Annotated in this window: 58 protein-coding genes and 1 tRNA gene (2 of these 59 only partly in view); 38 read left to right on the forward strand and 21 right to left on the reverse strand. The window is 60.2% G+C overall.

All coding sequences use genetic code 11. The features are described from left to right. From L6D74_RS14020 to L6D74_RS14030, 3 genes are all read left to right on the forward strand, one after another. Positions 1-385, forward strand: partial view of a sigma-E factor negative regulatory protein gene (locus L6D74_RS14020; RefSeq protein WP_039772679.1) — the 3' portion only. 203 nt of this gene lie to the left of the window's left edge; only the last 385 of its 588 coding nucleotides appear in the window; its start codon lies off the left edge, out of view; the stop codon is at positions 383-385. An 8-nt stretch (positions 386-393) separates the two neighbouring features. Next, positions 394-1,356 carry a MucB/RseB C-terminal domain-containing protein gene (locus L6D74_RS14025; RefSeq protein ID WP_085648605.1) on the forward strand — a complete coding sequence of 321 codons (963 nt, stop codon included), beginning with the start codon at positions 394-396 and terminating at the stop codon, positions 1,354-1,356. Between the two features lie 284 nt (positions 1,357-1,640). Next, positions 1,641-3,011, forward strand: a complete 1,371-nt coding sequence (locus L6D74_RS14030; RefSeq protein ID WP_236189711.1) for a DegQ family serine endoprotease — start codon at positions 1,641-1,643, stop codon at positions 3,009-3,011. Between the two features lie 76 nt (positions 3,012-3,087). Here L6D74_RS14030 and L6D74_RS14035 read toward each other — a convergent pair whose 3' ends face one another. Then, on the reverse strand, positions 3,088-4,521 hold the full coding sequence (locus L6D74_RS14035) for a M48 family metalloprotease (protein WP_236189570.1): 1,434 nt from the start codon (positions 4,519-4,521) through the stop codon (positions 3,088-3,090). Positions 4,522-4,618: 97 nt separating this feature from the next. Between L6D74_RS14035 and L6D74_RS14040 the strand changes: the two genes are divergently transcribed. After that, positions 4,619-4,858: a sulfurtransferase TusA family protein gene (locus tag L6D74_RS14040; RefSeq protein ID WP_007958011.1), complete on the forward strand. Its 240-nt coding sequence runs from the start codon at positions 4,619-4,621 to the stop codon at positions 4,856-4,858. A gap of 32 nt (positions 4,859-4,890) precedes the next feature. Beyond that, entirely contained in the window at positions 4,891-5,961 is a 1,071-nt protein-coding gene (locus L6D74_RS14045; protein ID WP_039772670.1) for an AI-2E family transporter, read from the forward strand. 34 nt (positions 5,962-5,995) lie between these two features. Here the strand turns inward: L6D74_RS14045 and L6D74_RS14050 are convergent, their stop codons facing one another. Both L6D74_RS14050 and L6D74_RS14055 read right to left on the reverse strand, forming a co-directional pair. After that, positions 5,996-6,469 carry a peroxiredoxin gene (locus tag L6D74_RS14050; RefSeq protein WP_039772668.1) on the reverse strand — a complete coding sequence of 158 codons (474 nt, stop codon included), beginning with the start codon at positions 6,467-6,469 and terminating at the stop codon, positions 5,996-5,998. Between the two features lie 10 nt (positions 6,470-6,479). After that, complete coding sequence (locus tag L6D74_RS14055; RefSeq protein ID WP_007958014.1) at positions 6,480-7,040, reverse strand: glycine cleavage system transcriptional repressor; 561 nt, start codon at positions 7,038-7,040, stop codon at positions 6,480-6,482. A gap of 313 nt (positions 7,041-7,353) precedes the next feature. On the opposite strand from L6D74_RS14055, the gene dapA reads away from it, so the two are divergent. From dapA to L6D74_RS14080, 5 genes are all read left to right on the forward strand, one after another. Further along, the gene (gene dapA, locus L6D74_RS14060; protein ID WP_007958015.1) at positions 7,354-8,232 is read left to right on the forward strand and encodes a 4-hydroxy-tetrahydrodipicolinate synthase; all 879 of its coding nucleotides are present in this window, start codon (positions 7,354-7,356) and stop codon (positions 8,230-8,232) included. A 17-nt stretch (positions 8,233-8,249) separates the two neighbouring features. Beyond that, positions 8,250-9,365 carry an outer membrane protein assembly factor BamC gene (gene bamC, locus L6D74_RS14065; RefSeq protein WP_011332910.1) on the forward strand — a complete coding sequence of 372 codons (1,116 nt, stop codon included), beginning with the start codon at positions 8,250-8,252 and terminating at the stop codon, positions 9,363-9,365. Positions 9,366-9,369: 4 nt separating this feature from the next. Then, complete coding sequence (locus L6D74_RS14070; RefSeq protein WP_011332911.1) at positions 9,370-10,131, forward strand: MBL fold metallo-hydrolase; 762 nt, start codon at positions 9,370-9,372, stop codon at positions 10,129-10,131. Positions 10,132-10,159: 28 nt separating this feature from the next. Then, positions 10,160-10,873, forward strand: a complete 714-nt coding sequence (gene purC, locus L6D74_RS14075) for a phosphoribosylaminoimidazolesuccinocarboxamide synthase (RefSeq protein WP_007958019.1) — start codon at positions 10,160-10,162, stop codon at positions 10,871-10,873. An 84-nt stretch (positions 10,874-10,957) separates the two neighbouring features. Further along, positions 10,958-11,047 (forward strand) — tRNA-Ser (locus L6D74_RS14080). Between the two features lie 73 nt (positions 11,048-11,120). On the opposite strand, the gene L6D74_RS14085 is transcribed toward L6D74_RS14080, so the two are convergent. Beyond that, positions 11,121-12,017: a DUF2950 domain-containing protein gene (locus L6D74_RS14085; protein ID WP_236189571.1), complete on the reverse strand. Its 897-nt coding sequence runs from the start codon at positions 12,015-12,017 to the stop codon at positions 11,121-11,123. Next, entirely contained in the window at positions 12,014-13,414 is a 1,401-nt protein-coding gene (locus L6D74_RS14090) for a DUF3300 domain-containing protein (RefSeq protein WP_236189572.1), read from the reverse strand. The genes L6D74_RS14085 and L6D74_RS14090 overlap by 4 nt, the downstream gene beginning before the upstream one ends. Positions 13,415-13,671: 257 nt before the next feature. Between L6D74_RS14090 and ppk2 the strand changes: the two genes are divergently transcribed. Continuing rightward, on the forward strand, positions 13,672-14,496 hold the full coding sequence (ppk2, locus tag L6D74_RS14095; RefSeq protein WP_236189573.1) for a polyphosphate kinase 2: 825 nt from the start codon (positions 13,672-13,674) through the stop codon (positions 14,494-14,496). A gap of 61 nt (positions 14,497-14,557) precedes the next feature. Here ppk2 and L6D74_RS14100 read toward each other — a convergent pair whose 3' ends face one another. Next, on the reverse strand, positions 14,558-14,749 hold the full coding sequence (locus L6D74_RS14100) for a YegP family protein (RefSeq protein WP_039772660.1): 192 nt from the start codon (positions 14,747-14,749) through the stop codon (positions 14,558-14,560). Positions 14,750-15,024: 275 nt separating this feature from the next. Between L6D74_RS14100 and L6D74_RS14105 the strand changes: the two genes are divergently transcribed. The 6 genes from L6D74_RS14105 (at position 15,025) to L6D74_RS14130 (ending at position 20,605) form a co-directional block, all read left to right on the forward strand. Then, positions 15,025-15,993, forward strand: a complete 969-nt coding sequence (locus tag L6D74_RS14105; RefSeq protein ID WP_236189574.1) for a glycosyltransferase family 2 protein — start codon at positions 15,025-15,027, stop codon at positions 15,991-15,993. A 3-nt stretch (positions 15,994-15,996) separates the two neighbouring features. Next, positions 15,997-16,707 (forward strand): class I SAM-dependent methyltransferase, encoded by a 711-nt coding sequence (locus tag L6D74_RS14110; protein WP_236189576.1) that lies wholly within the window; start codon positions 15,997-15,999, stop codon positions 16,705-16,707. Then, positions 16,704-17,090, forward strand: a complete 387-nt coding sequence (locus L6D74_RS14115; RefSeq protein WP_064594141.1) for a GtrA family protein — start codon at positions 16,704-16,706, stop codon at positions 17,088-17,090. Before L6D74_RS14110 ends, L6D74_RS14115 begins: the two co-directional genes overlap by 4 nt. Next, entirely contained in the window at positions 17,087-19,183 is a 2,097-nt protein-coding gene (locus tag L6D74_RS14120; protein WP_236189577.1) for a DUF6311 domain-containing protein, read from the forward strand. The genes L6D74_RS14115 and L6D74_RS14120 overlap by 4 nt, the downstream gene beginning before the upstream one ends. A gap of 72 nt (positions 19,184-19,255) precedes the next feature. Next, entirely contained in the window at positions 19,256-20,182 is a 927-nt protein-coding gene (locus tag L6D74_RS14125; protein WP_236189578.1) for a LysR substrate-binding domain-containing protein, read from the forward strand. Positions 20,183-20,239: 57 nt separating this feature from the next. After that, on the forward strand, positions 20,240-20,605 hold the full coding sequence (locus L6D74_RS14130; RefSeq protein ID WP_236189579.1) for a 5-carboxymethyl-2-hydroxymuconate Delta-isomerase: 366 nt from the start codon (positions 20,240-20,242) through the stop codon (positions 20,603-20,605). 3 nt (positions 20,606-20,608) lie between these two features. Here the strand turns inward: L6D74_RS14130 and L6D74_RS14135 are convergent, their stop codons facing one another. After that, positions 20,609-21,544 (reverse strand): LysR family transcriptional regulator, encoded by a 936-nt coding sequence (locus tag L6D74_RS14135; RefSeq protein WP_064594151.1) that lies wholly within the window; start codon positions 21,542-21,544, stop codon positions 20,609-20,611. Positions 21,545-21,742: 198 nt separating this feature from the next. Next, entirely contained in the window at positions 21,743-22,927 is a 1,185-nt protein-coding gene (locus tag L6D74_RS14140; RefSeq protein ID WP_236189580.1) for a cyanate transporter, read from the reverse strand. A 298-nt stretch (positions 22,928-23,225) separates the two neighbouring features. Between L6D74_RS14140 and L6D74_RS14145 the strand changes: the two genes are divergently transcribed. From L6D74_RS14145 to L6D74_RS14160, 4 genes are all read left to right on the forward strand, one after another. After that, positions 23,226-24,875 carry a phosphoethanolamine transferase gene (locus tag L6D74_RS14145; protein ID WP_221398926.1) on the forward strand — a complete coding sequence of 550 codons (1,650 nt, stop codon included), beginning with the start codon at positions 23,226-23,228 and terminating at the stop codon, positions 24,873-24,875. 130 nt (positions 24,876-25,005) lie between these two features. Then, positions 25,006-26,139 (forward strand): ribonuclease D, encoded by a 1,134-nt coding sequence (rnd, locus tag L6D74_RS14150; RefSeq protein ID WP_236189581.1) that lies wholly within the window; start codon positions 25,006-25,008, stop codon positions 26,137-26,139. Beyond that, a complete protein-coding gene (locus L6D74_RS14155) occupies positions 26,136-26,429 on the forward strand; it encodes a YcgL domain-containing protein (protein WP_007958052.1) in 294 nt (97 codons plus the stop codon). The genes rnd and L6D74_RS14155 overlap by 4 nt, the downstream gene beginning before the upstream one ends. A gap of 106 nt (positions 26,430-26,535) precedes the next feature. Then, positions 26,536-27,468: a D-2-hydroxyacid dehydrogenase gene (locus tag L6D74_RS14160; protein WP_085648592.1), complete on the forward strand. Its 933-nt coding sequence runs from the start codon at positions 26,536-26,538 to the stop codon at positions 27,466-27,468. Between the two features lie 120 nt (positions 27,469-27,588). Here the strand turns inward: L6D74_RS14160 and L6D74_RS14165 are convergent, their stop codons facing one another. After that, a complete protein-coding gene (locus tag L6D74_RS14165; protein WP_103386836.1) occupies positions 27,589-28,182 on the reverse strand; it encodes a nitroreductase family protein in 594 nt (197 codons plus the stop codon). A gap of 279 nt (positions 28,183-28,461) precedes the next feature. Here L6D74_RS14165 and L6D74_RS14170 point away from each other — a divergent pair, with 279 nt between their 5' ends. Beyond that, positions 28,462-28,911 (forward strand): YcgN family cysteine cluster protein, encoded by a 450-nt coding sequence (locus L6D74_RS14170; RefSeq protein WP_064594159.1) that lies wholly within the window; start codon positions 28,462-28,464, stop codon positions 28,909-28,911. 20 nt (positions 28,912-28,931) lie between these two features. Beyond that, positions 28,932-30,161, forward strand: a complete 1,230-nt coding sequence (locus L6D74_RS14175; RefSeq protein WP_236189583.1) for a hypothetical protein — start codon at positions 28,932-28,934, stop codon at positions 30,159-30,161. A gap of 3 nt (positions 30,162-30,164) precedes the next feature. On the opposite strand, the gene L6D74_RS14180 is transcribed toward L6D74_RS14175, so the two are convergent. From L6D74_RS14180 to L6D74_RS14195, 4 genes are all read right to left on the reverse strand, one after another. After that, positions 30,165-30,542 (reverse strand): YgaP family membrane protein, encoded by a 378-nt coding sequence (locus L6D74_RS14180; RefSeq protein ID WP_039772634.1) that lies wholly within the window; start codon positions 30,540-30,542, stop codon positions 30,165-30,167. Positions 30,543-30,623: 81 nt separating this feature from the next. Continuing rightward, positions 30,624-31,094 (reverse strand): RNA methyltransferase, encoded by a 471-nt coding sequence (locus L6D74_RS14185; protein WP_007958066.1) that lies wholly within the window; start codon positions 31,092-31,094, stop codon positions 30,624-30,626. A 208-nt stretch (positions 31,095-31,302) separates the two neighbouring features. After that, complete coding sequence (locus L6D74_RS14190; RefSeq protein ID WP_007944009.1) at positions 31,303-31,674, reverse strand: YajD family HNH nuclease; 372 nt, start codon at positions 31,672-31,674, stop codon at positions 31,303-31,305. A gap of 49 nt (positions 31,675-31,723) precedes the next feature. Further along, positions 31,724-32,410 carry a spermine/spermidine synthase domain-containing protein gene (locus L6D74_RS14195; RefSeq protein ID WP_236189585.1) on the reverse strand — a complete coding sequence of 229 codons (687 nt, stop codon included), beginning with the start codon at positions 32,408-32,410 and terminating at the stop codon, positions 31,724-31,726. A 79-nt stretch (positions 32,411-32,489) separates the two neighbouring features. On the opposite strand from L6D74_RS14195, the gene L6D74_RS14200 reads away from it, so the two are divergent. Next, positions 32,490-32,774, forward strand: a complete 285-nt coding sequence (locus L6D74_RS14200) for a hypothetical protein (protein ID WP_064594163.1) — start codon at positions 32,490-32,492, stop codon at positions 32,772-32,774. On the opposite strand, the gene L6D74_RS14205 is transcribed toward L6D74_RS14200, so the two are convergent. Together L6D74_RS14205 and L6D74_RS14210 are read right to left on the reverse strand one after the other, a co-directional pair. Further along, entirely contained in the window at positions 32,771-33,244 is a 474-nt protein-coding gene (locus L6D74_RS14205; RefSeq protein ID WP_007956482.1) for a cyclic nucleotide-binding domain-containing protein, read from the reverse strand. The genes L6D74_RS14200 and L6D74_RS14205 overlap by 4 nt on opposite strands. Before the next feature lie 108 nt (positions 33,245-33,352). Further along, positions 33,353-35,407 (reverse strand): S9 family peptidase, encoded by a 2,055-nt coding sequence (locus L6D74_RS14210; RefSeq protein WP_236189586.1) that lies wholly within the window; start codon positions 35,405-35,407, stop codon positions 33,353-33,355. Between the two features lie 1,150 nt (positions 35,408-36,557). On the opposite strand from L6D74_RS14210, the gene ltrA reads away from it, so the two are divergent. The 4 genes from ltrA (at position 36,558) to L6D74_RS14230 (ending at position 40,200) form a co-directional block, all read left to right on the forward strand. After that, complete coding sequence (gene ltrA, locus L6D74_RS14215; protein WP_236189587.1) at positions 36,558-38,255, forward strand: group II intron reverse transcriptase/maturase; 1,698 nt, start codon at positions 36,558-36,560, stop codon at positions 38,253-38,255. Between the two features lie 95 nt (positions 38,256-38,350). After that, positions 38,351-38,851, forward strand: a complete 501-nt coding sequence (locus L6D74_RS14220; RefSeq protein ID WP_039772625.1) for a hypothetical protein — start codon at positions 38,351-38,353, stop codon at positions 38,849-38,851. Between the two features lie 16 nt (positions 38,852-38,867). Beyond that, a complete protein-coding gene (locus L6D74_RS14225; RefSeq protein WP_236189588.1) occupies positions 38,868-39,644 on the forward strand; it encodes a class II glutamine amidotransferase in 777 nt (258 codons plus the stop codon). A 13-nt stretch (positions 39,645-39,657) separates the two neighbouring features. Next, positions 39,658-40,200, forward strand: a complete 543-nt coding sequence (locus L6D74_RS14230; RefSeq protein WP_011332934.1) for a DUF2937 family protein — start codon at positions 39,658-39,660, stop codon at positions 40,198-40,200. 34 nt (positions 40,201-40,234) lie between these two features. Here the strand turns inward: L6D74_RS14230 and L6D74_RS14235 are convergent, their stop codons facing one another. Then, complete coding sequence (locus L6D74_RS14235; RefSeq protein WP_064594170.1) at positions 40,235-41,146, reverse strand: LysR family transcriptional regulator; 912 nt, start codon at positions 41,144-41,146, stop codon at positions 40,235-40,237. 146 nt (positions 41,147-41,292) lie between these two features. On the opposite strand from L6D74_RS14235, the gene L6D74_RS14240 reads away from it, so the two are divergent. The 4 genes from L6D74_RS14240 to L6D74_RS14255 all read left to right on the forward strand — a co-directional run bounded on the left by L6D74_RS14240 (position 41,293) and on the right by L6D74_RS14255 (position 45,010). Beyond that, the gene (locus L6D74_RS14240; protein ID WP_236189589.1) at positions 41,293-42,579 is read left to right on the forward strand and encodes an MFS transporter; all 1,287 of its coding nucleotides are present in this window, start codon (positions 41,293-41,295) and stop codon (positions 42,577-42,579) included. Positions 42,580-42,645: 66 nt separating this feature from the next. Further along, positions 42,646-43,398 (forward strand): 5-oxoprolinase subunit PxpA, encoded by a 753-nt coding sequence (locus tag L6D74_RS14245; protein WP_236189590.1) that lies wholly within the window; start codon positions 42,646-42,648, stop codon positions 43,396-43,398. Continuing rightward, the gene (gene pxpB / locus L6D74_RS14250; protein WP_236189591.1) at positions 43,395-44,099 is read left to right on the forward strand and encodes a 5-oxoprolinase subunit PxpB; all 705 of its coding nucleotides are present in this window, start codon (positions 43,395-43,397) and stop codon (positions 44,097-44,099) included. The genes L6D74_RS14245 and pxpB overlap by 4 nt, the downstream gene beginning before the upstream one ends. Continuing rightward, positions 44,096-45,010 carry a 5-oxoprolinase subunit C family protein gene (locus L6D74_RS14255; protein WP_236189592.1) on the forward strand — a complete coding sequence of 305 codons (915 nt, stop codon included), beginning with the start codon at positions 44,096-44,098 and terminating at the stop codon, positions 45,008-45,010. Before pxpB ends, L6D74_RS14255 begins: the two co-directional genes overlap by 4 nt. A gap of 37 nt (positions 45,011-45,047) precedes the next feature. Here L6D74_RS14255 and L6D74_RS14260 read toward each other — a convergent pair whose 3' ends face one another. Then, positions 45,048-46,226, reverse strand: coding sequence for a vWA domain-containing protein (locus tag L6D74_RS14260; protein WP_016771218.1), 1,179 nt, complete (start codon positions 46,224-46,226; stop codon positions 45,048-45,050). Between the two features lie 12 nt (positions 46,227-46,238). Beyond that, positions 46,239-47,084 carry an AAA family ATPase gene (locus L6D74_RS14265; protein WP_007911294.1) on the reverse strand — a complete coding sequence of 282 codons (846 nt, stop codon included), beginning with the start codon at positions 47,082-47,084 and terminating at the stop codon, positions 46,239-46,241. A 201-nt stretch (positions 47,085-47,285) separates the two neighbouring features. Here L6D74_RS14265 and L6D74_RS14270 point away from each other — a divergent pair, with 201 nt between their 5' ends. Together L6D74_RS14270 and L6D74_RS14275 are read left to right on the forward strand one after the other, a co-directional pair. Further along, positions 47,286-47,516 carry a DUF4160 domain-containing protein gene (locus L6D74_RS14270; protein WP_236189593.1) on the forward strand — a complete coding sequence of 77 codons (231 nt, stop codon included), beginning with the start codon at positions 47,286-47,288 and terminating at the stop codon, positions 47,514-47,516. Beyond that, a complete protein-coding gene (locus L6D74_RS14275; RefSeq protein ID WP_236189594.1) occupies positions 47,504-48,004 on the forward strand; it encodes a DUF2442 domain-containing protein in 501 nt (166 codons plus the stop codon). The genes L6D74_RS14270 and L6D74_RS14275 overlap by 13 nt, the downstream gene beginning before the upstream one ends. Here the strand turns inward: L6D74_RS14275 and L6D74_RS14280 are convergent. Then, entirely contained in the window at positions 48,001-49,077 is a 1,077-nt protein-coding gene (locus L6D74_RS14280; RefSeq protein ID WP_236189595.1) for a DUF748 domain-containing protein, read from the reverse strand. The two genes, L6D74_RS14275 and L6D74_RS14280, sit on opposite strands and share 4 nt — an antisense overlap. A 128-nt stretch (positions 49,078-49,205) precedes the next feature. Here L6D74_RS14280 and cysK point away from each other — a divergent pair, with 128 nt between their 5' ends. The 3 genes from cysK to L6D74_RS14295 all read left to right on the forward strand — a co-directional run bounded on the left by cysK (position 49,206) and on the right by L6D74_RS14295 (position 52,578). After that, a complete protein-coding gene (cysK, locus tag L6D74_RS14285) occupies positions 49,206-50,180 on the forward strand; it encodes a cysteine synthase A (RefSeq protein ID WP_011332943.1) in 975 nt (324 codons plus the stop codon). A gap of 188 nt (positions 50,181-50,368) precedes the next feature. Next, positions 50,369-51,307 (forward strand): aspartyl/asparaginyl beta-hydroxylase domain-containing protein, encoded by a 939-nt coding sequence (locus tag L6D74_RS14290; protein ID WP_236189596.1) that lies wholly within the window; start codon positions 50,369-50,371, stop codon positions 51,305-51,307. A gap of 407 nt (positions 51,308-51,714) precedes the next feature. Next, entirely contained in the window at positions 51,715-52,578 is an 864-nt protein-coding gene (locus tag L6D74_RS14295; RefSeq protein WP_236189597.1) for a DMT family transporter, read from the forward strand. Positions 52,579-52,635: 57 nt separating this feature from the next. Here the strand turns inward: L6D74_RS14295 and L6D74_RS14300 are convergent, their stop codons facing one another. Together L6D74_RS14300 and L6D74_RS14305 are read right to left on the reverse strand one after the other, a co-directional pair. Continuing rightward, positions 52,636-53,544: a DMT family transporter gene (locus L6D74_RS14300; protein WP_236189598.1), complete on the reverse strand. Its 909-nt coding sequence runs from the start codon at positions 53,542-53,544 to the stop codon at positions 52,636-52,638. Positions 53,545-53,628: 84 nt separating this feature from the next. Next, positions 53,629-55,254, reverse strand: a complete 1,626-nt coding sequence (locus L6D74_RS14305) for a methyl-accepting chemotaxis protein (protein ID WP_085648577.1) — start codon at positions 55,252-55,254, stop codon at positions 53,629-53,631. Between the two features lie 415 nt (positions 55,255-55,669). Between L6D74_RS14305 and aceK the strand changes: the two genes are divergently transcribed. Next, positions 55,670-55,753: the beginning of a bifunctional isocitrate dehydrogenase kinase/phosphatase gene (aceK, locus tag L6D74_RS14310; RefSeq protein ID WP_064594191.1), read on the forward strand. It continues 1,638 nt past the right edge of the window; only the first 84 of its 1,722 coding nucleotides appear in the window; it begins with the start codon at positions 55,670-55,672; its stop codon lies off the right edge, out of view.

The raw sequence follows: 55,753 nt of genomic DNA on the forward strand, positions 1-55,753 counted from the left end.
GGAAGATGAAGCCACCCCGGCCAAAGTGTCTCGTGGCCCATGGCGCAGCCTCGGTCGTCTGGCCGTAGCCGCTTCGGTGACTGTTGCCGTTCTGGCGGGTGTTCGCCTGTACAACCAGGACGAAATCGCCGGCGTCGAACTCGCTCAGCAATCCAATCAGCCAGTGTTGGCCACACCTCAGGTCAAAGGCCCGGCGGTATTGGCAGGCTATAGTGAGAGTTCGGAAGCTACTGGCCCAATGGCCAATGGTGTATTGCAAGGTCAGCCAGGCTGGCACGATCAGCGTCTGCCAGGTTACCTGCGTCAACACGCTCAGCAGGCTGCCTTGAAAGGCACCGAGAGCGCGCTGCCTTATGCACGTGCAGCAAGCCTGGAAAACCGTTAAGGGGGATCATGCGCGCCATACCTCTACTTTCGCTTCTGCTCAGCGGCTGGTTCATTGTTCCAGCCCACGCCGACGAGGCTCAGGACTGGTTGACCCGCCTGGGCCAGGCCGAGCAGCAGCAAAGCTTTCACGGCACATTCGTTTACGAGCGTAACGGTAGTTTTTCTACCCACAACATCTGGCATCGCGTCCAGAATGGCCAGGTCCGCGAGCGTTTGCTTCAGCTCGATGGTTCGGCTCAGGAAGTCGTGCGCATTGATGGACATACTCAATGCGTCAGCGGCACCCTGATTGCGGGTCTGGGAGATTCTCCCAATTCCGCCGCTCGGCCTCTCGATCCTCAAAAGCTGAAGAACTGGTATGAGCTTGCCGTCATTGGCAAGTCGCGTGTGGCCGGGCGTGAAGCAGTGATCGTATCGCTAACGCCGCGTGATCAGCACCGCTACGGTTTCGAACTGCATCTGGACAAGGAAACGGGTCTGCCGCTCAAGTCGCTGTTGTTGAACGACAAGGGGCAGTTACTCGAGAGATTCCAGTTCACGCGACTGGATACCTCTGAAATTCCATCCGACAAAGATCTGCAAGCCAATTCCGATTGCAAGACAGTCACCCTCGACAGCGACAAGGCTTCTGCGATCAAGACCGCTCAGGTATGGCGTTCCGACTGGTTGCCTCCTGGCTTCGAACTTACCAGCAGCTCCTCGCACAAAGATCCGGAAACCAAGACCCAGGTCAACAGCCTGATGTATGACGATGGTCTTGCACGATTTTCTGTCTTCCTGGAGCCGCTGAACGGCGCAACCGTCACCGATACCCGGACTCAGTTGGGCCCGACCGTTGCCGTATCCCGCCGTTTGACGACGCCTCAAGGCGAAATGATGGTCACGGTAGTTGGCGAGATTCCAATCGGGACCGCCGAACGGATTGCCCTGTCGATGCGCAATGATGGCGCTGCAACCAGCAAGCAGTGAGCTGATTCCAGCTATCTCCCCTTCGTCTTCGAGACGTGAAATGTTTGCTGAGCATTTTCATTTGCAAAACAACCGAAAATTTTTTATAGGTCAGAGCCTCTCGGCTCTGGCCTTGTTTGTTGTTCCCGGAACAAAAATGCCGGCCTGTGGTTTCCGGTGTTCCTTGCTCCATATCGCTTAACCCTGCTCGTCGTAACGGGAGCTGTATGTCGATACCAAGCTTGAAGTCTTATCTCTCCATTTTCGCCACGGTGCTGGTGCTCGGTCAGGCTGTTCCTGCAGCCATGGCGGCTGAAGCGGTCAGCCCGGCCAGCCTGCCTGATTTCACCCAACTGGTCGAACAGGCCTCGCCTGCGGTGGTGAATATCAGTACCACGCAAAAGCTGCCGGATCGCAAAGTGAACCAGCAGATGCCTGACCTTGAAGGCTTGCCACCGATGCTGCGCGAGTTCTTCGAGCGCGGCATGCCGCCGCAACAGCGTTCTCCGCGTGGTGATCGCCAGCGTGAAGCGCAATCGTTGGGTTCGGGCTTCATCATTTCGCCGGATGGCTACATTCTGACCAACAACCACGTGATCGCCGATGCCGACGAAATCCTAGTGCGTCTGGCAGATCGCAGTGAAATGAAGGCCAAACTGATCGGCACCGACCCACGTTCCGACGTCGCGCTGCTGAAAATCGAAGGCAAGGATCTGCCAGTGCTGAAGCTTGGCAAATCTCAGGATCTGAAAGCCGGCCAGTGGGTCGTGGCAATCGGTTCGCCATTCGGCTTTGACCACACCGTGACCCAAGGCATTGTCAGCGCCGTCGGCCGCAGCCTGCCGAACGAAAACTATGTGCCATTCATCCAGACCGACGTGCCGATCAACCCGGGCAACTCCGGTGGCCCGCTGTTCAACCTGAACGGTGAAGTGGTCGGGATCAACTCGCAGATCTACACCCGTTCCGGTGGCTTCATGGGCGTGTCGTTCGCCATTCCGATCGACGTGGCCATGGACGTTTCCAACCAGCTGAAAAGCGGCGGCAAAGTCAGCCGTGGCTGGTTGGGCGTTGTCATCCAGGAAGTGAACAAGGATCTGGCCGAGTCGTTCGGTCTGGACAAACCGGCCGGTGCGCTGGTTGCACAGATTCAGGATGACGGCCCGGCTGCCAAGGGCGGCCTGCAAGTGGGTGACGTAATCCTGAGCATGAACGGTCAACCGATCGTCATGTCCGCTGACCTGCCACATCTGGTGGGTGCGTTGAAGGCCGGCGCCAAAGCCAATCTCGAAGTGATTCGTGACGGCAAACGCAAGAATGTCGAGCTGACTGTCGGCGCCATCCCGGACGAAGACAAGGAGCTGGATGCGCTGCCCAAATCCGGTGCCGAGACCAACAGCAATCGCCTGGGTGTATCGGTCGCCGAACTGACCGCCGAGCAGAAGAAAACCTACGACCTGAAAGGTGGTGTGGTGATCAAGGAAGTGCAGGACGGCCCTGCGGCCCTGATCGGTCTGCAACCGGGCGACATCATCACGCACCTGAACAATCAGGCCATTGGTTCTTCCAAGGAGTTTGCCGAGATTGCCAAGGCGCTGCCGAAGAACCGTTCGGTGTCGATGCGCGTTCTGCGTCAGGGTCGTGCCAGCTTCATTACCTTCAAACTGGCTGAATGATCCGATTGTTGAAGTAAAAAAAAACCGCCTCGAAAGAGGCGGTTTTTTTGCGTCCGGAATTTGTCTCGGCTTGGGCTTAACCCATCATGTCCTTGACCATGCGCTCTTGCTCCATCAGTTCGCGCTGACGGGCATCGATACGCGACGACAGTGGGAAGTTGCTGCCGGCCTTGCGCTTGGCGAAGTCCAGTTGCTGGATGGCCTGGCGATAGTCGCCGACCAGCGCGAAATACTCGGCACGGGCCTGATGCAGGCCAATGATGTTGCCGGACAGACCACGAGTCTCGGCGACCTGATACCAGACGTCCGGATCGTCCGGACGCGATTTGAGCAAGCCCTCCAGCGCCTTCTCCGCATCGGCGGTACGGTTTTGTTTCAGCAGCAGATCGACGCGTACCTGGTTCAGCGGGTAGTTGCCTGGGTACTGACTGAGCATCCGGTCAACCCGGGACTGGGCATCGGCCAGCTTGTTGTTGGTGATGTCCAGATCGACCTGCGCCAGGTTGTAGATGATCTCGTTCGGCGATTTGGCCAGCAGTTGCTTGAGATTCTCTCGGGCTTCATTCAACTGACCGCCCTTGATCTGGGCGATCGCCAATCCGTAACGGGCCACATCGTTGTTCGGATTATCGTCCAGTTGCGCGCGAAAGCGCTTGGCGCCGAGCCCCGGCGTTTCTTCGTAGGTCAACTGCACCCGCGTGCGGATCAGTTGATAGCGCTTGCTGTCTTCGATACCGCCGGGTTTTGCCTGCTCGGCGCGGTTGCGGGTGTCGGCGATCCGCGATTCGGTGACCGGGTGAGTCAGCAGGAATTCCGGCGGTTTGGCATCAAAGCGATACTGGCGCATCAAACGCTCGAACATGGTCGGCATCGAGCGCGGATCGTAGCCTGCCTTTTCCAGGTTGAGGATGCCGATGCGGTCGGCTTCCTGTTCGTTTTGGCGCGAGAAACGCCGCTGTTCCTGGATCGCCGCCGCCTGGGTGCCGGCAATCGCTGCAATGCCGGCGTCACCGGCGCCGGCAGCGGCGATCACGATACCGGCCAGCAGCGCTGCCATCATCGGCACCTGCATCCGCTGCGAGGCCTCGACGCCACGAGCGAAGTGGCGTTGGGACAAGTGAGCCAGTTCGTGAGCCAGTACCGAGGCATATTCGCCCTCGGTCTGGGCATTGAGGAACAAGCCGCCATTGACCCCGACAATCCCGCCCGGTGCCGCGAAGGCGTTGAGCTGCGGGCTGTTGATCAGGATGAATTCCAGGCGTCGGTCATTGACCTGGCTGGTTTCCACCAGCTTATAGACACTGGACTCGACGTAGTCCTTGAGTTGTGGATCGTTGAGCTGCGAAACCTGGCTGCGCAGCAATGCCAGCCAGGCGCGACCCAGTTGATATTCCTGTTGTGGCGAGACGATGGCAGAGCTGGCGTCACCGAGTGACGGCAGGTCGTCGGCGAAGCCCGGTGAGGCGAGCAGGCAAGCGAGCGTCAGCAGGGTAGGGCGCAGAAATGTCATGCACAAAGCCTTAGTCGACAAAGACCTTACTGTAGCCGGACACCGGGCCTGCGACCAGATATTCTAGGCAGCCTGACTACCTGATACGGAGTGACGCATGACCGACGCTGTAGCCCATGACTGTGAACTGGACGCCAGTGGCCTGAATTGTCCGTTGCCGTTGCTCAAGGCCAAAATGGAGCTGAACAAGCTGCCCAGTGGCGCAGTACTCAAGGTGATTGCCACGGATGCTGGCTCGCAACGCGACTTTCGCACCTTTGCCAAATTGGCCGGTCATACGCTGCTGCGTGAAGAGGACGAGGCGGGTGTCTACCGTTACTGGCTGAAAAAAGCCTGAAACCGACCGCGTAAATGACCTAAGGAAAATTGATGTTCAAAGTGTTGCGCGACTGGATTCAGCGCTACTTCTCCGATGAAGAAGCCGTGGTGCTGGCGGTGCTGCTGTTTCTCGCCTTCACCGCGGTACTGACGCTTGGCGGAATGCTCGCGCCGGTGCTGGCCGGGATGGTGCTGGCGTATCTGATGCAGGGGCTGGTGCTCACGCTTGAACGTCTGCGCGTGCCCGGTGGGGCGGCGGTCGGTCTGGTGTTTGCACTGTTCATGGGCGTGCTGATGGTGTTCATCGTCGTGGTGCTGCCGCTGCTCTGGCATCAGTTGATCACGCTGTTCAACGAGCTGCCGGGCATGCTCGCCAAGTGGCAATCGCTGCTGTTGTTGCTGCCCGAGCGCTATCCGCATCTGGTCTCCGATGAGCAGGTGCTGCAAGCGATCGAAGCGGCGCGAGGCGAGATCGGCAAGTTCGGCCAGTGGGCGTTGACGTTCTCGTTGTCGAGCCTGCCGCTGCTGGTGAACATCATGATCTATTTGGTGCTGGTGCCGATCCTGGTGTTCTTCTTCCTCAAGGACCGGGCGATGATCGGCGAGTGGGTGCGCGGCTATTTGCCACGAGAGCGGGCGCTGATCACTCGAGTCGCCGAGGAAATGAACCGGCAGATCGCCAACTACATTCGCGGCAAGGTCATCGAGATCGTGATCTGTGGTGGCGTGACGTACATCGCATTCGTCGCACTGGGTCTCAACTACGCGGCGCTGCTGGCCCTGTTGGTCGGCGTGTCGGTGGTGGTGCCGTATGTCGGGGCGGTGGTGGTAACCGTGCCGGTGCTGCTGATTGCGCTGTTCCAGTGGGGCTGGAGCGATCAGTTCATCTATTTGATGGCGGTCTACGGGATCATTCAGACCCTGGACGGCAACGTGCTGGTGCCGTTGCTGTTTTCCGAGGCGGTCAACCTGCACCCGGTGGCAATCATCTGCGCGGTGCTGTTGTTCGGCGGGTTGTGGGGATTCTGGGGCGTGTTCTTCGCGATTCCGCTGGCGACGTTGTTCAAGGCTGTGCTCGATGCGTGGCCGCGCAAGGAGCCGGTGGTGGCGCCGCTGCTTTGAGAATGAATCGGCGCCCGCAAGGGCGCCGACAGCATCAGGCCTTGTTCAGCGCCTGAGCAGCAGCCAGCACTGCATCCACATGTCCTGGCACTTTCACGCCGCGCCATTCCTGACGCAGTACGCCGTTCTTGTCGATCAGGAAGGTGCTGCGATCAACGCCCAGGTATTCCTTGCCGTAGAGTTTCTTCAGCTTGATCACGTCGAACAACTGGCAGACGGCCTCGTCCTTGTCGCTGATCAGCTCGAACGGAAACTCCTGCTTGCACTTGAAGTTCTCGTGGGATTTCAGGCTGTCGCGGGAAATGCCGAAGATTTCCGTGTTGGCAGCCTTGAATGCTGCGTATTGATCACGAAAGCCCTGGCCTTCGGTGGTGCAGCCCGGGGTGCTGTCCTTCGGATAGAAGTAGATCACCACTTGCTTGCCCTTGAGGGCCGACAGGCTGACGGTCTGCCCGCTGGTGGCAGGTGCTTCGAAATCCGGAACCGGTTGGTCGATGACAACGGCCATGAAAGCTTCCTTACATTGGGTTCTGTGGGCGCCACGGTTCGATCAGTGCATCCAGGTTCATGGCGTCGGCGAAATCCAGGAACTGGTCGCGCAGCCAGCTGATCTGGGTGCCGGCGGGCAGGGTCACGGTGAACGTGGCGTTGAGCATGGTGCCGCCGGTCTGCGGTGCCTGATAGGTATCGCAGGTCAGGTTTTCCAGCTCGACGTTGTGATCCATGAAGAACTGGCACAGCTCGTTGATGATGTCCGGACGGTATGCCGAAGACACATAAGCCACGTACGGCAGGGCCTGCGGGCGGTTTTCCAGGGCAGCGCTGCGCACCACGTTGACGGTGAACGCATGACGCTTGGCCAGCACTGGCAGGCTGCCTTCCAGGCGAGCCAGGGCGTCCCAGCTGCCGGAGACTTCGAGCACCAGCGCGCTGCACTCGCCGTGACGGGTCAGGCGCGAGGTGACGACCGCACAGCGGTTTTCATGGCTGGCGCGGCACAGGACGTTGGTCAGCTCCATGGGATTGGCGCCGAGGGCACTGATGACAAGGAATTGTTCGCGAACTGTGGGGGTGGACATGCAGCATTCCTAAAGCGATGAGCGGTCGGTAGCGAGAGGGCGTTGATTGCCGGGGCAATGACTGTCCGGAAGGCCCGATTCGTGTGGCGTTACGGCTCCATGAACAAGCAAGCGTACGGCAACGACACTGGAACGGGGCCTGGGAGGCCGAAACGGGAGACTGGAACCCGGCGTACAAGCTGATCAGTACCGATCAAAGTCTGAAGGGTAGCGAAAAGCGGCGCCAAGGGGAATGGCGGCACAGTACTTCGCTTGTGCAAGCATCTTGGCGCCAGTACCATTACCGCTCTCTTTTTCCGGCAGGAGCGGTTTCATGATTGCGGGCAGTATGGTGGCACTGGTCACACCCATGGATGCACAAGGGCGTCTTGACTGGGACAGCCTCAGCAAACTCGTGGACTTCCATCTCAAGAACGGCACCCATGCCATTGTCGCGGTCGGCACCACCGGCGAGTCGGCAACCCTTGATGTAGAAGAACACATCGCCGTCATCAAAGCCGTGGTCAAACAGGTTGCCGGTCGCATTCCGGTGATCGCCGGTACCGGCGCCAACTCGACCCGAGAAGCGGTCGAGCTGACCCGCAATGCCAAAGAAGCCGGTGCCGATGCCTGCCTGCTGGTCGTTCCGTACTACAACAAGCCGACCCAGGAAGGCCTGTACCAGCACTTCAAGCACATCGCCGAAGCGGTCGACATTCCACAGATCCTCTACAACGTTCCCGGCCGCACCTCCTGCGACATGCAGGCCGAGACCGTGATCCGCCTGTCCACCGTGCCGAACATCATCGGCATCAAGGAAGCGACCGGCGACCTGAAACGCGCCAAGGCGATCATCGACGGCGTGAGCAAGGACTTCATCGTGCTGTCCGGCGATGATCCGACCGCCGTTGAGCTGATCCTGCTGGGCGGCAAGGGCAACATCTCCGTCACCGCCAACGTCGCGCCACGCGAAATGGCCGACCTGTGCGAGGCCGCGCTCAAGGGCGACGCCGAGACCGCACGGGCCATCAACGAAAAACTGATGCCGCTGCACAAGGACCTGTTCATCGAAGCCAACCCGATTCCGGTGAAATGGGCTTTGGTCGAAATGGGCCTGATGCACCAAGGCATCCGCCTGCCGCTGACCTGGCTGAGCGCTCCTTGTCATGAAACGCTGCGCTCGGCCCTGCGCCAGTGCAACGTCCTGGTTTAATTGAGGAAGTACAACGCATGAAGCGAATGGCCGGACTTTCCGCACTTGCCTTGATTATCTCCAGCACCAGTGGCTGCGGATGGATCTGGGGCCCGGAAGGTTATTTCCGTGACCGTGGTAGCGATTACCTGGAAGCGCAACAGACTGCACCGATGCAACTGCCACCGGACGTCAGCACCTCCAAGCGCCTGGATCCGCTGCTGCCGATCCCGCGCAACGTGGCCGACGACACCGCCAAGGGTGAGTACATCGTTCCGCGCCCTCAACCACTGTCGACCGTTGCCGACGCCAGCGACTACTCGCTGCAGAAGAGCGGTGATTCGCGTTGGGTCATGGCCCAGCACCCACCGGCCGAAGTCTGGCCAGTGGCGGTGCAGTACTTCCAGGACAACGGTTTCCGTCTGGATGAACAGCGCCCGCAAACCGGCGAATTCACCACCACCTGGCAGCATTCCGACGAACTGTCCGCCGCCATGGCCAAGCGCCTGAGCGCCGCCGGCGTCAGCACCGACAGTGAAACCCGCGTGCGGGTGCGCATCGAACCGGGCGTGCAGCGCAACACCAGTGAAGTCTATGTGGTCAGCGCCGAGCGTCCTGCCGGCAGCACCGCCAATGTCGATTTCACCAACCGTTCGGTCAACACCGGTCTCGACGCTGCGCTGGTCGACGACATGCTCGCGAGCATGAGCCGTACCTCCGAGAAGGGTGGTTCGGTGTCGATGCTGGCTTCGCGTGATTTCGATACCCCGAGCCGTGTCAGCCTGAGCGAAGACGGCAGCGGCAACCCGGTACTCAACGTCGGTACGGACCTGGATCGTGCCTGGTCGAGCGTCGGTCGTGCGCTGGAGCAGGGCGAATGGCGCGTTGAAGACATCAACCGTAGCCTCGGTCTCTACTACATCAACTTGTCCGAAAAGGCCGAGAAGAAAGACGAGAAGCCTGGTTTCTTCAGCAGCCTGTTCGGCAGCGCGCCGACCAAGGAAGAAGTTGAAGCCCGCGCCGAGCGTTATCAGGTTCGCCTGAGCAAGGTCGGCGAGAACGTTCAGGTGACCGTCGAGAAAAACATCAACACCGTTGCGCCGGCCGATGTGGCCCGCAAAGTGTTGAGCGTGATTCAGGACAATCTGGGCTGATCCAATGCGTTTTGCCGTTCTCGGCAGCGGTAGCCAAGGGAACGGCACGCTGATCGCCAGTGCTGATACGTATGTGCTGGTGGATTGTGGTTTTTCCCTGCGGGAAACCGAAAAACGCCTGTTGCGCCTGGGTGTGAACCCGGCGCAACTGAGCGCGATACTCGTAACCCACGAACATGCCGACCACGTGCATGGCGTGGGTTTGCTGTCTCGGCGCTACAATCTGCCTGTCTACCTCAGTCGCGGCACACTGCGCGGGATGCGCAAACCGATTGAACCTGCCGGTTTCGTGACCGGTGGCGAGCAGTTGCAGATCGGTGCTCTGAACATCGGGGTCATTGCCGTGGCCCATGATGCGCAGGAACCGACCCAGTACGTATTCAGCGATCAAGAGCAGCGGCGCTTCGGCCTGCTGACCGACCTGGGTTCATACTGCGAGCGGGTGCTGGACGGCTATCGGGACCTCGATGCGTTGATGATCGAGTCCAACCATTGTCGCGACATGCTGGCCCGTGGTCATTACCCGTACTTTCTCAAGCAGCGGGTGGGTGGCGAACTGGGACATTTGAACAACCATCAGGCGGCATTCCTGGTGGCCGAGTTGGGCTGGCAAGGCCTGCAACATCTGGTCCTGGCCCATCTGAGCAGCAAGAACAACCTGCCGCAGCTGGCCCGGCAATGTTTTGTCGACACCCTCGGGTGCGACCCGGACTGGCTGCAACTGGCCGATCAAGATTCAGGGCTCGACTGGCGCCACATCGCCTAGCCCATCTACTTAGCAAGCGGAGCCCATCATGGAAAAACGTGAAGAACTCTACCGCGGCAAAGCCAAATCGGTTTACAAGACCGACGACGCTGACCGCTTGATCCTGCTGTTTCGCAACGACACTTCGGCGTTCGACGGCAAGCGCATCGAGCAGCTCGACCGCAAAGGCATGGTGAACAACAAGTTCAACGCCTTCATCATGCAGAAACTCGAAGCGGCCGGCATTCCGACCCAATTCGACAAGCTGCTGGCCGACAACGAAGTGCTGGTGAAAAAACTCGACATGATCCCAGTCGAGTGCGTCGTGCGTAACTACGCTGCCGGCAGCCTGGTCAAGCGTTTGGGCGTCGAGGAGGGCATGAAGCTCAACCCGTACACCTTCGAACTGTTCCTGAAGGACGACGCCAAGGGCGACCCGTTCATCAACGAATCCCACGTCGTGGCCTTCGGCTGGGGCACCGCCGAGCAACTGGCGCGCATGAAAGAACTGTCGCTCAAGGTCAACGAAGTCCTGAGCAAACTGTTCGACGACGCAGGCCTGCTGCTGGTGGACTTCAAGCTTGAATTCGGCGTGTTCAGCGACGGCTCCATCGTCCTGGGCGACGAGTTCAGCCCGGACGGCTGCCGTCTGTGGGACAAGGACACCAAGAAGAAGATGGACAAGGACCGCTTCCGTCAGGGCCTCGGTGACGTCATCGAAGCCTACGAAGAAGTCGCCAACCGTCTGGGCGTACCGCTTTAATCGACGCAAGCATCTGATAGCACGGAAAAAATTTCGTCTGGGGGTTTCCCATTCAGCGAAAGTGTTGTTATGATGCGCGCCGTTGGAGAGATGCCAGAGTGGCCGAATGGGACGGATTCGAAATCCGTTGTACCTTCACCGGTACCTAGGGTTCGAATCCCTATCTCTCCGCCATACATAGAAAAACCCCGTAGCTGAGAAGCTACGGGGTTTTTTCGTTTCTGATCCGGCGCAATTCGACACCCAACTACTTCTGCCCCAAATCCACCACCTCCCAACTATCATCCGGATCAAACCGCTTCATCGCCTTCGCCACCTTCTCCCCATCCGGCCCGAGGTCCTTCTGAAACACCTGTCCTTCATGGCTGATCATGAAGCTCATCACCCCGGTGTCGGCATACTTCGCTGGCCAGGCGATCAAGGCGAACCCGCGGCTCATCTTGTCTCCAATCAGATAGCTGTAAGCGCCGCCCGGGGCTGACGGGCCTTGGGCGTCGAGGATGCGGAAGTGGTAGCCGTGCCAGTCTTCGTCGTTGATGGCCTGGCCGAAGGCGGGGCCGAGGGGGCTGATCTGGCCGCTGTCGTCTTCTGGCCAATAGAGGCCGTCGTGTTTGCCGGGGGAGCTGAAGATTTTCTGTGCGTATTCGAGGGCGCCGTCGCCGTCGCGGTCTTCCGAGGCGTAGTCCATTTGCGCGTCGTGATAGGCCAGCGCCGATTGCACCGCCGCCAGTTCGTTACGGCCGATGCGGCGGGCGCGGATTTCGACCCGGGCGGCTTTCATGTCGAAGCGCCAGCCGGTTTTGTCTTTGATGAGCGGGATGGGCAGCGTCCAGTGAGCGGGTCCGACGGAGAGCACTGCTTTGCTTTCGCCAATCTTTTCCAGAGTGTGCTGTTCGCGGTATTGCTGCAGGAAGGCATCGACATCGCTGCGCTGCACGCCCTCACGGGGGATGAAACTGTGCCATTCCTCGCCCAGCAGTTCGGTCAGGCGTTTTTGGTCGGCGTGTTGCGTACCGAGGGCTTCGACGAAGGCATCAGCGGCTTTTTCCGGGGTTGGAAATACTTGCTGGGCCGAGGCGAAGGTCGAGAATGCGAGGCCGGCAGCGAGGGTCAGGCAGTTCCTGAGCAGAGAATGGATGTTCATCGACGGCCACCTCCTCTCTGACGCATGCCCCCACCGGATGGCCGGCTGATCTGATGTCCGGCGGCGCGGGAGGTATTGGGACGTTGCGCAGAAATCTGGCTGGCCCGGCCGCGATCGGCCTGGACTCGGGTTTGTGACGGGGAACGCGCGCCGGCGAAGGCGTTGTTTCGTGCGCTGCCTGCTGCGGGTCGGGCTTGAGATGCACGCGTTTCACGTTGATTGACGCCGGGCTGGCGCGCCTCCCGCGTGTTGCCTTGAGCGCGGTCGGCGGCTCGGGGCCTGTCCGCACCGCCTTGTAGTCGGTTGCCGGCATTGGCGGATTGCGCTTCGCGGACTTGATTGCGGGCTTCCCGATTGCTGGTGGCGGGACGTTCGATACCGGCCCTGTCCATCGAACTGCGCGCCCGTTCCCGAGCCTGCGCCCGCTGCGCGTTGTCCCCGCGATAGGCATCACGCTGAGCCGCACCGTCCAGCTGCCGGCCATACTGGGCGCGACTGCGGTTGTCACGATAGGGTACGCCATCGCGATGCACGGTGTTGTGCTGCCACTTGTTCTGGTTGTTGGCGATGCGGTTATTGCCGTTGATATTGTTGTAACGGTTCACATCGATGTCGATGTCGTTATTGCCCCAGTCGCAGTCACCCCACAACGACGCGACGACCGCCACGCCCGTGCCGAAGGCCAGCCCGGCCACCAGTGCCTGACCCGGGTAGTAAGCGGGCGGCGGCGGGTAATACACCGGCGGCGAGGCCGGATAAGGCCAGGTGCCGTAAGTGGTGGTCGGGTTATAGGTCGGGACGTAGACCACCTGCGGATCGGCGGGCTGAATGATGATGGTCGTGTTGTCGGCCGGCTTGGTTGACCCGGAAGAGATGGGCGGCGTTACGTTCTGCACCGTCACATTCTGATATTGATTGCTCTGTAGATTGCCCGCCGTCTGGGCCTGACGCCGCAAGCGCTGAACGCCGGCCATGAGTTCGTCAGGCTGGGCCAGGAAGGCATCCCCCAGACGCTGCACCCAGACCGGATCCTGCCCCAGTGTCGCCAGGACCTGCGGAAACGCCACCAAGGCCTGCACGCTCGGGTCCCACGTCTGACTGGCCACTTGCTTGACCGCGTCATCGCCCTTGGCATCCGGATGGGCCTTGGACCAGGTCACGGCTTCGGCGACTTCTCCCGGATAGGTGGCGGCCATCAGCACTTGAGCGAGCAGTGGATCGGGATACAGCGCAATCGACGCGAGCATCTGGTCGAGCTGCTCCGTGGTAAACACGGCATCTTTGGCCGGCGCGGTGGCAGCCGCCGGTGCCGCAGGCGCATCGGCGGCCTGCACCAGGACCGGTGCAGCGCTCAAGGCGAGCATGAGCGACGCGGCACGCAAGAGCGAACTGTGCATGACCTCTTCCCCACATCCAGATGGCAGGTTTGCAACACGCGAGGCATCAACGGCCGACATCGGAAGCTGCGCCGTGATGGAGAATGGTTGGCGATTGGCGTTCCGTCAAAAACTGCACAGGCTTTTTCGCAATAAGCACGTTGCCTGAGCGTTACCGCCCGTTTGCTTGCATTTTGCGATAAATGACTAAACTTTCCGGTTCCAGGTCATGCATTGCCGACGAGCCTGGCTGTCGTTCCAACCCGAGAGGTCTGGTCATGGCAAAGGGAAAGAAGAAAGACTCGCCCCGAGAAAAACCTGACGAACATACAAAACTGTCGAACAAGGACTACCTTGCCGAGTTGCGCCGCCTGCATGTCGAACTGGTGAAAATGCAGGAGTGGGTCAAGGCCGAAGGCATCAAGATCTGCATCATCTTCGAAGGCCGCGACGGTGCGGGCAAGGGTGGCACCATCAAGGCGCTGACCGAGCGGGTCAGCCCGCGAGTCTTTCGCGTCATCGCGTTGCCGGCCCCGACCGATCGCGAGAAGAGCCAGATGTACCTGCAGCGCTATCTGCCGCATTTGCCGGCGGCCGGCGAAGTGGTGATCTTCGATCGCAGTTGGTACAACCGCGCCGGTGTCGAGCGGGTGATGGGTTTTTGCACGGACAAACAGGTCGACAAGTTTCTCAAGACCGTGCCGCTGGTGGAGCGCGCAGTTGTCGGTTCGGGGGTGATCCTGCTCAAGTACTGGCTGAATGTCAGTCAGGAAGAACAGACCCGGCGCCTGGAGGCGCGCATTGTCGACGGTCGCAAGATCTGGAAGCTGTCGCCGATGGACCTCAAGTCCTACAGCCGCTGGTATGACTACTCCCGGGCGCGGGACGACATGATCGAAGCGACCGACACCGATTACGCTCCATGGCTGGTGGCCAACTCGAACGACAAACGTCGGGCGCGGCTCAATATCATCTCGGATCTGCTCAGTCGCATCCCCTACAAGGAGGTGCCGCGAGAAAAGGTGACCTTGCCCAAACGGCAGAAACCGGGCGGTTATAAAGAGTCGGATTATCCGTTCAGGCACATTCCCGAGAGGTTCTGAAACCGCATTCGTTCAGTCGCCGGAGCTGCCAATACAGGCAGCCCGGCGTCTTGGGTTTTCCTCAGATCTCCTTGACCGGTGTCTCACCCTTCACACCTTTGATCAACTCGATCACATGCAGACAATCCGCCTTGTTCACGTACGATTCGCCACTGGCGACCGTCTCGTGATTCCCCGCCCTTAATCTCCAGCGCCATTGGCCTTTACCGGTGCTCGGGGTGCCTTTGGATTGCCTGTAAATCTCGAAATACATTCAATTCGCTCCATGCGATGCGTTTGTGCGACAACCTGTCGCTTCGACGCAAGCCTAGCGGAGCGCGGTTTTTTGGCTATCGAGGATTTGTTTCCAATCGTTGGAGAATGTTTCCGTCAGGTGCGGGGCAGAGCGTCGGGATCGACCTTTGGATTGGCAGGTACGTCCTCGCGGCGCCCTTGCATGACCTGGTTGGGTGCTGCTTAATACGGCGAGGCTCATGGCGTCGAATCCGTTTCGGCGACCCACCAACACTATAAGAAAAGAGCACTCCATTGACCCATCCGCACGGAACACAACACGTGGGCCCCGTGAAGTTGTCGCTGGTGATCCCCGTATTCAACGAAGAGGACAGCCTCGACGGTTTTCTCCTGCGCATTCGGCAAGTATTCGAGCGAGAGGCGTTGGTCGAACTGGAGCTGGTGTTCGTCAATGACGGCAGTTCCGATACAACACTGGAGCGCTTGCTGCACTGCCAGCAGAGCGACTCGCGCATCCGTATCGTCGATCTGAGCCGCAATTTCGGCAAGGAGGCGGCGCTTTCCGCCGGTCTGCAGATCTGCACTGGGCAGATCGTGGTGCCGATCGATGTAGATTTGCAGGATCCGCCCGAGGTCATTTTGCAAATGATCGAGCGTTGGCGTGAAGGATTCGAGGTGGTGCTCGGCCATCGCCTTAGCCGGCGCAACGACACTTGGGCCAAGCAAACTTCCGCCAGTTGGTTCTATCGCCTGCACAACAAAATTGCCGAACAGTCATTGCCGGAAAACGTCGGTGATTTCCGGCTGATGGATCGCTGTGTGGTCGATGCGCTGCTGACCTTGCCCGAGTCCCGGCGCTTCATGAAAGGCCTGTTCGCCTGGGTCGGTTTTCGCACCACCCAGGTCGAGTACGAACGCCCGGAGCGGGCGGCGGGGCAGAGTAAGTTCAATGGCTGGCGACTGTGGAATTTCGCCCTCGAAGGCATCACCAGTTTCAGCACCGAACCGTTGCGGATCTGGACGTATCTGGGGGCGCTGGTCTCTCTGGTGTCGTTCGCCTTTGCGATGTTCATTGTGCTGCGCACGCTCATTCATGGCGTTGACTTGCCCGGTTACGCCTCGCTGATGGTGGCCGTGACGTTTCTCGGCGGTTTGCAGTTGATCGGCATCGGCGTGCTTGGCGAGTATCTGGGCCGCACTTATATCGAAGCGAAGCGCCGGCCGGTTTTCCTGGTGCGCCGCATTTACGAATCCAAGGACTGAAGCATGGATCTCAAGGAAACCGACATCCTCGGCGACAGCATCGGCGAGCATTGGTATTACTGCTCCAAAGCGGCCGCCACCCGCCGCTTGCTGGGTGAAGCGCCGATCAAACGAATTCTCGACGTCGGCGCCGGTTCAGGATTCTTCTCCCATCATTTGTTGACCCACACGGCGGCGCGCGAAGCGTGGTGCGTGGACATCAGCTACCCGGCCGATTCGAGCGCCACCACCGCCGGCAAACCGGTGCATTACCGTCGCTCGATCGACAACGTCGACGCTGATCTGGTGCTGCTGATGGATGTGTTGGAGCACGTTGATGACGACCTCGGCCTGCTCAAATCCTACGTCGACAAAGTGCCGTCCGGCAGTCGCTTTCTGATGACCGTGCCGGCGTTCCAGTTCATGTGGAGCGGGCACGATGACTTCCTCGAACACAAGCGTCGCTACACCCTGGGACAATTCGAAGCCCTGACCGCGGATGCCGGATTGACGGTGGAGCGGGGCGCCTATTACTTCGGCGCGGTCTTCCCGCTTGCGCTGGCGTCGCGCCTGATACCCGGTGGCATTCGGGGTTCGGCCCCGCGCTCGCAGCTGAAAAAACACCATCCGTTGGTCAATATGCTGCTGAAAACCCTGTGCAGTCTTGAGCTGCCGTTGATGGGTATCAACCGCCTCGCTGGTCTGAGTGTCTTCGTGCTGGCGCGCAAACCGTGACACCCACCGAAAGATCCGCCTTGATCCAGCGCGGCTTGCGCTTCGCCGTGACCGGTCTGTTTGTCACGGCGCTGCACGCGCTGGTGGCGGTGCTGTTCATCAACTTCGTCAGCCCCCTGCCTCCGTTGGCCAACGGTGTGGCTTTTATTGTGGCGACGTTGGTGTCCTACGTGATCAACACCACCTGGAGTTTTTCGGCCCGACTGCACGGTAAAACCCTGCTGCGTTTCATGCTGGTTTCGGCGGGTGGCTTTCTGTTGGCGATGTTCGTGGCCTGGGCGGCACAGATGGCAGGGCTGCACTATCTCGCCGGAATCGGTGCCGTGGCGCTGACGATTCCGGCATTCACCTTCGTACTGCATAACTTCTGGACGTATCGATGAAGGACTCACAGGAGCACCCGGCACTTTCCCTGTTGCCATTGTTTTTGGGTGCTCTGGTGTTTTTTCTGGTGGTCGGACCGCAAGCGCTGAACCCGCAGAACATTGCCTGGCTGGAGCAGGGCGATCCGGCCACGCATTATCTGGGCTGGGCGTTTTTCCGACATTCACCGTGGACTTTCCCGCTCGGGCTCAATCCGTCATATGGATGGGAACTGGGTAGCGCGATCATTTTTTCCGACTCCAATCCACTACTGGCGCTGTTGTTCAAACCATTCAGTGCCTGGTTGCCGGACACCTTTCAGTATTTCGGATTGTGGCTGCTGGCCTGCTGTGTCCTGCAGGCCTGGTTTGGCTGGAAACTGATGGGGCTGATGACGGCCAATCCCGTGATTCGACTACTGGGTGCCGGGCTGCTGGTGTTCTCGCCAGCGATGTTCTTGCGCATGGGCGGGCATCTTTCACTGGCCGGCCATTTCCTGATCCTGGCTGCGTTATACCTCGCGCTGTTGCCGAACCTGCGCCGACGGCGCTTGGCCTGGGGCACCTTGCTGGCGGTGACGGCATGGGTGCACGCCTATCTGCTGGCCATGGTTGCGCTGATCTGGGTGGCGGATTTGCTGGGCAAGACATTCAATCAGTCACTGGCCCGGCGTCAGGGTTTGATCGAGGGCGGCATGCTTTTCGCCCTGGTGAGCGTGTGTTGCTGGCAGGCCGGGTACTTCAGCATTGCCGATGGCGCGGCCTCCGGTGGGTTCGGTTTGTACCGGATGAATCTGCTGTCGCCTGTCGATCCGGCCGGCTGGTCCCTGATTCTGTCTGGTCTGCCAAAAGGAGAAGGAGATTACGAAGGTTTCAACTACTTCGGCCTGGGCGTTCTGTTGCTGGTGCCGCCGGCTTTTTTGGCCTGGCTGCGTAACCGGCATTCCTTGAAGGATGAAGTACGTGCTCGTCCATGGCTGTTGCTGGCCATGCTCGGTTTATGGCTGTTCGCGCTGTCGAACCGAATAGGCATTGGCGCGTTGACGTTCGAGTACCCGCTGCCGGATGGCGTCATTGCCCTGGCAAGTATTTTTCGGGCCTCGGGGCGGATGTTCTGGCCGGTGTTGTATGCCTGCGTCCTGACCATGATTTTCCTGGTGATACGCGGTTACCGGCCACGCATCGCCATCGCTCTGCTTGCCGTCGTGTTGTTGATCCAGGTTGCCGACACCCGTGGTGGATGGATGGCTATCAGGCAGGGGAAAATGCTCGCGCCGTCATCGGTCTGGAGTAGCCCGATGGTTGATCCCTTCTGGGCCAGTGCTGCTGCGCGTTACACCAATGTGCGCAGTTTGATGCCGCAGAACCAGGGCGAACGCTGGCAGCTGATCGCCGGTTTCGCAGCGACCCACGGGCTGAAAACCGATGCGGTGTATCTGGGGCGTATGAGCACTTCGGCGCTGCTGTTGGCACAGCAGAAAGCACAGGCGATGCTCGAATCCGGGCAGTACGACCCAGACTCGTTGTACCTGCTGGACGACAATGCGCTGGTCGACGCTGCAAAAAACATCAACAGTGAAACCGATCTGTTGACGCGCGTGGACGGGGTAGCGGTTCTGGCGCCTGGCTGGAAGCGCTGCAGGGAATGCCTGCAGATGCCTGATGAAGGGCAGCAGATATTGCTCACGCCGCTCACTCGTCCAGGGCAAACGCTCACCTTCAACTATCGCAACCGACAACTGACCGGCGGCTGGTCGAAGCCGGAAAGCTGGGGGACGTGGACGGAAGGACAACAGGCGAAAATCCAATTGAGAGTATTGCCACCGGCACGCTCGATCGTGATCGACGCGTTGGCTTTCATCTCGCCCACGCACCCCGGCCAGCGGGTGATCGTCAGCCTGAATGGCCAACAGGTACTGGATACCCGTTTGACGCAGTTTCAAGGCAACCGCCTGGAGATTCCGATCAGTGCCGCGCTCAACCAGCGCCTCGGGAGGGATGACCGGCTCGACATCGAATTGCAGCTGCCGGATGCCGTCAGCCCTCGGCAGCTGGGTATCAACGACGATTCGCGGATTATGGGCCTGGGGCTGAAGACGTTAACGGTGCAATGACGCAGCGTTTCGATGGACGCCGCCCCCACGGCCTTTCTACACTTCCGCCATCTGGGGATCGGGGGGCAATGGATGAACCGCAATGAACTTCGCAAGGCCGACATCAACCTGATGGTGGTGTTCGAGACCTTGATGCTCGAACGCAACGTGACGCGGGCCGCCGAGAAGCTGTTTCTCGGCCAGCCGACCATCAGCTCGGCGCTCAACCGTCTGCGCACCCTGCTTAACGATCCGTTGTTCATTCGCGTTGGCCATCGCATGGAGCCGACTGCCCGTGCCGAAGACATTTATCGCCATCTCAAGCCCGCGCTCGATTCGCTGTCGGTGGCGCTGAGCCTGACTCGTGATTTCGACCCCGCCGTCAGCACCATGACGTTTCGCATCGGCCTGTCGGACGACGTCGAATTCGGCCTGCTGCCGCCGCTTTTGCGCGCCTTGCGTCAGGAGGCGCCGAGCGTGGTTTTCGTCGTACAGCATGTCGATTACTGGCGGATTCCCGACTTGCTGGCGGCGGGCGATATCACCGTCGGCATCAGCCAGACCCGCGGCCTTCCAGCCAATGCCAAGCGCAAACTGCTGCGGCACATTCAGCCGAGCATCCTGCGTGCCGACAAGTCCGAGACGCCGCTGACCCTCGATGAATATTGCGCACGTCCTCACGTGCTGGTTTCCCACACTGCGAATGTCAGCGGCTACGCCGATGAGTGGCTGGCAGACATCGGCCGCACCCGTCAGGTGGTGTTGTCGGTGCCGCAATACAGTTCGTTGCCGGCGCTGCTGGCGGGCACCGATCTGATCGCCAGCCTGCCGGATTACACCGCCGACGCCATGGCCGCTTCCGGGTTCTTGTTCAAGGAGCCGTTCCCGTTCAAGACCCCGACCCTCGACCTGTCGATGGTCTGGCTCAGCCACGTCGACAGCGATCCGGCGGAGCGCTGGCTGCGTTCGCGGCTGGAGCAATTCATGAGTGAGCGGCCGGTGATGTCATCGTTGGAGTGAGTCAGACGATGCTGTGTTATATCTACGGCCTTTTTGCCGAACCTCTGGAGCACTGACATGCCACACCTGCACCTGGAATACACCGCCAACCTGCCGCAACTGAACGCCGACGTGGCGTTGATCCGGCTCAACAACACGCTGGTGGGTTCCGGTCAATTCTCGGCGGAGTTCGATATCAAGAGTCGTGCCACCAAGGTTGAAACCTTCAAGGTCGGCACCGCCATGAACGAGCGCGCCTTTGTGGCGGTAAGGCTGGCGCTGTTCAGCGGTCGTTCCTCCGAGATCAAGACGCAACTTTCGCAGAGCCTGTTGGCGGTAATGCAGGATCTGTGTGAATGGCCGGCCGGGGTTGAGGTGCAGTTGAGTGTGGAGTTGCTCGACATTGACCGAGGGGGCTACAACAAGATCGCCATCGGCGTGTAGAACTCAGGCCGTTTCCAGCTCCGCGCAGGTCTTGATGACCTGCTCGCGCAGCCAGAGGTTGGCGCTGTCCTGATCGACGTTGTGGCTCCACTGCATGTCGAGGGTGAACCCCGGCAGACCATTCGGCGCCTCGCAATGGTTGAACACCGCGTCGTTGGTCAGCAAACGCTGGATACGCCGGGGCAGGGTGAGGATGAAATCGGTGCCGGTGATCATCTTCAACGCCGCGCTGTAACTGTTGGAGCGGGCGACGATCTGGCGTTTCTGCGCCTGGCGCGCCAGCCAGCCATCGACCATGTTGGTGGTCGACGTCCACGGTGTCGGGAACACATGCCGGCGTTCGGTGAAGGCTTGCAGGCTCAGGCGCGGTTCCAGCGGCGTGGCGCGTTTGTCGAAGACGCAGACCAGGTCATCTTCCAGCAGCATGCGTGATTTCAGATCGGCGTGGCTGCGATGGAAGTGTGGGCCGAAGCAGATCACCAGATCGAGGCTGCCGTCGCGCAGCTCTTCGACCGGCACGTCGGTTTCGAACTTGTGCATGTTGACCATCACCGGCAAGTCATCGAAGTCGAAGCGCTTCAACATTCGCGGCAGGATCAGTTGTTCGAAGTACTCCGGCGCGCAGATGTTGAAGGTCACCGGTTGCGCCATCGGGTCGAAGGTCGGGGCGCCGGCGTGGCACAGGTTGATGCTTTCGAGGATTTTCTGCACATGGCCGTACATGCTGCTGGCCTTGTAGGTCGGGCGCATGCCCGTGCGGGTGTTGACGAACAATTCGTCTTCGAAGCTGGTGCGCAGTTTTTTCAGGCAGTAGCTGACGGTGGACTGGCTGACGAACAGCGCCTCTGACACATCGGTGACGCTGCTTTGCTCATACACGGCGACAAACACCATGAGATCCTGCATGTCGAGCTTTCTAAGCAAGTTACTGTTCAGCATCCGTTCTGTCTCGCTGTGCTCCTTGCGCCGAATCCGCGCAAACGTGTGCGCATGATCGTAACGGAACGATGGTGCCAGGAGAAAGCCCTGTAGGACGTTTCACGGTCAGTTGTGGGACAGAAAGTTTTAGTAACACGACGTGCCCAATCAAGCCCGGCAAAGATGGCCAGAAGCCTTTATCCAGACGGGTCGGCCAGATTAACCCATGTGCCGCGCGTAATGCCGCGGGTTGAAACGCGGCACCATCAGCAGCATCAGCGCCATCACCGCCGTCAATGACCACCAGGCCCATTCGAAGCTGCCCAGTCGATCGCGAACCATCCCGGCCATCAACGGCGAGAGCCCGGCAATCAGGTAGCCGATGCCTTGGACGAATGCGGTCAGCCCGCCGGCCCGTTGCGGTTCGTCGAGGTGATCGAGGGATACGATCAGGCTCATCGGAAACAGTCCGCCGATGCCTAGCCCGAGCAGGCAGGGCCACAGCAGGCTCAGGTGCTGCGGGCTGAGGATCAGACCCAGGAATCCGGCGATGATCAATCCGAGCAGAGCGCCGAGCACCAGGCGTCGGTCACGGCTGCGATTGGCGATGGCGGGCACCACCAGCCCGGAAATCACCTCCATGGCCGTCAGAAAACCCAGCATCAGGCCGGCGTTTTGTTCGCTCCAGCCTTTTTCCACGTAGTACGGCGCCAACCAGGCGAGCACGCAGGTGTAGGACGCGGTGCCCAGACCGAAGAAGATCGCGAGCAACCAGGCGCGAGAATTCGTGAAGAAAGATTCTTTTCTGACGACGGTCCGGATGGTGTCCGGTGACGTGTCGCGGGTTGTCCACCACACAGGAATGGCGAGCAGTGCCAAAACCGCCCAGACCGCCAGACCTGCCCGCCAGTTGCCGGTCTGCATCAACACCCACGGTGCAAACGAAGCCGCCAGCGCCGCGCCGCCCATGATCGAGGTGACGTAAAGCCCCATGCACAGCGCCACGTTGTCGGGAAACCGCGATTTGATCAGCGCTGGCATCAAGGCCTGGATCAGTGCAATGCCGATCCCGGCCAGCACGGCGCTGGCGATCAATTCCCCCGCCGAGTCGAGAAACAACCGCGACAGCGTTGCCACGCCAATGATCAGCAACGACAGCAGCACCGTGCGTTGTTCACCAAGGCGCTGGCTGACCGCCATGCCGAAGAACATCGCCAGCCCCATCGCCATCACCGGCAGCAGCGTCAGCAACGCTGCGAGGCTGAAACTCAGCGGCATATCGCCGCGAATGGCCGAGAGCAAAGGACCCACCGCCGCCATCGACGGGCGCAAATTGAGGGCGACCAGGATGATGCCGAGCATCAGCCAGACAGCGGGGCGGGCAGCGGCGCGAACGTGTTCCATCTTCAGACCTTTGAACCAGAGGCTGTCGATTAGGCGGGCAGGCGAGCGGGGCGGCAAATCAGAAAGTCGGGAGCGCTATCGAGAAATTCGATACGGCGTTTTCGTTGCCCGCGACTGAACCACAGCTGAATCATTCTCAAATACGCTGCAAGTTTCATGGTTATTTCATGTGCCAACTAATCGTTGGCTTCTTTTTCACAAAAAATTGATGGTTGCCTGCATAAAGTTTGTGTGGTCTGAGTCAATGAAATTTTCACAATTGACGACGGCACTTATTTCAAGGAAATCGCCCCTCGCCATGTTCAAGTTAAAAGCCGTGCGCCCGGAATGGGTGACGTTGTTTGCCAGCGCCTTTCTTTTGACCGGATTCAATTTCGTTCTCTGGCAACACCTGTTCGACATCACCGCTGCGGACGGCAAGGGCATTGCCATGCGCATTGCGTTCGGGGTGATGATCTTCGCGGCGTATAACATCGTGTTGACGTTGCTGGCGTTTCGACCCGTATTGAAACCCGTATTGACGTTGTTGTTCATGGTCAGTGCCGGCGTGGCGTATTTCATGAGCCAATACGGGGTCATGATCGATGCCGGCATGTTTCGCAACTTTGCCGAAACCAACGCCACGGAAGTTCGCGACCTGCTGTCTTTGAAGTTGCTGGCTTATATCGTTTTTCTGGGTGTCTTGCCGTCCTGGTTGTTGTGGAAAGTTCCAGTCAACTATCGTCGCTGGCATCGCGAGTTATTAAGTAAAGTTGTGGTGAGTGTCGCGTCGGTTGCCGTCATTGGCGGCGTGGCGCTGGCCAACTATCAGGGGTTGTCCTCGCTGTTTCGCAATCACCACGAAATTCGCCTGATGCTGGTGCCGAGCAACTACATCGGTGCTTCGGCCGGTTATCTGCGCGAGCAGGTGGCTTCGGCGCAGCAACCTTTTGTCACGATCGGCGAAGACGCCCAGCGCAATGCCGCCGTGCAGAATCATCCGCGCAAATCCCTGACGGTGCTGGTGGTGGGGGAAAGTGCCCGGGCGGAAAACTTCGGCATCCTCGGTTATAACCGCGACACCACGCCCAAACTGGACAAGGAAGCCGGCCTGATCGCCTTCACCGACGTGCATTCCTGCGGCACGGAAACCGCTGTGTCGGTGCCGTGCATGTTCTCCAACATGGGCCGCAAGGACTACGACGCCAGCAAGGCGAAAAATGAGGAAGGGCTGCTGGACGTGCTGAAACGGGCCGGGATCGACGTGATCTGGCGCGACAACCAGTCCGGCTGTAAAGGCACCTGCGATCGCGTCACCCTGCAGGACGTCAGCAACCTCAAGGATCCGGCGCTGTGCGCCAACAGCGAGTGCCGCGACGAAATCCTGTTGCAGGGCCTGCAAAGTTTCATCGATCACCTGGACAAGGACACCGTGCTGGTCCTGCATCAGATGGGCAGCCACGGCCCGGAGTATTTCAAGCGTTATCCGAAGGAATACGAACACTTCACCCCGGTGTGTGAAAGCAACGCGCTGAACAATTGCAGCCGCGAGAGCATCGTCAACGGGTACGACAATACGCTGGTGTACACCGACCATGTGCTGTCGAGCCTGATCGACGTACTGCGCAGCAATCAGGACAAGGTCGATACCGCCATGCTGTACCTGTCCGACCATGGCGAATCCCTGGGCGAATACAACCTGTTCCTCCACGGCACACCGTACATGCTGGCGCCGGAGCAACAGAAACACGTAGCGATGCTGGCGTGGTTCTCCGACAGCTATCAGAAGTCCTACTCGGTCGACACCCATTGCCTGCAAATGAGCCGCGACAAGCCGCTGAGCCAGGACAATCTGTTCCACTCGATGCTCGGACTGCTGGAAGTGCAGAGCAAGGTGTACCAGCAGGATCTGGACCTGTTTGCCGGCTGCCGGGGCGCGGTGATCGACGGCGTGTTGGCCAAGGACTGAGCCGGCAGACTCACTCTGTAAGACTATTCTTTCCCTCAGGCAGGAGATTTCATCAAGCTCTTGCCCTGTAGAGGCGCGGAAAGCGCCGGTGGCGATATATACTGCGCGCCATTCTTGAAGGGAGAGCCGTGTGGCCATCGATATTCACTGGATTCGCGACAACGATAGCCTCGCGCAGTTTTGCGCCGAGTGGCAGCAGCTGCCGTTCGTTGCCCTCGACACCGAATTCATGCGGGTCGACACCTTCTACCCGATTGCCGGGCTGTTGCAGGTCGGCGACGGCAAACGCGCCTACCTGATCGACCCGCTGACCATCAACGCCTGGCAACCCTTGGCCGCGTTGCTGGAAAACCCGGCGGTGCTCAAAGTCCTGCACGCCTGCAGCGAAGACCTTGAAGTCCTGCTGCGCCTGACCGGCAGCCTGCCGGCGCCGCTGTTCGACACGCAACTGGCCGCTGCCTACCTGAACATCGGGTTCTCGATGGGCTATTCGCGTCTGGTGCAGGAAGTGCTCGGCATCGAACTGCCGAAGGGTGAAACCCGTTCCGACTGGCTGCAGCGTCCGTTGTCCGACACGCAAATCAGCTATGCCGCCGAAGACGCCGTGCATCTGGCGGAGGTTTTCGTACAGCTGCGTCCGAAACTGTCCGACGACAAATACGCCTGGGTACTGGAGGATGGCGCCGAACTGGTTGCCAACCTGCGCCGCGAGACCGATCCGTACGAGGTGTATCGCGAGGCCAAACTGGCGTGGAAACTGTCCCGCGCCCAACTGGCCGTGCTGCGCGAACTGTGTGCCTGGCGTGAGCGCGAGGCCCGCGCCCGCGACCTGCCGCGCAATCGCATCGTGCGTGAACACTCGCTGTGGCCGCTGGCCCGGACCCAACCGGACAACCTCAGCGCGCTGGGCAAGATCGAAGACATGCACCCGCGTACCGTGCGTCAGGACGGCGAGTTTCTGCTTGATCTGATCAAGCGCTCTGGCAGTGTGGGGCCAGATCAATGGCCGCCAGCCGTACCGGAGCCGTTGCCGATCGAAGCCGCCGCGCTGATCAAACAGCTGCGGGCGCTCGGTCAGGCCGAAGCCGAACGTCTGGGCATCGCGCCGGAACTGATGCTGCGCAAGAAAACCCTCGAAGCGCTGGTCAAAAGCGGCTTCCCCGAGGGCCCTTACCAATTGCCTGATTCGCTGCGTGGCTGGCGCCGCGAATTGATGGGCCAGAAGCTGCTCGACAGCCTGGCCACCGCCGGAGAACAGCCTTGAAACGTATTTGTTCCATTTATCAAAGTTCGAAGAAAAGCGGCATGTACCTTTACGTGCTCAAAAGCGATGCGCTGGAGCGCGTGCCGGAAGGCCTGATGGCGGCGTTCGGCAAGGCGAAGCATTCCTTCGATCTGGTGCTGACCCCCGAGCGCAAGCTGGCCAGCGAAGACATTGCCGTGGTCCTGGAAAACCTCGAAAAGCAGGGCTATCACCTGCAAATGCCACCGGCCGAGGAAGAGTACATCGAGCACTTGCCCGAAGAGTTGCTGCGACGCAACGACCCGGTCTGATCCGCGAGGCCCTGTCCTGGGCCTCTGGTAACCCCTGGAACGGTTTTTACGGCGACGGCTGCCACGAAGTGGACGGCCGCCTGCACGGTTTGCGAAAGGTTTGAAGATGCGCGTTCTGATTGCTGAACACGACCACGCGATATACGCCCGACTGCTGCGTCAGGCGGCCCCCGAGCTTGAAGTGCTGACCAGTGGCGACTCCGCCGAACTGGCCCGCCAGGCTGCCGATTGCCCGGTGTGGCTGGGCCAGCCGGATCTGTTGGCGACCCTGTTGCGTCAGGGCCACGAGCCACAATGGCTGCAATCGACCTGGGCGGGCATCACGCCGCTGCTGGCCGACGGCCTGCGCCGGGATTACCGCCTGACCCGGGCGGTCGGCATTTTCGGTCAGGTGATGGCCGAGTACGTGCTGACCTACATGCTCGGCCACGAGCGCGAAGTGCTGGCGCGGCTGGTCAGCCAGGTCGAGCGCAAGTGGGACAACCGCACCGGCCAGAGTCTGGTCGGGCGCAAGGTGCTGATCGTCGGCACCGGTGACATCGGCCAGAGCGTGGCGCAGTTCCTGCTGCCGTTCGGCGTCGAGTTGTATGGCATCGCCAGCAGCGCCCGCGAACAGGCGCCGTTTGTCGAAGTCGGTTCGATGGCGGACTTGCCGCGTCTGGTCGGTGAAGTGGATTACGTGGTCAATCTGCTGCCCAACACCGAGCACACCCACGATATCTACGACGCGGCGCTGTTCAAGCAATTCAAGCCGACCGGTTTGTTCATCAACGCCGGACGCGGTGTGGCGGTGGTCGATGCAGATCTGGTCGAAGCATTGAAGGAAGGCCATCTGGCCGGCGCGGTGATCGACGTCTGCCGTCAGGAGCCGCTGCCGCAACGGCACCCATTCTGGACCGCGTGGGGCTTGCTGCTGACCGGGCACAGCTCGGCGCCGACCTCGCCGCCGATGATGGTGCAGTTGTTTCTGGACAACTTGCGGGCGTATCAGGCGGGAGAGGCGTTGCGCGGGGAAGTGGATTTCGCACGCGGTTACTGACTACAGAGATCGTTCCCACGCTCCGCGTGGGAATGCAGCCCGTGACGCTCCGCGTCACTGGAGGCGGAGCGTCCCTTGAGGCATTCCCACGCAGAGCGTGGGAACGATCTGCAGTGTGGCTTAGAGGGTGAAATCGCCTTCAGCCGCCAGTTCGCTCAGCGGACGACGCGGGCTCGGCGTTTCCCGTGCTTGCAGGTATTCGGCCAGGGTTGCCTTGTCACCCAGCTTGCCCACCGCCACGGCGGCATGCAGCGCGTAACCTTGCGGAATGTTCAGCTCCTTGCGGGTCAGCTCCTGATCGAAGCCGGCCATGCCGTGGGTGTGCCAGCCGCTCAGGCTCGCTTGCAGCGCCAGATGGCCCCACGCCGAACCGGTGTCGAAGGTGTGCCACAGCGCTGGCGTTTCTTCGGTGGCGCCCGGTGCAGTGAAGGTGGTTTTCGAAATCACGATCACCAGCGCCGAAGCGTGCTGTGCCCAGCTGCGGTTGAATTCATTGAGCAGGCCCAGGTAACGCTCCCAGTTGGGCGTGTCGCGACGGGCGTAGAGAAAACGCCACGGCTGCGAGTTGTACGCCGATGGCGCCCAGCGTGCAGCTTCGAAGAAGCTCAGCAGGGTTTCTTCCGGGATCGCTTCGCCGGTGAAGGCGCGGGGCGACCAGCGATCGGTGAACTGCGGGTGAATGGCGTATTCGGCAACGCGAGGGTTGGCACTCATCGAAAGATTCCTTGCTACGTTTGAGGACAGGTTGGAAGCGAAACCCGGCGGGATCAGTTGGGCTGAACGATGGGGTTGTGGCGCAAGCCTGCAGTTCACCGGATGCGACGCGGTCGAGCGTTAATGGTATCCGGCAAAGGCCTGGTGTGACCGGCAAAGCTACTTGGCCGTGCAAAAACTGACAAGCCCCGCACAACCGGCAGTCGCCAGCGCTTGGCCCACGGGGCCTTGGGCACTAGACTGGCGGCCTTTTCACCACCTGATGTTGATGCTTGAGCCATGGCCGCCAAAGTCGAACCGTTCTGGATACGCAAAACCCTCGATCAACTCGATCACGAGGAATGGGAATCGCTGTGCGACGGTTGCGGCCTGTGCTGCCTGCAAAAGCTCGAGGATGAAGAAGACAACAGCGTCTATTACACGCGCATCGCCTGCAAACTGCTGGACCTGAAAACCTGCCAGTGCAGCGATTACCCGAACCGCATGCAGTTTGTCCCGGACTGCATTCAGCTCACTCCGGGCCAGGCCGAAGAGTTCAAATGGCTGCCGCCGACCTGCGGTTATCGGCTGGTCAGCGAAGGCAAGGACCTGCCGCTTTGGCATCACCTGGTCTGCGGTGATCGCGACGCGGTACACCACGAACGGATTTCCCAGTCCGGGCGCATGCTCGCCGAAGGCAGCGTGCCGGAAGACGACTGGGAAGATCACCTGATTTTTCGCGCAGGCTGACGATTGAGCAAGGAGCAGGTATGGCGACGGGATTGCGCCGGGCGCTGATCGTCACGCTGCTGGCGCTGAGTGCGCCGGTGTGGGCGGCGAAGAAAGTCGATCTGGATTATCAGGTACGCCTGCTGCCGCAGAGCGATCAGGCCGAGGTACGACTGACCCTCGCCAAAGGCGAAGTGGTGCGCAGCCTGGATTTCGACCTCGGCGACGGCAGTCACTACAGCGACTTCAAGGCCGACGGTCAGTGGCAACTGACACCGGGCAAACCGGCGCGCGGGGTCTGGCGCCCGACGGCGGACAAGGCCAGCCTGACCTATCGCGTACGCATCAGCCACGGCCGCAAGAACGGCAGCTTCGACACGCGCATGACCCCGACCTGGGCGCTGATGCGTGGCGATGAACTGGTGCCGCCAGCCAGGCTCGATCAGCAGGACGGCATCGAGCTGGTCGCACGCCTGCACTTCGAATTGCCCGACGGCTGGAAAAGCGTCGAAACCGCCTGGCCGCGCATCGGCAAGAACAAATTCCGTATCGACAATCCGTCACGCCTGTTCGACCGCCCGACCGGCTGGATGCTCGCCGGCCACCTCGGCAGCCGCCGCACGCGGTTGGGCGAAACCGAAGTCACCGTGGCCTCGCCGCAAGGGCAGGGCATGCGCCGGATGGACGTGCTGACGCTGCTGACGTTTGTCTGGCCGCAGGTGCAGGCGGTGTTTCCCCGCCACCCGAGCAAACTGCTGATCGTCGGCGCCAATGACCCGATGTGGCGCGGCAGCCTAGCGGCGCGGGAGTCGATCTACCTCAACACGCGCTTGCCGCTGGTCAGCGAAAGCGGCAGCAGTGCCTTGGTGCGCGAACTGGCACAGGTGTTCGGGCGGATCAACGACGAACAGCGCAGCGACTGGATCAGCGAAGGGTTCGCCGAGTATTACGCCATTGAACTGGTGCGCCGTGCCGGCGGCATGAGTGACGAGCGTTATCAGAGCTTGCAGGCGAAACTGGCCAAGGACAGTCAGAAAGTCACGACCCTGCGCGGCGAGCAGATCAGCCCGGCGCAGGTGGCGAAAGCGGTGTTGCTATTGCAGGAGCTGGACGGCGAGATTCGCCTGAAGACCCGCAACAAGCGCTCGCTGGATGACGTGCTGCGCGGGGCGATGCATCTGGGGACGGTGGACACAAAAGAGTTTGTGCAACTCGCCGAAAGCATTCTCGGCGAGTCGTCCAAGGTCCTTGATAGCGGGTTGCTTCGGTAGCGGTCAAACCCCGGCTTTCGGCGATTTCACCGAGTCATTGCCGGTCACGGTGGCGGTGTTGGTCGCCGCCTCGGCATTGGCCTTGAGCTTGCTCAGCTCTTCACCGGCCCGCTCGATCTTCGCCCGCACGTTGTTCATGTCCTGACGGCTTTTCTCCAGCAGGCTTTTCACCGAGCTGTGGCCGGTGATGCCGCGGGCCATGGCCACGCCGCCAATCGCCACCTGAATCAGCCCGAATACGCCGCCACGGCGCAGGCCCTTGCCGACCATGATCACGCCGCCGGCCAGCGAACCGATGCGCTCCCAGCCTTCGACGTTCTGCTCAGGACGGCTCTGAAACGGGGTGGATTCGATACGTTCGACGCGTTTGAGCTCGGTCATGATCTTTCTCCAGGCAATGAGTAATGGATAAACAAGCTGACTGCGCAGGCGGTCAGCTCGTTCCATCGGATGTGCGGCGTTTCAGCGGAATTTCGGTCCGGAGCGGGTGTTCAGGCCTTTGGCCATGCGGTCGTAGAGCACGACGTTGACCGTGGCGGCGAGATTCATGCAGCCGGTGGTCGGGATGTACACGACGTCTTCGCACCAGTCGCGGATCTCCTGATCCAGCGAGCCGTCTTCGGGGCCGAAGATGTAAAGGGCGCGATCGGGGTGGGTGTATTCCGGCAGCGGGCGAGCGCCGTCGACCAGTTCCACGGCGACCGGGACGCAATTGAGCGGCAGGATCTTTTTCAGGTCGTCGATGCCGATCAGCGGGATGTCGTAGTGCACGCGCTTGGTATCGGTGACGAAATCGGCGGCGCGCTCATAGCGCTTGCCGGTGTAGAACACGGTCGACACGCCGTAGCAGCCTGCGGCGCGCATCACCGAACCGACGTTTTCCGGTGATTTGGGGTTATACAAACCAATGCAGCTGTACCGTTTGTCTGCCACGAGCGGGGTGCCTTCGGGAAAAAGAGGGCGATTATACGGGGATTGGGGGAGGGCGGGCAGATTCAAGACTTTTAGTGCCTGTCCCGGCCCATTCGCGGGCAAGCCCGCTCCCACAGGTTTCTCTGGTGTACTCAGAATTTGTGATCGGCTGAGATCACTGTGGGAGCGGGCTTGCCCGCGAAGAGGCCGGTGTGGCCAATGAAGATCTTCAGTCTTCTTTCTTCATCAACCCCGCCAGCGCCGCAAACGGATTGTGCGTAGCCTTGGCGATTTTCGGCGTGCTCAGCGAGCCTTCGCCGAAGTACTGCTGGTCGGTGTAGCGCGAGTGTTCGTTGTCGTGGCAGTACAGGCACAGCAGCTCCCAGTTGGAACCGTCCTGCGGGTTGTTGTCGTGGTTGTGGTCGCGGTGATGCACGGTCAGCTCGCTCAGGCGCTTGCCGGAAAACTCACGGGCGCAGCGGCCGCAAACGTGCGGGTACATCTTCAGGGCCTTGTCGCGGTAGCCCATTTCCTTGTCGCGCTGGTTGTCGGCGAGGATGCGATCCAGCTTCGAGGTGTTGGTCGGGGTGGACGAACTCATGGGTTCACCTTTGCAGAAGACTAATGACGGTTATGGGGGCAAGTTTAGCTCAGCCCTTGAGCTTCTCGGCAATCCAGATCGTGTGGCGCGTGCCCTTGTTGCCGTGGGCGAAGACCTGGACTTCCTCGGCCGTGAAACCGGCCTTCTTCAATTTGTCGGAAAACTGCCGGTCGGCGCTGGCCGACCACACCGCCAGCACGCCTTTGGGTCGCATCGCCTTGGCGCACGCGGCCAGGCCTGCGGCGGAATACAGCCAGCTGTTGGCCTTCTGGGTCAGGCCTTCGGGGCCGTTGTCGACGTCGAGCATGATCGCGTCGAAGCCGTTCGGCTCGCTTTGCAGCACCTTGGCCACGTCTTCCTGACGAATCACCGTGCGCGGGTCGAGTAGCGGACGCCCGGACTTTTCACCGAGCGGGCCGCGGTTCCACTCGACCACGCCGGGCACCAGCTCGGCGACCACCACTTCGGCGCTCTTGCCCAGGTGCTTGAGCGCGGAGGCAAGGGTGAAGCCCATGCCCAGACCGCCGATCAGCACCCGCGAGTTCGGCCGGCCGGCGACCTTGCGGCACGGGATCTCGGCCAGCGCGTCTTCGGAGCCGTGCATGCGGGTGTTCATCAATTGGCCGCCGTCACCGCCCTGGATCTTGATGACGAAGTCCTCGCCATACTCGAACAGGCACAGGGCGCCGCCGTTGTCAGGGATCGGCGTGGTGTCGAGCAGAACGAAACGTTTCATGGAAATCTCTACAGGGGGGAAGGCAAGCCGGCGCGTTGGGAGTAGCCTGAAGGCAGACTTCAGGCCAACGGAGCCCTTGATGAAGCGCACCATTCTAACGGTCATTACCCTGGCCGCGCTCTCGATAACTGCCGGACAGGCGCAACAGACGATTCCCGTCAGCCCCACACCGCAACCGGGCTCGCCCGGCACCGCGACGCCAACCCCGTATCCGCAGATCAGCCCGGTGCCGATTCCCAAGGCCGGCCCCGGCAGTGGCGGCCCGCCGCTGGTGCCGATCGAAATGCCCAGCCCGCCGACCAAGGATCAGCCATTGCCGGGCCTGGAACAGAACGACAGTAAACCCAAATCCCCGGGGGGCTAGATCTGCTGGGCGGCGAGCTGGCCGTCGGCCATGCGCAGGCGTTTGGAGAGGGAGACGGCGAGGGCGCGGATGATCTTGGCGGCGATCTTCGGTGCGTCGTTGAGCATTTTTTCCAGCGAATCCTTGCCGAGGTTGAGCAACTGACAGTTGCTCGCCGCCACGCAAGTCGCTGAACGGCGTTCGCCGTCGAGCACGGCCATCTCACCGAACGCCCGACCGCTGCGCAGGGTGGCCATGGTCACGACCTGGCCGTCGCCACCGGTTTTCTGCACGGCCACTTGGCCGGTGTGGATGATGCACATGAAACTGCCGGCATCGCCTTCGCGAAAGATCGCTTCGCCTTCAGCCACGGTGCTGATGCTGAAGTAACCCGAAGCGGCGGCAAAATCCGCCAGCTGCAATTGATCGAACAGGCCGCAGTCCATCAGCCAGTCGCGGATTTCGTTGTTCAGTAGGGTGGGTTCTGACATGTCGTGCGGTCTTTTTTTTGTGTCGGGTGGCAGGCTCGCCACCGGGGGCCGATCTGCTTATCGGCTCCCGGTGCCCGGAATTAAGACCTGTCTGACCGGCGGAGTTCCTCAGGCAATGCCCAGAACCTTGAAAACAAATGCATATTCGAGCGCTACGTCACGTAATCCCTGATAACGCCCGCTCATGCCGCCGTGGCCGGCGCCCAGTTCGGTCTTGAGCAGCAATGGATTGTCATCGGTCTTGGTCGCACGCAACTTCGCCACCCACTTGGCCGCTTCCCAATACTGCACGCGGCTGTCGTTGTAGCCGGCGATCACCAGTGTTGCGGGATACGCCTGTGCAGTGACGTTTTCGTACGGCGCATAGGCCTTGATCCGCTCGTAGACCTCCGGCTCTTCGGGATTGCCCCACTCGTCGTATTCAGTGACGGTCAGCGGCAGATCCGGATCGAGCATAGTGTTGAGCACGTCGACGAACGGCACTTCGGCAATCGCCACACCGAACAGGTCCGGACGCTGATTGAGCACCGCGCCGATCAGCAGGCCACCGGCGCTGCCACCACTGATCGTCAGCTGTGGCGCGGTGGTGATGCCGTTGAGGATCAGGAATTCGGCGCAGGCAATGAAGTCGCTGAAGGTGTTGTGTTTGTGTTCCTGCTTGCCGGCGCGGTACCAGGCTTCGCCCAGTTCACCGCCACCGCGCACGTGGGCGATGGCGAACGCCATGCCGCGATCCAGCAGGCTCAGGCGGGCGTGGGAGAACCACGGATCGAGGCTTGAACCGTAGGCGCCGTAACCGTACAGATACAACGGCACGGGTTTGCCGACCATTTCCCGTTTCATCACCAGGCTGATCGGCACTTGGGTGCCGTCCGGCGCGGTCGCCCACAGGCGCTGGCTGACGTAGGCGTCGGCGTCGAACGGGCCGAGCACCGGGGTTTCCTTGAGCACAGTCTGTTCGCCGGTGGCGAGGATCAGTTGCCGAACCTGGGCTGGACGGTTCAGCGCCTCATAGCGCAGGCGAATGCGGTCGCTTTCGAATTCCAGGCTGTTTTGCACATAGAGGCTGTAGGCCGCATCCGGTAATTGCACGCGATAAGGCGCCAGACCGTGTGGGCGAACTTCGATGATCGGCAGACCACCTTCGCGCAGGCTCAGGGTCAGGGCTTCGGCATTGAGTGTCACGCCATCGAGCATCACCGAATCGCTGTGCGGAATCAGGTTCTGCCAGTCGGCTTCGCTCGGTGCGATGCCGGTGTCCGGCGCCTGATACAGGGCGAAGTTGATGCCGTCGCGGTTGGTGCGGATGAACCAGGTCCACTCGCCATCGAGCTTGCCGTGATCGACGTCGTATTCGTGATCCTCGACCCGTGGCGCCAGACAAGTGAATGGCTGCTGCGGCTGATTGGCGTCCAGCGCCCAGACTTCGCTGGTGGTCTTGCTGCCCAACGACAACAGCAGTTGTTGCTCGGAGCTGGCGCGGTAGCAATGCAGGAAAAAACGCCCGTCCGGTTCGTGGAACACCTCTTCGGCGGCCGTGCCATCCAGGCGATAGCGGAACAGCTTGTGCGGGCGATGGGTGTCGTCGAGTACACCGAAGAACAGGGTCAGGCTGTCGTTGGCCCAGGTCATGCTGCCGTCGCAGTCCTGGAATTCCAGTTCGCTGACACGCTCGCTGGACAATTCCTTCACGAACAGCGTGTAAATCTCGTCGCCCGAGGCGTCGACGCTGTAGGCCAGACGCTGGTGATCCGGGCTGATGCTGAACGCGCCGAGGGAGAAAAAGCCGCCGTTGGCCAGCGCGTTCGGGTCGAGCAGCAATTGTTCGCGGCTTTCATCGAGGGTCAGGCTGTCGTCGGCCGGACGCGGGCAGCGGTAGTGACGGGCGTATTCGTCACCCGCTGTGGTGCGGGTGTAATACAGGTACGGGCCCCATGGCGAGGGGAGGGACAGATCGGTTTCGAGGATCCGGCCCTTGATCTCTTCGAACAGGGTTTCGCGCAGCTCGGCCTGATCGGCGGTCTGTGCCTGCTGGTAGTCGTTTTCAGCCTTGAGGTAGTCGAGCACCGCGTCGGTGTCGCGTTCCTGCAGCCAGGCGTACGGGTCGTGACCGGCGGCCTTGTGGGCAATCGGGGCGCTGCTGACGTTGGCGGATACGGGCATGGAAAGCTCTCGGACATGACAAATAAGGGCCGCACGGACGGCGGGGAAGCCTGACGTGCGAAAAGTCGTTACTATAAGCGCCTCTGTGCGACACGCGTAGCGTGTCTTCAAGACTTCGAGGTGGATGGTCATCTTGAAGGGCTGTTTGATTACAGCCAAGGCTGGAGTACCCAATCTCCGGAATAAAAATCCATCAAAGAAGTCCACTGCCTTCAAGGACTTACCGTTGCGGCGGGGCGGGCCCACAGTCCATCAGCATTCAAATTATTGACTGGAGGAAAGATCTTTTTCTTTCCTGAATGCACACTAAATCATCGGTTCTTACAGAACCTCACCCCAGCGGGAAAGAATCCCCGCAAGGGTTTTCTCCTGCTTCTGAAACAGGAGGAAACGCTTTTCTGAGCCTGCTGATTCGTTCAGTGCTTGCTTACTTATCTGAAGACTCGAGCGAAAGCTCTGTCTGTCATTGTCCATCTAGCTTGCTCGCAAGGTAGCAGCGGACTCGTTGTGCGACCAACGATAGCCTAGGAAAACATGCGTCATTGGCGACGATGAGGTGTGAAGCTTTTCTAACAACGTAGCCCCTGAAAAGGTCTGCAGCCACCGTGAGGGGTTGTAGAGATGCTCGGAGCTGAACCGGGTTGAGGCCCCAGGCTGGTTGGCATGGGCAACATATGTGAACTGCTGATAAACGTCGTAATTATAAACAAGCCAAAACAGCTGTCAGGCTTGAGCCAAAAGGCAAAGTGATCGGATATCTCTGTAGAGGCTGGAGGTACGTCGTCATCAGGATCACCGGCGAAAAGGCAGGCCCTAAACCAATCGTGTGACAGGCAGGGAACGTGGTAAACCCGTATAGCTGCCTTCGGGCAGGTGAACCGCAAGGAGATCTGTTGGCTGTGCGGGTATGGGATCGCAGAGAAAGCGAAAGCCGATCTGTAATGGATCGGATAGAGGTTGAAACATCACCTCACGGGAAACCGGGCAGACTTCTGCGTGGTCTTTCGTCGCATGAACTCTGACTGAGTCTGTCTCAATAATTTCAGAAACCTGCGGTTGAGGTTTCCCATTAATTCACCCCTGACGGGACGTCCATTCCCGTCAGGGGATGCGTACGTCTTCAGCTCAGGCAACTTGAGAGGAAGGCAGCATGAAAGTACACAGCCCTACGGCCGTGTCTGCGCCTTCCGGCGCTCCGCAACAATGGCATGACATCGATTGGTGGCGTGTTCAGCGGAATGTCCGGGCGATGCAGTTACGGATTGCGAAGGCTTGTCGGGAAGGCAATTGGCGCAGGGTTAACTCCCTGCAACGAATGCTGACCCGCTCTCGTTCGGCCAGATATTTGGCTGTTCGGCGAGTCACTGAAAACCAGGGCAAGCGCACGGCGGGAGTCGACCGAGTGCTCTGGGATACACCCGATGCCAAATGGAAAGCGGCAAACGGGTTGAAGCGCCACGGATACAAACCACGGCCTTTAAGGCGTGTGTTCATTCCGAAGTCAAACGGGAAGGAGCGCCCACTAGGCATTCCGACCATGACTGACAGGGCCATGCAGGCTCTATACCTGCTAGCTCTGGCGCCCATTGCAGAAACCACCGGAGATCCGAACAGCTACGGCTTCAGGATCGAGCGCTCTACCGCAGACGCAATGGGACAGCTGTTCATCTGCTTATCCAAGAAGGTCTCGGCCGAATGGGTACTGGAGGCGGACATCAAAGGCTGCTTTGACCATATCAACCATGACTGGCTGATCGCCAATGTCCCTACGGACAAAACGATCCTCCGGAAATGGTTGAAGGCTGGAGTGATTCATAAAGGCCAGCTTCAGGCAACGGATGCCGGTACGCCACAAGGCGGGATCATCTCGCCGACTTTGGCAAATATGGTGCTGGATGGATTGGAGTCACAGCTCAAGCAACACTTGGGCGTGACGAAGGCCAAGAAGCTGAAAATCAATGTGGTGCGCTATGCGGATGACTTTGTGATTACCGGAAACTCGAAAGAGATGCTGGAAAGCGAAATCAGACCTTGGGTGGAGCAATTCCTCGCTGTGCGAGGATTGCAGCTGTCACTCGAGAAAACCCGCGTGGTTCACATAGACGAAGGCTTTGACTTTCTGGGATGGAATTTCCGCAAGTACGAAGGAAAGCTCCTGATCAAGCCAAGCAAGAAAAACGTGAAAGCGTTCTATCGCAAGGTGAAAGACGTCATCAGTACCAACAAAACGGCAAAGCAAGAGGATCTGATCCAACGGCTGAATCCGATACTGCGTGGCTGGGCGATGTACCACCAGCCAGTGGTTGCCAAGAAGGCGTTTAGCAGAATGGATAACTCTGTTTTCCATGCTCTTTGGCGTTGGGCGAAAAGGCGACATCCTAATAAATCGTTGGAATGGGTCAGGAGAGGTTATTTCCAACCCCATGAAGGCAGAAGTTGGGTGTTCGCCACCATGGCGATGAGGACGGACGGGACCAAAGCAATAGCTCCCCTGTACTCAATAGCGAGCACTGCGATCGAGCGGCATAGAAAGGTGAGCGGGGAATACAACCCCTTCGATCCCTCCATGGAGGAAATGGGAGAGAAATTGCGAATGGCGCGAATGCTTAAAAAGCTGAAGTATCGGAAACAGATCGTAAGTCTCTTTCAAAGCCAAAAAGGTCTATGTCCGCTGTGCAAGCAGCCTATTACCAAGGAAAGCGGGTGGCACGACCATCATGTAATCCACCGCTCCCAAGGCGGTGGAGACACCTTGGATAACCGAGTACTATTGCATCCAGTTTGTCATCAGCAGCTACACAGCCGTGGATTGACAGTAAACAAGCCGGCTCCAACCGGGGCTTTCTAAAGACTTGAGCCGTATGCGTTGAAAGGCGCACGTACGGTTCTTAGGGGGAGGCAGACCAGTAATGGTGTGTCTCTACCCGACTTGCCTGCCTTGCCATGGACACCATGACCGAGAACGACTATCTGATCGCCTGGGGCCTTTACGCCTTTGCCGCCGTGGGCTGCCTGCTGGTGTGGATGCGCATGACCCGCTGGATGTGGCGCTGGCTGCGCGAGCCGCTGCGTGTGCTGATGGCGGTGTTGCTGTTCAGCCCGACCATCATTGACCCGGTGAAGGAAAAATTCGCCCCGGCCATCGCCATCACGGCGCTGGATCTGGCGTTCAAGGTCGGCAACAACGCCTGGCGCGCCATTTCCGAACTGCTCATGTACGCCATGATCGCATTCGGCCTGTACCTGATTTTTGTGCTGATCCGCCTGCCGATCGAACGCGCCTCCAAGGCCCGCCGGGAGCAGGCTGAAGCCGCCCGCGCAGCGGCCCGTGCCGATGACGAGCGTGACGCCGATCAACCGTTCGGCGGTGCTGGCGATGACCGCTACGGTCGCCCGCCGGTGCCGAGCAATCCGCAGCGCATGCGGGTCGAGCCGCGTCTGTAATCACGAGAGTCCGCACATGTGTGAATTACTGGGCATGAGTGCCAACGTGCCGACCGACATCGTGTTCAGCTTCACCGGGCTGATGCAGCGCGGCGGTCGCACCGGGCCACATCGCGACGGCTGGGGCATTGCCTTCTACGAAGGGCGCGGCTTGCGCCTGTTCCAGGATCCGGCGGCCAGCAGCGAGTCGGAAGTGGCCAATCTGGTGCAGCGCTATCCGATCAAGAGCGAAGTGGTCATCGGGCATATCCGTCAGGCCAACGTCGGCAAGGTCTGCCTGTCCAACACCCACCCGTTCGTCCGCGAACTGTGGGGGCGCAACTGGTGCTTCGCGCACAACGGTCAGCTCGCCGACTTCACCCCGATCAAGAGTTTCTACCGTCCGGTCGGTGATACCGACAGCGAAGCGGCGTTCTGCGATTTGCTCAACCGGGTACGTGCAGCGTTTCCGGAACCGGTCGATATAGAAGTGCTGCTGCCGGATCTGGTCGCGGCCTGCGCCGAATATCGCAGCAAAGGCGTGTTCAACTGCCTGCTCAGCGACGGCGACTGGCTGTTCTGCTATTGCTCGACCAAACTGGCGCAGATCACCCGACGCGCACCGTTTGGCCCGGCGCGGCTCAAGGATGTCGATGTGATTGTCGACTTCCAGGCCGAAACCACGCCCAACGACGTGGTCACGGTGGTTGCCACCGAACCCTTGACCGAAAACGAAACCTGGACCCGCTACGAACCGGGCCAATGGAGCCTGTGGCGACGCGGCGAATGCGTCAGCCAAGGCACGACCGAATAAGGATTGCACCCCCATGTTGCTCAGTTATCTACGGCTGGTGTTGTTTGCGGCGGGCCTGTTGATCGGTGTCCAGGTGCCGGGCTTCATCAACGATTACGCAAAGCGGGTCGAAGCGCACCTGATCGAGGCGCAGACTGGTCTACGCGGCTTCCAGGGCACCGCCGAGCAGTTTTTCAAGGGTGATATCCAGGCGCTGGTCGCCCACTATCGAGCCAGCGAAGATCCGGTGTTTCGCAGCGATGCCGACAGCCTGAGCACCTTGCTCAACCGTCAGCTGGCGCTGGACAAGCAATTCCAGGCGATGCAGGGCCCGTGGTACATCCGCTTCCTGCAAGTGGTGCTGGCCGCCGACCCGGACATCCGCAAGGAAACCTGGAATGGCTACAGCTACCAGATCCTGCTGACGCCGGAAGCGATGATCTGGGGCATGAGCGGCGCAATGTTGCTGTCGTTCGGCCTTGAATGCCTGTTCCGTCTGATCGACTGGGTGGTGCTGGGCGGCAAGCGCCTGCGCCAGAGCCGACCGATCGAAGACCGGGATGTGCGCGGGCTGTAAGCTTCGATGGATCGTTCCCACGCAGTGGGAACGATCAACTTAGAACGATGTAATCCGTACCTACCTTGCGCGCATATTCCTCCAGCACCTGCTGACACAACGTCACAATTTCCTCGACCCATTCCACACCGACCCGCCACGACACCACCACCTGCAGGTTCGGCGGACGCTGTTCGATGTCAAGCAGGGTCAATTCCCCTCGCGCCAGTTCCTCGGCCACCAGTACCGGCGGCAACGCGCCAATACCGAATCCGTCGCGCAACAGACGGGTGATCGCCGACACTGAATTCACACAGTTCAAGCGTGGCGCCAGCACGCCCTGGGCCTGCATCAGCGCCAGGATGTCCTGATGCGGCCGGGAGTTTTTCGAGTAGGTGATGATCCGTTCCTGCGCCAGGTCGGCGAGGCTTTGATAGTCACGGTTGTAGATCGAGTTGCTGGCGACGATCCAGCCGATGGGGTGGCTGGCCAGCTCCAGGCTGCGCACGCTTTCCTGGCGCACCAGGTCGGTTTGCAGGATCAGGTCAAGAAATCCTTTTTGCAGCTGATCGCAGAGGTTCAGCGAGGTATCCGCCACCAGCTCGATTTCCACCCGAGGGTACAGATCGGTCATCTGCGCCACCAAAGGGCTGAGCCAAGTGTGGATCACCGTGTCCATCACGCCGATACGTACCCGGCCGACCTTGCTCGATCGTGTCTCGATCGACTGCTTCAGCGCCTGCATCGTGTCGAGCATCTGCTCGGCATAGTCCAGCACTTTCAAACCTTCGGGCGTCAGACTGACGCCGCGTGAGTCACGCAAGAACAGCTTCACCCCCAGCTCGCCTTCGAGCACCGCGATCCGGCTGGAGATCGAGGCCTGGGTGGTGAACAGCTTGTCGGCGGTCAGGCGAAAACTTTTCAGCCGGGCGACCCAGACGAAGGTTTCGAGAAACTTCAGGTTCATGGCAACAAATTTTTCTTATGTCTTGGGCGGGTTTTTATTCGTTGGACGCGACCGGGTGACGCACCCAAGAATCGACGCATCCGGTTCCCACGATAGGCGTCGTCGGAGCTTCGAACAAGACCAATAAAAGCCTGCGGAGACATGCCATGAGTGCGCCCGACACCCTCGACCTCCCCAAGACTGCGGCCCGTCCCGGCCCGTTCGACTGGTATCGCAACATCAATCAGCAGGAGCGCCGGACCTTCTGGAGCTGCAAGATCGGCTACGGTCTGGACGGCATGGACACCCAGATGCTCAGCTTCGTGGTGCCGACCCTGATCGCAATTTGGGGCATCACCACTGGCGAAGCCGGGCTGATTCACACCAGTACCCTGATCGCTTCGGCCATCGGCGGCTGGGTGGCGGGGATTCTCTCCGACCGCATCGGCCGCGTGCGCACCCTGCAACTGACGGTGCTGTGGTTTGCCTTCTTCACTTTTCTCTGCGGCTTCGCTCAAAACTACGAACAGCTGCTGATCGCCCGCACACTGATGGGCTTCGGTTTCGGCGGCGAGTGGACGGCTGGCGCAGTGCTGATCGGTGAAGTGATCCGCGCCAAGGATCGCGGCAAAGCGGTGGGCATGGTGCAATCCGGCTGGGCGCTGGGTTGGGGGCTGACGGCGATTCTCTATGCGCTGCTGTTCTCGGTGTTGCCACCGGAAGATGCCTGGCGCGCACTGTTCATCCTCGGCATCGTGCCGGCAGTGTTCGTGATTTTCGTCCGCCGTCTGGTGAAAGACCCGGAGATCTACCGCGAAGCCAAGGCCAAGCAAACCCCGGACAGCCCGTCGAAGTTCTACGAGATCTTCGCCCCCGGCATGCTCTTCACCACGATTCGCGCCTCATTGCTGACCACCGGCGCCCTCGGCGGTTATTACGCGATCACCTCCTGGCTGCCGACTTTTCTGAAGAACGAACGCGGCTTGAGCGTACTCGGCACCGGCGGTTATCTGGCGATGGTGATCATCGGTTCCTACGTCGGTTATGTGATCAGCGCCTATTTGACCGACCTGTTGGGCCGCAAGAAGAACTTCATCCTGTTCGCGGTCGGCTCGTTCACCATCGTTCTGCTCTACACCCAATTACCGGTCAGCAATGGCGTGATGTTGTGGTTGGGCTTTCCGCTGGGCTTTTTTGCCTCGGGGATTTTCAGTGGCATGGGCGCGTTTCTCACCGAGCTGTTTCCAACCCGGATTCGCGGCTCGGGGCAGGGCTTCTGCTACAACATCGGCCGGGCACTGGCGGCGTTGTTCCCGCTGTTGATCGGGTTGCTCAGCCAGAAAGTGCCGCTGAGTGTAGGCATCGGTGCCTTTGCGGCAGTGTCCTACGGCGTGGTGATCCTCGCGGCATTGAGCCTGCCGGAAACCCGTGGCAAACAACTGGACGCGCAGTAACTGATAACCTGCGGGACACTGCCTGTCCCACAGCAAAAAAAGAAAAGAACTACAGGAGTGTTCACCGTGAGCCGCCTGCTATTGAACTGTGACATCGGCGAGAGCTTCGGCAGCTGGACCATGGGTCTGGATGCGGAAGTCATGCCCTTCATCGACTGCGCCAACATTGCCTGCGGTTTCCACGCCGGCGACCCGAGCATCATGCGCAAGACCGTCAGCCTGGCCCTGAGCCACGGCGTGCAGATCGGTGCGCATCCGGCCTATCAGGATCTGGTGGGATTCGGCCGGCGTTCCATGGCCTATACCGCTCAGGAGCTGCAAGACATCCTGCATTACCAGATCGGTGCCCTCGACGGTATTTGCCGTGCCCAGGGTGGCAAAGTCAGTTACGTCAAACCCCACGGCGCGATGTACAACGACATGATGGCCAACCCGGCGCAGTTGCGAGCGGTGATACAAGCCGTCGCGGCTTACGATCGCAGCCTGCCGCTGATGCTGATGGCCACCCGCGACAACACGGCCGCGCAACAGCTTGGCGACGAATACGGCGTGAGCCTGTGGTTCGAAGCCTTCGCCGACCGCGCCTACGACAGCGCCGGCCGACTGGTTTCGCGACAACTGCCGGGCGCGGTGCATCACGATTCCGAAACCATTATCGGGCAGGCGCTGACCATCGCCCGTGGTGACAACCTCACCGCCAGCGACGGCAGCGCGCTGCACCTGCAAGCCAACACGCTGTGCGTGCACGGTGACAACGCCAGTTCAGTGGCGGCCGTGCAGCGCATTCGTCAGGCCCTGAACGAGCAGAGCGCGCCATGAATCCGCGGGTGGAAGTGGTGGCGCTCGATTGCCTGATGCTGCGTCTGTTTGATGAAATCGCCGAAGCCAACATGCCGTGGATGCTCGCCGCCAGTGAGCGGCTGCGCGCGGTGTTCGGCGAGCATCTGATCGATCTGGTGCCGTCGTACACCACGTTGATGGTGCATTACGACCTGACCGCGTTGAGCCCGAATCAGGCTCGGGAATTGATCGCCGAAGCGCTGATCGACCTGTCGCCGAATGCGCACACCGGCGGCCAGTGTCATGTGCTGCCGGTGTGGTACGACCTGAGTGTCGGCCCGGAATTGAGCCTGCTGTCAAAGCGCAGCGGTTTGTCGGTGGAAGAAGTGATTCGCCGTCACAGTGCCCGGGAATATCAGGTGTTCGCGCTCGGATTTGCGCCGGGATTTGCCTTCATGGGGCTGGTGGAAGAAATTCTCGCTGCACCACGTCTGAATACCCCACGCAAGAAAGTCGCCGCCGGCAGCGTCGGCATCGCCGAACGGCAGACAGCGGCGTATCCGGTGGTGTCCCCCGGTGGCTGGAACCTGATCGGTCGCACGCCGGCAAAGTTGTTCGACCGTGAACGCGATGGCTACAGCCTCATGCAGCCCGGGGATACCGTGCGTTTCGAAGCGGTGAGCCATGCCGAATTCATCCGCCTCGGCGGTGACGACACGCCTCTGGAGGCCTTGGCATGAGCCGACTGACGATTGAAGCGAGCACGCCGTTGTGCCTGTTGCAGGATGCCGGACGGTTTGGCGTACGCCATCTGGGCGTGACTCAGGGCGGCGCGGCGGACTGGCGGTCGATGGCGTGGGCCAACTGGCTGCTGGGCAATGGCTTGGACTTGCCGGTGATCGAAATCACCCTCGGCGGGTTCACAGTGGTGGCTGAAGAAGATTGCTTGCTGGCATTGGCGGGTGCCGATCTTGGCGCGCAGATCGACGGCGAGGCGTTGGCGCCGTGGCGCAGTTTCAAGCTGCGCAATGGGCAGACCTTGAAGTTCACTCAGCCGTTGCTGGGCGCGCGGGCCTATCTGGCGGCGCCCGGCGGTTTCAGTGCGCCGAAGGTGCTGGGCAGCAGTGCTACGGTGGTGCGTGAGGAGCTTGGCGGTCTTGATGGTTTTGGATTGCCGCTGGCCAAGGGCGCTTCGCTGAGTTATCAGGGCGAAACCCTGTTGGTGCGTGAGGTTCCAGCGGAGCATCGACCGGACCTGCGCCTCGACGCACCGCTCGATCTGGTGCTGGGCGCGCAGATCGGTCAGTTCAGCGGGCAGAGCCTGTTCGATGCCTTCAACCGTGCCTGGACGCTGGACAGTCGCGCGGACCGAATGGGCATTCGCTTGCTGGGGACGGCGTTGCAGTATCAGGGCCAACCGATGATTTCCGAGGGCATTCCGCTGGGCGCGGTGCAGGTGCCGCCGGACGGACAGCCAATCGTGTTGCTCAATGATCGGCAGACCATTGGCGGCTATCCGCGATTGGGCGCGTTGACGCCGCTGGCGCTGGCCCGCCTGGCGCAGTGTCTGCCGGGGGCGAAGGTCAGATTGCGCCCGGTGGTACAAGAAGTTGCACACCGGGAGCATGTCGAATATCTGAAGCGCTTTTGATGGTTTCCCCCGCCGCTGGCGGGGGAGCCATTGCGGATTACTTGGACAGAAACCGCATCCCTTCTTCCAGCCCGCGCAACGTCAACGGATACATCTGGTCCTCGATCAGATCCCGCACGATGTTGGTCGACGAGGTGTAACCCCACGTATCTTTGGGGTACGGATTGATCCAGATGAGCTTCTTGTACTTCTCCATGAAGCGCTGCATCCACACGTAACCCGGCTCTTCGTTCCAGTGCTCGACGCTGCCGCCGGCCTGGGTGATTTCATAAGGTGCCATTGCGGCGTCACCGATGAAGATCACTTTGTAGTCGGCGCCGTACTTGTGCAGCAAGTCCTGGGTCGACGTGCGCTCGGAAGTGCGGCGCATGTTGTTCTTCCACACCGATTCATAAATGAAGTTGTGGAAGTAGAAGTACTCCAGATGCTTGAACTCGGTCTTGCAGGCCGAGAACAGTTCCTCGCAGATCTTCACGTGGGCGTCCATCGAGCCGCCGATGTCGAACAGCAGCAACAGCTTCACCGTGTTGCGCCGTTCCGGGCGCATCTGGATGTTCAGCAGGCCGGCGTCCTTGGCGGTGTGGTCGATGGTGCCGTCGATATCCAGCTCTTCCGCCGCGCCCTGACGAGCGAATTTGCGCAGGCGGCGCAGGGCGACCTTGATGTTGCGGGTGCCCAGTTCAACGGAGTCGTCGAGGTTCTTGTACTCGCGCTGATCCCAGACTTTCACCGCTTTGCCTTGGCGCTTGCCAGCATCGCCGACCCGGATGCCTTCCGGGTTGAAACCGCCGGAGCCGAACGGGCTGGTGCCGCCGGTGCCGATCCATTTGTTGCCGCCGGCGTGGCGTTCCTTCTGTTCTTCCAGGCGTTTCTTGAACTCTTCAATCAGCTTGTCCAGGCCGCCGAGAGACTGGATCTGCGCGCGTTCCTCGTCGCTCAGCGAACGCTCGAATTCCTTGCGCAGCCAGTCTTCGGGGATCAGCGCCTGCAAGTGATCGTCGAGCTTTTCCAGGCCATTGAAGTAGGCGCCGAACGCACGGTCGAACTTGTCGAAATGCCGTTCGTCCTTCACCAGAATCGCCCGCGACAAGTAGTAGAACTCGTCCATGTCGGCGAAGGTCACGCGCTGTTTCAGTGCGTTGATCAGGTCGAGCAGCTCGCGCACCGACACCGGCACCTTGGCTGCACGCATTTCATTGAACAGGTTGAGCAACATGGCGTCAGCCTCTTAGCGGGTGCCGCGACGGCTCATGAACGCCAGACGTTCCAGCAGTTGCACGTCCTGTTCGTTCTTCACCAGCGCACCGGCCAGCGGCGGGATGGCTTTGGTCGGATCGCGTTCGCGCAGCACCGCTTCGCCGATGTTGTCGGCCATCAGCAGTTTCAGCCAGTCGACCAGTTCCGAGGTCGACGGCTTCTTCTTCAGGCCCGGCACCTTGCGCACGTCGAAGAACACGTCCAGCGCTTCGCTGACCAGATCCTTCTTGATGTCCGGGTAGTGAACATCGACGATTTTCTGCAGGGTGGTGCGGTCGGGGAAGGCGATGTAGTGGAAGAAGCAGCGGCGCAGGAACGCGTCCGGCAGCTCTTTCTCGTTGTTGGAAGTAATGATGATGATCGGACGTTTCTTGGCCTTGATGGTCTCGTCGATCTCGTAAACGTAGAACTCCATCTTGTCGAGTTCCTGCAACAGGTCGTTGGGGAACTCGATATCGGCCTTGTCGATTTCGTCGATCAGCAGAATGACCCGCTCTTCGGACTCGAACGCTTCCCAGAGCTTGCCCTTCTTCAGGTAGTTGCGCACGTCGTGGACTTTTTCATTGCCCAGTTGCGAGTCGCGCAGACGGCTGACCGCATCGTACTCGTACAGGCCCTGATGGGCCTTGGTGGTGGACTTGATGTGCCAGGTGATCAGCTTGGCGCCGAACGATTCGGCCAGTTGCTCGGCGAGCATGGTCTTGCCGGTGCCCGGTTCGCCCTTCACCAGCAGCGGCCGCTCCAGGGTGATGGCGGCGTTGACCGCCAGCTTCAGGTCATCGGTGGCGACGTAGGCCTGGGTGCCTTCGAACTTCATCTGCTAATCCTCGAACGGTAACTCCGACCTGAACGGGCAGGGCGGGGGCGAAATAATCGGATGCCCGACTATAACGCGCGGCCCGGTCGACTGTGAACGCAGACGGCTTATTCAGTCTCTGAATGGGGCGTCACATGTTGACTCAGTTTCGGCGCGAGGCCAGTATTCCAGGTATCGCCGATTTGGCGATAGCCTTCGGGCATGACTACCAAATACCGATTTCGCGAAAAATACCGCATTCAGTTGCGCGAGAAGGATCACCCGCCACCCCATGTTCACATGACCGGTGGTGGAGTGGATGTGATGCTTAGCTTGGAAACCGTCGAGGTCATGATGGGCAAGGCACCGCCACTGATCGTCAAGGAAGCGTTGGCGTGGGTTTCGGCCCATCAGACGCAATTGCTGGAGGACTGGAAACGATGTTACCCATGAAGCGGCCACGATTGGCCGCAGTGCAGGCTGTTGGCGATGCTTGCCTGTCGCTGACCTTTATTGATGGCCAACGGCTGAACCTGGACTTGAGCCGCGATCTGCAAACCTATCCGGGGCTCGCTCCGCTACTGGACGCTGAAGTGTTTGCAACCGCTGAGTTGGGTGACGACGGCTGGAGCGTGGAGTGGCTGGAACCGGATATCCAGATTGGTGCCGATACCTTGTACCGGGACGCGCTCGCGCAAAATGCGCCGGACGAAAACACACGGATTTTCATGGATTGGCGCGCTCGCACCGGTCTACCGTTGAATGAGGCGGCCGAAGCGTTGGGTGTCAGCGCCCGCAGCATCAGTCGCTACAGTAATGGTCGGGAAGCGGTGCCGCGATCATTGGCCCTGGCCTGTCTGGGTTGGGATTCGTTGCAGGAGAAGCCTGCACTGATCGCGGCAGAGGATACCGGGCGCTACATCGTCAACCGAAAAACTTAGCCCGCATCCGGCTTCGGCCGTTCATACCGAGCATTGAAGGCCTGGATGAATCCGTTGCGCAAAATCTGCAAAAACGCTTCGAACGCGTTGATATCTTGCTGGTGCACGCTGCCGCTGAGTTCGACTCGGGTGGCAAACTGGTTTTTGCCCTGGTTTTTCAGCACGGTTTCCGTGCCGCCGACCAGTGCTTCCCAGATCGAGCGGAAGATCCCCTTGTTCTTGTTCTCGACATCTTGCTGCCAGTTGAACACGTCCACGTCGCGCAGCAGCGGTTTGATGTAGCCCTTGAGCTGGCCCTTGTTGGCGGCGGCTTCGATGACCACGTCGCCGTGGCCGGCGTTGAAGTCGAATTTGCCGTAGGCCGAGGCGAAATCGTTCATGCGCTTGAGCTCGATGTCGCGGGCCCGCAGGCGAAATTCGAAGTCTTCGAAATTGCTCAAGGGGTCGAAGGTGGCTGTGGTTTCCAGCGGGGCATGCCCCAGCAGCAGAGCCTTGCCTTCGAAGCGAGCGTCGCGTCTGCCTTCTTTGTCGACCACGTTGGTCAGGTTGTAAATGCTGGCGTCGACGTTGGTTGCATTCATGTTTACCGGTGGTTTGGAGTTGAAGTTGCGAAAGCTGATCCGCCCATCGCTGATCTGCACTTCGTCGAGCGTGATAGGCAACAGTTTGCCCAGTTGCTCACGCCAGTCGGTGCCCTGACCGGTCTGGGAGTTCTGCTTGTTGGCACCACCATCGACGAAGTTCACCTGAGGTTTAAAGAATTTCACCTGTGCCACGACAGCATGGTCGTACCAAAGCGAGTGCCAACTGACAGACAGGTCGATAACCGGCGCATCGACGAACGGCACCGGCACCTTGCCGTCGGCCTTGACGATTTTCAGGCCATTGATCTTGTAGGCCCCGCGCCAGAGCGCCAGGTCCACGTCGGTGATCTGGCCGCGGTAGTCGCCCATGTTGGCCAGCTTGTCATTCAGATAGTCGCGCACGAGGTAGGGCAGGGCGATGTGCAGGGCGACCAGTAATACAACGAGAGTGGTGAAAATCCACAATGGCCAACGGTAGCGACGCTTCATGGCAGCAAATTCCGAACGGTATAAAGCGATTGACTGCCGCCTGCCGCAGACGTTCGGCCCGACTGGACTGACAAGAGCAACAGGCTTACCTTGGAGAGCTGAATTCAACGCTGCACAAGGACCCAGCCATGAGCCGTATTTTTGCTGACAACGCCCATTCCATCGGCAACACGCCGCTGGTGCAGATCAACCGCATCGCGCCCCGTGGCGTGACCATTCTGGCCAAGATCGAAGGTCGCAACCCGGGCTACTCGGTCAAGTGCCGGATCGGCGCCAACATGATCTGGGACGCCGAAAGCAGCGGCAAACTCAAGCCGGGCATGACCATTGTCGAGCCGACCTCCGGCAACACCGGCATCGGCCTGGCATTTGTCGCTGCCGCGCGCGGTTACAAATTGCTGCTGACCATGCCGGCCTCGATGAGCATCGAGCGACGCAAGGTGCTCAAGGCGCTGGGTGCCGAGCTGGTGCTGACCGAGCCAGCCAAGGGCATGAAAGGCGCTATCGAAAAGGCCAACGAAATCGTAGCCAGTGACGCGGGCAAATACTTCATGCCGGCCCAGTTCGATAACCCGGCCAACCCAGCCATTCATGAAAAGACCACTGGCCCGGAAATCTGGAATGACACCGATGGCGCCATCGATGTGCTGGTCGCAGGGGTCGGCACCGGTGGAACCATTACCGGTGTGTCGCGGTATATCAAGAATACGGCGGGCAAACCGATTCTGTCGGTGGCGGTGGAACCGGTGTCTTCGCCGGTGATTACCCAGGCGCTGGCAGGTCAAGAAATCAAGCCGAGCCCGCACAAGATTCAGGGCATCGGCGCCGGTTTTGTGCCGAAGAACCTTGATCTGTCGATGGTTGACCGGGTCGAGCTGGTGACGGATGACGAGTCCAAGGCCATGGCCCTGCGCCTGATGCAGGAAGAGGGGATCCTGTGCGGGATTTCCTGCGGTGCGGCCATGTCGGTGGCGGTGCGTCTGGCGGAGACCCCGGAAATGCAGGGCAAGACCATTGTGGTGGTGCTGCCCGACTCCGGTGAGCGTTATCTGTCGAGCATGCTGTTCAGTGATCTGTTCACCGATCAGGAGAACCAGCAGTAAGGGGGCGCGTTGATTCAGGTCAGCCAGGGTTCAGGATCGTTATGTTAATAAGTGCTTTGTTGCGCAATTCTTAACACTGAATGTTGGGTCGGGCGGGTTTTTCCCGGAGCCGGTAGTGTTTATCATGGCCGGCCGCCATCTCGGGTAAATGACATGGCGTGGCGTTGTCTTATTTCAAGGAGTTGTTGATGACCTTTTCGTTAGCCGCCAAGGTGTCGGTGTTGCTGCTGTTTGTGGGCAGCATCCTCTACGTGCATTTGCGCGGCAAGGCGCGTTTGCCGGTGCTGCGGCAGTTCGTCAACCACTCGGCGCTGTTCGCCCCGTATAACGCCTTGATGTACCTGTTCTCGGGCGTGCCGTCCAAGCCGTATCTGGATCGCGGCAAGTTTCCGGAGCTGGACGTGTTGCGCGATAACTGGGAAACCATTCGCGACGAAGCCATGCATCTGTTCGACGAGGGTTATATTCGTGCCGCCGAGAAGAACAACGACGCCGGTTTCGGCTCGTTCTTCAAGAAAGGCTGGAAGCGTTTCTACCTCAAGTGGTACGACAAACCGCTGCCATCGGCCGAAACCCTGTGCCCGAAAACCGTGGCGCTGGTCAGTGCCATCCCCAACGTCAAAGGCGCGATGTTCGCGCTGTTGCCGGGCGGCAGCCATTTGAACCCGCACCGCGATCCGTTCGCGGGCTCCCTGCGCTATCACCTGGGGCTGTCAACGCCAAACTCCGACGATTGCCGAATCTTCGTCGACGGTCAGGTCTACGCCTGGCGCGACGGTGAAGACGTGATGTTCGACGAGACCTACGTGCATTGGGTCAAGAACGAAACCGAACAGACCCGCGTCATCCTGTTCTGCGACATCGAGCGGCCGCTGAGCAGCCGCCTGATGACCCGCATCAACCGCTTCATCAGCGCCTGGCTGGGCCGTGCCACGGCACCGCAGAACCTCGACGACGAGCGTGTCGGCGGGATCAACCGGGCTTACGCCTGGAGCAAGAACTTCAGCGACAGGTTCAGTGGTGCGGTCAAACAGTGGAAACGCCGCAACCCGAAAGCCTACCGTGTGCTGCGGCCGGTGCTGGCGGTGGTGGTGTTGACGTTGCTGGGGTATTGGCTGTTTGGTTGAGGCCGCGAAGTACAGCAAAACCGCTCGTTTGAGCGGTTTTTTCTGGTATCTGTCCAAGTCGTTGCAATCCATGTCGCGGGCTGGTTATAGTCGGCGCTCGTGAGTCGCACGACTCATTGTCCAACCCTTCAAAAAGATCAGCCCAGATGCCTGCATCCCTCATCAACGCGGTAGTCGATTCAGCGGTCAACGCTGGCGTCGTGCCGTGCGGGAATCAGCAGCCTGTGCAGATCAGTCATTACCCTCCACCTGTCAGTAGCACGCCGGTGTGCGCAGTCGTATCACCGCCGGGCGTTGGTATTTCGGGCTGATCAGCGTTTGCTGCTGACCCCTGTGCCCGCCTGAAAAAACCTACTGAATTTCAGCTTCGGCTGAGTTGGCTATTTGCCTGACTACAGGTGGTATTCATGTTTGTCCTTTCGAAAAAGTCCGCGCTCGCGGCGGCGTCCACGAGCCTGTTCGTTCTGCTATGGAGCAGCGGGGCGATCTTCTCCAAGTGGGGGCTGGCCCACGCTTCACCCTTCGCCTTTCTGCTGATCCGTTTTGTGATTGCCCTGTGTGGGCTGGTGCTGCTGGTGCCATTGCTCAAGTTGAGGTTGCCCAAGGGCGGCAAGCCGATGCTGTACGCGATGGCCACCGGGGTGGTGCTGTTGGGGGCTTATCAGATCTTCTATCTGCTGGCGCTGGATCTGAAAGTCACGCCCGGAGTGATGGCGACCATCATGGGCGTGCAGCCGATCCTCACGGTGGTGATCATGGAGCGGAAGCGCTCGGCGAGCCGAATGTTTGGGCTGGCGTTGGGATTGGCCGGTCTGATCATGGTGGTTTATCAGGGCATCGGTCTGGCCGGGATGTCGCTGGCGGGGATGCTGTTCGGGCTGCTGGCGCTGGCGAGCATGACCTTCGGCTCGATCATGCAGAAGCGCATCACCGACAATCCCCTCGGCACGCTGCCGGTGCAGTATCTGGCGGGGCTGCTGCTGTGCGGGATTTTCGTGCCGTTCCAGCCGTTTCACTTCGAGCACAGCGCCGGTTTCATCGTGCCGGTGCTGTGGATGGGACTGGTGGTTTCCGTGCTGGCGACGTTGCTGCTGTACCGACTGATCGCCCGGGGCAATCTGGTCAATGTCACCAGCCTGTTCTATCTGGTGCCGGCCGTGACGGCGGTGATGGACTACCTGATCTTCGGCAATCGCCTGGCCGCGTTGAGCGTGCTGGGGATGCTGTTGATCATCGTCGGTCTGGTGTTCGTGTTCCGTAAATCGGCATAACCGCCGCGCATGAAAAAGGCCCGGGAGGAAACTCCCGGGCCTTTGTGCATCTGCCAATCAGGGGGCGGTGATTTCTGCCGGTTTCACCACAGCGGGTTTCAGCACCAGCCACAGCGCAATGGCGATCAATACCCCGCCATACACGTGGGCCATCGACAGCGGCTCATCGAGAAAAAGCGCCCCCCACAACACACCGAACGGCGGAATCATGAAGGTCACGGTCATCGATTTCACCGGCCCGATGGAGCTCAACAGGCGGAAGTAAATGATGTAGGCAAACGCGGTGCAGCCCAGCCCAAGGCCCAACAGCGACAGCCAGACATTCCAGCCACCCCAGCTCACCGGCGGCGCAGTGATGACGCTGTAACCGAACAGCGGCAACAGAAACAGGGTCGCACCGAGCATGCTGCCCAGCGCCGACAGACGACTGTCGAGCCCGCCGGCCTGATCCAGCCAGCGTCGGGCGAGGAACCCGGCGAAGCCATAGCAAGTGGTTGCGAGCAGGCAGGCCACCGCGCCCATCAGCAGGTGCAGATCGAACGCGACCGGGCCGGCGCGGGTCAGCACGCCCACCCCGAGCAGGCCGAGGAACACCCCGGCGAGTTTGGCCAGCGTGAGTTTTTCACTGAAGAACAAACCGCCGATCAACACGCCCATCAATGGCGTGGTGGCATTGAAGATCGCCGAATAACCGGCCGGCAGCACCTGGGCGGCGACCGAATACAGCGTCGCCGGCACGCCGGAGTTGATCACGCCCAGCAACATCACAGTCTTGAGCTTGCCTTTGAAATCCCAGCTGATGCGCATCAGCCCGAGGATCACCAGCAAGCCGACGGCGGCGATGGAAACGCGGAAGAATCCGGTCGGAACCGTACCGATCGCAGGAGCGATGATGCGCATGAACAGGAAGCTCGCGCCCCAGATGGCGGCCAGCGACAACATGCGGAAAATATCGACGGGGCTCACGGGCCACTCCTTCCTTGATCGGGACGAGAGTGTTGCCGAGGGCCCCGGCGATGGCAACCGCTAATCGGGCATTTAATTGTCTGATCAGATCACGAAGCGCGTGACCAGTGCGTTCAGGTCGACGGCCAGCCGTGACAGTTCCTGACTGGCGGCAGAGGTCTGGGTGGCACCTGCTGCGGTTTGTGTCGACAGATCACGGATGGTCACCAGGTTCTGATCGACCTCCCGAGCCACCAGCGCCTGTTGCTCGGCGGCGCTGGCGATCACCAGGTTGCGCTGGTTGATCTGCGAAATCGACGCGGTGATTTTCTCCAGTGCATGGCCGGCACTGTTGGCGCGACGCAGGGTATGGCTGGCCTGCTCGGCGCTGTTTTGCAAGGCGCCGACGGTGGCACTGGTGCCTTGCTGAATGCTGCTGATCATCAGCTCGATTTCTTCGGTGGAGTTCTGCGTGCGCTGGGCCAGCGAGCGGACCTCGTCGGCAACCACTGCAAACCCACGCCCGGCCTCACCGGCGCGCGCGGCTTCAATCGCAGCGTTCAGGGCCAGCAGGTTGGTCTGCCCGGCGATGCCGCGAATCACTTCCAGCACTTTGCTGATGTCCTGGGCCTGAGTCGCAAGGCCCTCGGCCTGTTCGGACGCGCCGAGTACTGCACTGACCAGTTCCTGAATCGAACTGATGGTCTCGCTGACCTGCACATGCCCGTGTTTGCTGTCCTCGTTCGACGCTTCGGAGGCCTGGGCACTGGACACCGCATTGGCGGCCACTTCATCCACCGCCGTGCTCATCTCGGTGACCGCCGTGGCGGCCTGCTCGATCTGGTCATTTTGCTGTTGCAGGCCGCGGGTGCTCTGCTCCATCACCGAACTCATTTCCTCGGCAGCGGAGGCCAGTTGCTGGGCCGACTCGCTGATGCCGCGAATGGTCGAGCGCAGATTGCCCTGCATCTGCGCCAGCGCCGTGAGCAACTGCGCCGCTTCATCACGACCCTCGCTGTCGATGCGACCGCTGAGGTCTCCCGAAGCAATCTGCCGTGCCGCGTTCAGCGCCTGATTGATCGGCGTGGTGATGCTGCGGGTCAGCAACCAGGCCAGCAACAACGTGGCAATCAGGGCGATGACGATGATCGCGGCGACGATCCACAGCGCCTGCTGGTACATCGCCGCCGCGGACTTGGCGGCGGCATCCGCGCCTTGCTGATTGAGGCTGATCATTTGCTCAAGGGTCTTGTCGAGCACCGTGCCCTGGGGCGCCAGTTCAGTGGTCAGGCGCGCGTAGGCTTGTTCGTTTTGTCCGGCATCGATCTGTTTGATGATCTGGTCGAGGATGCTCAGGTACTTGGCCGTGTCGGCGCTCAAACCTTCCAGCATCGCTCGCTCCTGGTCATTGGCGATCAGGGCCTTGTGGTCGTCGAGGCGCTTGAGCAATTCCTGACGTTGCGCGGTGAGAATGCCTTTGCTGCGTTCGCGAACGGCCACCTGGGTGCTGGTGATCAGGCGCAGGGATTCGAGACGAATACTGGCAATGTTCGCCGCTGCGTCATGGATGCTTTCGATGCTGGGCATCCACGATTCCTCGATCACCGCCGCGCTCTCGCGCAGGGTTTTCATCTGGCCCAGACCGAACAGGCCGACCACCACCAGCAGACTGGCCAGAACGGCAAAACACAAACTGGCGCGCAAACCTATGCGCAGATTCCGGATAGACATCAATGTGCTCCTTGGGGATTGGGGGAGAGGTCGTCCTCGTGGACCGAGGATCTTGTTGTAAGGCGGGTGATGGCGGGCTGTATATCAAAGTGCCACTATCTTAGTAAGGCCATTTTTAACCGGGATGGCACGCGATGGACGAGAAGGAACTAGCCGGGAAAAGCGCGGATTAGAGACGTCGCTACCGGGTTGGATCCGAAACCCAGAAGAAACGCGGGCTGGCGTTCAGCGATAGGGAGAAGCCGAAGGGACGTTTATTGACCGAACGGTCGATTAAAAAAACTTTGATAAAAACTGTGTCGTTGTACAACCCGCAAGAGGATTTGGCCGAAATTGCACTTCTCCTGCGCCTGCTTCCGTGGCTAAGCTCAGGCCTTCGAGCACAGATTCTCCAATTCCCGCAGAGGTCTCATCTATGCCGCAGCAATGGCCAGCCACCGACATCGCCCGCCTGATCCTCGATGGCTTTGACGATTACCGCGAGCATTTCCGGCGGATC

The sequence above is a fragment of the Pseudomonas pharyngis genome (assembly GCF_021602345.1).
Taxonomy (GTDB): domain Bacteria; phylum Pseudomonadota; class Gammaproteobacteria; order Pseudomonadales; family Pseudomonadaceae; genus Aquipseudomonas; species Aquipseudomonas pharyngis.

Coding starts and splice junctions, on each gene's coding strand:
- L6D74_RS14025 (WP_085648605.1), top strand. CDS start 394: ATGCGCGCCATACCTCTACTTTCGCTTCTGCTCAGCGGCTGGTTCATT.
- L6D74_RS14030 (WP_236189711.1), top strand. CDS start 1,641: ATGGCGGCTGAAGCGGTCAGCCCGGCCAGCCTGCCTGATTTCACCCAA.
- L6D74_RS14035 (WP_236189570.1), bottom strand. CDS start 4,521: ATGACATTTCTGCGCCCTACCCTGCTGACGCTCGCTTGCCTGCTCGCC.
- L6D74_RS14040 (WP_007958011.1), top strand. CDS start 4,619: ATGACCGACGCTGTAGCCCATGACTGTGAACTGGACGCCAGTGGCCTG.
- L6D74_RS14045 (WP_039772670.1), top strand. CDS start 4,891: ATGTTCAAAGTGTTGCGCGACTGGATTCAGCGCTACTTCTCCGATGAA.
- L6D74_RS14050 (WP_039772668.1), bottom strand. CDS start 6,469: ATGGCCGTTGTCATCGACCAACCGGTTCCGGATTTCGAAGCACCTGCC.
- L6D74_RS14055 (WP_007958014.1), bottom strand. CDS start 7,040: ATGTCCACCCCCACAGTTCGCGAACAATTCCTTGTCATCAGTGCCCTC.
- dapA (WP_007958015.1), top strand. CDS start 7,354: ATGATTGCGGGCAGTATGGTGGCACTGGTCACACCCATGGATGCACAA.
- bamC (WP_011332910.1), top strand. CDS start 8,250: ATGAAGCGAATGGCCGGACTTTCCGCACTTGCCTTGATTATCTCCAGC.
- L6D74_RS14070 (WP_011332911.1), top strand. CDS start 9,370: ATGCGTTTTGCCGTTCTCGGCAGCGGTAGCCAAGGGAACGGCACGCTG.
- purC (WP_007958019.1), top strand. CDS start 10,160: ATGGAAAAACGTGAAGAACTCTACCGCGGCAAAGCCAAATCGGTTTAC.
- L6D74_RS14085 (WP_236189571.1), bottom strand. CDS start 12,017: ATGAACATCCATTCTCTGCTCAGGAACTGCCTGACCCTCGCTGCCGGC.
- L6D74_RS14090 (WP_236189572.1), bottom strand. CDS start 13,414: ATGCACAGTTCGCTCTTGCGTGCCGCGTCGCTCATGCTCGCCTTGAGC.
- ppk2 (WP_236189573.1), top strand. CDS start 13,672: ATGGCAAAGGGAAAGAAGAAAGACTCGCCCCGAGAAAAACCTGACGAA.
- L6D74_RS14100 (WP_039772660.1), bottom strand. CDS start 14,749: ATGTATTTCGAGATTTACAGGCAATCCAAAGGCACCCCGAGCACCGGT.
- L6D74_RS14110 (WP_236189576.1), top strand. CDS start 15,997: ATGGATCTCAAGGAAACCGACATCCTCGGCGACAGCATCGGCGAGCAT.
- L6D74_RS14120 (WP_236189577.1), top strand. CDS start 17,087: ATGAAGGACTCACAGGAGCACCCGGCACTTTCCCTGTTGCCATTGTTT.
- L6D74_RS14125 (WP_236189578.1), top strand. CDS start 19,256: ATGAACCGCAATGAACTTCGCAAGGCCGACATCAACCTGATGGTGGTG.
- L6D74_RS14130 (WP_236189579.1), top strand. CDS start 20,240: ATGCCACACCTGCACCTGGAATACACCGCCAACCTGCCGCAACTGAAC.
- L6D74_RS14135 (WP_064594151.1), bottom strand. CDS start 21,544: ATGCTGAACAGTAACTTGCTTAGAAAGCTCGACATGCAGGATCTCATG.
- L6D74_RS14140 (WP_236189580.1), bottom strand. CDS start 22,927: ATGGAACACGTTCGCGCCGCTGCCCGCCCCGCTGTCTGGCTGATGCTC.
- L6D74_RS14145 (WP_221398926.1), top strand. CDS start 23,226: ATGTTCAAGTTAAAAGCCGTGCGCCCGGAATGGGTGACGTTGTTTGCC.
- L6D74_RS14160 (WP_085648592.1), top strand. CDS start 26,536: ATGCGCGTTCTGATTGCTGAACACGACCACGCGATATACGCCCGACTG.
- L6D74_RS14165 (WP_103386836.1), bottom strand. CDS start 28,182: ATGAGTGCCAACCCTCGCGTTGCCGAATACGCCATTCACCCGCAGTTC.
- L6D74_RS14170 (WP_064594159.1), top strand. CDS start 28,462: ATGGCCGCCAAAGTCGAACCGTTCTGGATACGCAAAACCCTCGATCAA.
- L6D74_RS14175 (WP_236189583.1), top strand. CDS start 28,932: ATGGCGACGGGATTGCGCCGGGCGCTGATCGTCACGCTGCTGGCGCTG.
- L6D74_RS14180 (WP_039772634.1), bottom strand. CDS start 30,542: ATGACCGAGCTCAAACGCGTCGAACGTATCGAATCCACCCCGTTTCAG.
- L6D74_RS14190 (WP_007944009.1), bottom strand. CDS start 31,674: ATGAGTTCGTCCACCCCGACCAACACCTCGAAGCTGGATCGCATCCTC.
- L6D74_RS14195 (WP_236189585.1), bottom strand. CDS start 32,410: ATGAAACGTTTCGTTCTGCTCGACACCACGCCGATCCCTGACAACGGC.
- L6D74_RS14200 (WP_064594163.1), top strand. CDS start 32,490: ATGAAGCGCACCATTCTAACGGTCATTACCCTGGCCGCGCTCTCGATA.
- L6D74_RS14205 (WP_007956482.1), bottom strand. CDS start 33,244: ATGTCAGAACCCACCCTACTGAACAACGAAATCCGCGACTGGCTGATG.
- L6D74_RS14210 (WP_236189586.1), bottom strand. CDS start 35,407: ATGCCCGTATCCGCCAACGTCAGCAGCGCCCCGATTGCCCACAAGGCC.
- ltrA (WP_236189587.1), top strand. CDS start 36,558: ATGAAAGTACACAGCCCTACGGCCGTGTCTGCGCCTTCCGGCGCTCCG.
- L6D74_RS14220 (WP_039772625.1), top strand. CDS start 38,351: ATGGACACCATGACCGAGAACGACTATCTGATCGCCTGGGGCCTTTAC.
- L6D74_RS14225 (WP_236189588.1), top strand. CDS start 38,868: ATGTGTGAATTACTGGGCATGAGTGCCAACGTGCCGACCGACATCGTG.
- L6D74_RS14230 (WP_011332934.1), top strand. CDS start 39,658: ATGTTGCTCAGTTATCTACGGCTGGTGTTGTTTGCGGCGGGCCTGTTG.
- L6D74_RS14235 (WP_064594170.1), bottom strand. CDS start 41,146: ATGAACCTGAAGTTTCTCGAAACCTTCGTCTGGGTCGCCCGGCTGAAA.
- L6D74_RS14240 (WP_236189589.1), top strand. CDS start 41,293: ATGAGTGCGCCCGACACCCTCGACCTCCCCAAGACTGCGGCCCGTCCC.
- pxpB (WP_236189591.1), top strand. CDS start 43,395: ATGAATCCGCGGGTGGAAGTGGTGGCGCTCGATTGCCTGATGCTGCGT.
- L6D74_RS14255 (WP_236189592.1), top strand. CDS start 44,096: ATGAGCCGACTGACGATTGAAGCGAGCACGCCGTTGTGCCTGTTGCAG.
- L6D74_RS14260 (WP_016771218.1), bottom strand. CDS start 46,226: ATGTTGCTCAACCTGTTCAATGAAATGCGTGCAGCCAAGGTGCCGGTG.
- L6D74_RS14265 (WP_007911294.1), bottom strand. CDS start 47,084: ATGAAGTTCGAAGGCACCCAGGCCTACGTCGCCACCGATGACCTGAAG.
- L6D74_RS14270 (WP_236189593.1), top strand. CDS start 47,286: ATGACTACCAAATACCGATTTCGCGAAAAATACCGCATTCAGTTGCGC.
- L6D74_RS14275 (WP_236189594.1), top strand. CDS start 47,504: ATGTTACCCATGAAGCGGCCACGATTGGCCGCAGTGCAGGCTGTTGGC.
- L6D74_RS14280 (WP_236189595.1), bottom strand. CDS start 49,077: ATGAAGCGTCGCTACCGTTGGCCATTGTGGATTTTCACCACTCTCGTT.
- cysK (WP_011332943.1), top strand. CDS start 49,206: ATGAGCCGTATTTTTGCTGACAACGCCCATTCCATCGGCAACACGCCG.
- L6D74_RS14290 (WP_236189596.1), top strand. CDS start 50,369: ATGACCTTTTCGTTAGCCGCCAAGGTGTCGGTGTTGCTGCTGTTTGTG.
- L6D74_RS14295 (WP_236189597.1), top strand. CDS start 51,715: ATGTTTGTCCTTTCGAAAAAGTCCGCGCTCGCGGCGGCGTCCACGAGC.
- L6D74_RS14305 (WP_085648577.1), bottom strand. CDS start 55,254: ATGTCTATCCGGAATCTGCGCATAGGTTTGCGCGCCAGTTTGTGTTTT.